The 55670-nt window shown below is 63.1% G+C and carries 52 protein-coding genes, 1 tRNA gene and 1 pseudogene (2 of these 54 running past the window's edge); 28 read left to right on the top strand and 26 right to left on the bottom strand.

Annotation, left to right across the window (positions count from 1 at the left end; translation table 11 throughout):
* The 4 genes and pseudogenes from HV822_RS09995 to HV822_RS10010 all read left to right on the top strand — a co-directional run.
* Positions 1-752 carry the 3' portion of a DUF637 domain-containing protein gene (locus HV822_RS09995; RefSeq protein ID WP_275419430.1) on the top strand. 1150 nt of this gene lie to the left of the window's left edge, so the window shows 752 of its 1902 coding nt (coding positions 1151-1902); the start codon falls outside the window, past its left edge; the stop codon is at positions 750-752.
* Positions 680-925 carry a polymorphic toxin type 50 domain-containing protein gene (locus HV822_RS18215; protein ID WP_396265154.1) on the top strand — a complete coding sequence of 82 codons (246 nt, stop codon included), beginning with the start codon at positions 680-682 and terminating at the stop codon, positions 923-925. The genes HV822_RS09995 and HV822_RS18215 overlap by 73 nt, the downstream gene beginning before the upstream one ends.
* A gap of 1 nt (position 926) precedes the next feature.
* Positions 927-1244: a colicin gene (locus tag HV822_RS10005; RefSeq protein ID WP_238869848.1), complete on the top strand. Its 318-nt coding sequence runs from the start codon at positions 927-929 to the stop codon at positions 1242-1244.
* A gap of 407 nt (positions 1245-1651) precedes the next feature.
* Positions 1652-2179, top strand: a pseudogene (locus HV822_RS10010) (hemagglutinin repeat-containing protein); the annotation flags it as partial.
* Positions 2180-2527: 348 nt separating this feature from the next.
* Here the strand turns inward: HV822_RS10010 and HV822_RS10015 are convergent.
* Positions 2528-2604 (bottom strand) — tRNA-Arg (locus HV822_RS10015).
* A gap of 245 nt (positions 2605-2849) precedes the next feature.
* Between HV822_RS10015 and HV822_RS10020 the strand changes: the two genes are divergently transcribed.
* A complete protein-coding gene (locus tag HV822_RS10020) occupies positions 2850-3272 on the top strand; it encodes a c-type cytochrome (protein WP_238869850.1) in 423 nt (140 codons plus the stop codon).
* Between the two features lie 53 nt (positions 3273-3325).
* Here the strand turns inward: HV822_RS10020 and rep are convergent, their stop codons facing one another.
* Positions 3326-5335, bottom strand: coding sequence for a DNA helicase Rep (gene rep, locus HV822_RS10025; RefSeq protein ID WP_238869851.1), 2010 nt, complete (start codon positions 5333-5335; stop codon positions 3326-3328).
* A 334-nt stretch (positions 5336-5669) separates the two neighbouring features.
* On the opposite strand from rep, the gene HV822_RS10030 reads away from it, so the two are divergent.
* Positions 5670-7343: a putative bifunctional diguanylate cyclase/phosphodiesterase gene (locus HV822_RS10030; protein WP_238869852.1), complete on the top strand. Its 1674-nt coding sequence runs from the start codon at positions 5670-5672 to the stop codon at positions 7341-7343.
* A 172-nt stretch (positions 7344-7515) separates the two neighbouring features.
* On the opposite strand, the gene HV822_RS10035 is transcribed toward HV822_RS10030, so the two are convergent.
* Together HV822_RS10035 and HV822_RS10040 are read right to left on the bottom strand one after the other, a co-directional pair.
* The gene (locus tag HV822_RS10035; protein ID WP_238869853.1) at positions 7516-9030 is read right to left on the bottom strand and encodes a YifB family Mg chelatase-like AAA ATPase; all 1515 of its coding nucleotides are present in this window, start codon (positions 9028-9030) and stop codon (positions 7516-7518) included.
* A gap of 47 nt (positions 9031-9077) precedes the next feature.
* Positions 9078-9323 (bottom strand): accessory factor UbiK family protein, encoded by a 246-nt coding sequence (locus HV822_RS10040; RefSeq protein WP_238869854.1) that lies wholly within the window; start codon positions 9321-9323, stop codon positions 9078-9080.
* Between the two features lie 302 nt (positions 9324-9625).
* Here HV822_RS10040 and HV822_RS10045 point away from each other — a divergent pair, with 302 nt between their 5' ends.
* The 3 genes from HV822_RS10045 to HV822_RS10055 are packed head-to-tail and all read left to right on the top strand — an operon-like array spanning position 9626 to position 11520.
* Complete coding sequence (locus tag HV822_RS10045) at positions 9626-9823, top strand: hypothetical protein (RefSeq protein ID WP_238869855.1); 198 nt, start codon at positions 9626-9628, stop codon at positions 9821-9823.
* A 55-nt stretch (positions 9824-9878) separates the two neighbouring features.
* The gene (glnK, locus tag HV822_RS10050; RefSeq protein WP_083725581.1) at positions 9879-10217 is read left to right on the top strand and encodes a P-II family nitrogen regulator; all 339 of its coding nucleotides are present in this window, start codon (positions 9879-9881) and stop codon (positions 10215-10217) included.
* 52 nt (positions 10218-10269) lie between these two features.
* Positions 10270-11520, top strand: coding sequence for an ammonium transporter (locus HV822_RS10055; protein ID WP_238869856.1), 1251 nt, complete (start codon positions 10270-10272; stop codon positions 11518-11520).
* A gap of 71 nt (positions 11521-11591) precedes the next feature.
* On the opposite strand, the gene HV822_RS10060 is transcribed toward HV822_RS10055, so the two are convergent.
* Positions 11592-12935, bottom strand: coding sequence for an ATP-binding protein (locus HV822_RS10060; RefSeq protein ID WP_238869857.1), 1344 nt, complete (start codon positions 12933-12935; stop codon positions 11592-11594).
* Entirely contained in the window at positions 12913-13578 is a 666-nt protein-coding gene (locus tag HV822_RS10065; protein WP_238869858.1) for a response regulator transcription factor, read from the bottom strand. Before HV822_RS10065 ends, HV822_RS10060 begins: the two co-directional genes overlap by 23 nt.
* Positions 13579-13738: 160 nt before the next feature.
* Here HV822_RS10065 and HV822_RS10070 point away from each other — a divergent pair, with 160 nt between their 5' ends.
* The 5 genes from HV822_RS10070 (at position 13739) to HV822_RS10090 (ending at position 17587) form a co-directional block, all read left to right on the top strand.
* The gene (locus HV822_RS10070; RefSeq protein WP_238869859.1) at positions 13739-15394 is read left to right on the top strand and encodes a copper resistance system multicopper oxidase; all 1656 of its coding nucleotides are present in this window, start codon (positions 13739-13741) and stop codon (positions 15392-15394) included.
* Entirely contained in the window at positions 15391-16107 is a 717-nt protein-coding gene (locus tag HV822_RS10075) for a copper resistance protein B (protein ID WP_238869860.1), read from the top strand. Before HV822_RS10070 ends, HV822_RS10075 begins: the two co-directional genes overlap by 4 nt.
* Before the next feature lie 120 nt (positions 16108-16227).
* Entirely contained in the window at positions 16228-16689 is a 462-nt protein-coding gene (locus tag HV822_RS10080) for an ATPase (RefSeq protein ID WP_238869861.1), read from the top strand.
* Positions 16690-16716: 27 nt separating this feature from the next.
* Positions 16717-17142, top strand: coding sequence for a secondary thiamine-phosphate synthase enzyme YjbQ (locus tag HV822_RS10085; protein ID WP_238869862.1), 426 nt, complete (start codon positions 16717-16719; stop codon positions 17140-17142).
* 121 nt (positions 17143-17263) lie between these two features.
* Positions 17264-17587, top strand: coding sequence for a hypothetical protein (locus HV822_RS10090; protein WP_238869863.1), 324 nt, complete (start codon positions 17264-17266; stop codon positions 17585-17587).
* An 18-nt stretch (positions 17588-17605) separates the two neighbouring features.
* Here HV822_RS10090 and HV822_RS10095 read toward each other — a convergent pair whose 3' ends face one another.
* The 6 genes from HV822_RS10095 to lptM are packed head-to-tail and all read right to left on the bottom strand — an operon-like array spanning position 17606 to position 22148.
* Entirely contained in the window at positions 17606-18316 is a 711-nt protein-coding gene (locus tag HV822_RS10095; RefSeq protein WP_238869864.1) for an HAD family hydrolase, read from the bottom strand.
* Positions 18313-19236, bottom strand: a complete 924-nt coding sequence (gene xerC / locus HV822_RS10100; RefSeq protein ID WP_238869865.1) for a tyrosine recombinase XerC — start codon at positions 19234-19236, stop codon at positions 18313-18315. The genes HV822_RS10095 and xerC overlap by 4 nt, the downstream gene beginning before the upstream one ends.
* Entirely contained in the window at positions 19220-19921 is a 702-nt protein-coding gene (locus HV822_RS10105; RefSeq protein ID WP_238869866.1) for a DUF484 family protein, read from the bottom strand. Before HV822_RS10105 ends, xerC begins: the two co-directional genes overlap by 17 nt.
* On the bottom strand, positions 19918-20748 hold the full coding sequence (gene dapF / locus HV822_RS10110; protein WP_238869867.1) for a diaminopimelate epimerase: 831 nt from the start codon (positions 20746-20748) through the stop codon (positions 19918-19920). The genes HV822_RS10105 and dapF overlap by 4 nt, the downstream gene beginning before the upstream one ends.
* Before the next feature lies 1 nt (position 20749).
* The gene (gene lysA / locus HV822_RS10115; protein ID WP_238869868.1) at positions 20750-22003 is read right to left on the bottom strand and encodes a diaminopimelate decarboxylase; all 1254 of its coding nucleotides are present in this window, start codon (positions 22001-22003) and stop codon (positions 20750-20752) included.
* Between the two features lie 7 nt (positions 22004-22010).
* Positions 22011-22148 (bottom strand): LPS translocon maturation chaperone LptM, encoded by a 138-nt coding sequence (lptM, locus tag HV822_RS10120; RefSeq protein WP_238869869.1) that lies wholly within the window; start codon positions 22146-22148, stop codon positions 22011-22013.
* Positions 22149-22279: 131 nt separating this feature from the next.
* On the opposite strand from lptM, the gene cyaY reads away from it, so the two are divergent.
* Positions 22280-22615 (top strand): iron donor protein CyaY, encoded by a 336-nt coding sequence (gene cyaY / locus HV822_RS10125; RefSeq protein WP_238869870.1) that lies wholly within the window; start codon positions 22280-22282, stop codon positions 22613-22615.
* Positions 22612-22794, top strand: a complete 183-nt coding sequence (locus tag HV822_RS10130; RefSeq protein WP_238869871.1) for a DUF1289 domain-containing protein — start codon at positions 22612-22614, stop codon at positions 22792-22794. The genes cyaY and HV822_RS10130 overlap by 4 nt, the downstream gene beginning before the upstream one ends.
* Positions 22795-22843: 49 nt before the next feature.
* Here HV822_RS10130 and HV822_RS10135 read toward each other — a convergent pair whose 3' ends face one another.
* A complete protein-coding gene (locus tag HV822_RS10135) occupies positions 22844-25681 on the bottom strand; it encodes a class I adenylate cyclase (RefSeq protein WP_238869872.1) in 2838 nt (945 codons plus the stop codon).
* A gap of 8 nt (positions 25682-25689) precedes the next feature.
* The gene (locus HV822_RS10140; protein ID WP_238873584.1) at positions 25690-25935 is read right to left on the bottom strand and encodes a TIGR02647 family protein; all 246 of its coding nucleotides are present in this window, start codon (positions 25933-25935) and stop codon (positions 25690-25692) included.
* A 154-nt stretch (positions 25936-26089) separates the two neighbouring features.
* Between HV822_RS10140 and HV822_RS10145 the strand changes: the two genes are divergently transcribed.
* The gene (locus HV822_RS10145; protein WP_238869873.1) at positions 26090-26752 is read left to right on the top strand and encodes a glutathione S-transferase family protein; all 663 of its coding nucleotides are present in this window, start codon (positions 26090-26092) and stop codon (positions 26750-26752) included.
* A 448-nt stretch (positions 26753-27200) separates the two neighbouring features.
* Complete coding sequence (locus tag HV822_RS10150) at positions 27201-28208, top strand: adenosine deaminase (protein ID WP_238869874.1); 1008 nt, start codon at positions 27201-27203, stop codon at positions 28206-28208.
* A 40-nt stretch (positions 28209-28248) separates the two neighbouring features.
* Here the strand turns inward: HV822_RS10150 and HV822_RS10155 are convergent, their stop codons facing one another.
* The 4 genes from HV822_RS10155 to HV822_RS10170 all read right to left on the bottom strand — a co-directional run bounded on the left by HV822_RS10155 (position 28249) and on the right by HV822_RS10170 (position 32958).
* Positions 28249-30156 carry a beta-ketoacyl synthase gene (locus tag HV822_RS10155; RefSeq protein ID WP_238869875.1) on the bottom strand — a complete coding sequence of 636 codons (1908 nt, stop codon included), beginning with the start codon at positions 30154-30156 and terminating at the stop codon, positions 28249-28251.
* 189 nt (positions 30157-30345) lie between these two features.
* Complete coding sequence (locus tag HV822_RS10160; RefSeq protein ID WP_238869876.1) at positions 30346-31104, bottom strand: substrate-binding periplasmic protein; 759 nt, start codon at positions 31102-31104, stop codon at positions 30346-30348.
* Between the two features lie 96 nt (positions 31105-31200).
* On the bottom strand, positions 31201-31563 hold the full coding sequence (locus tag HV822_RS10165) for a cupin domain-containing protein (RefSeq protein ID WP_238869877.1): 363 nt from the start codon (positions 31561-31563) through the stop codon (positions 31201-31203).
* A gap of 57 nt (positions 31564-31620) precedes the next feature.
* Complete coding sequence (locus tag HV822_RS10170; RefSeq protein WP_238869878.1) at positions 31621-32958, bottom strand: aspartate aminotransferase family protein; 1338 nt, start codon at positions 32956-32958, stop codon at positions 31621-31623.
* Between the two features lie 239 nt (positions 32959-33197).
* On the opposite strand from HV822_RS10170, the gene HV822_RS10175 reads away from it, so the two are divergent.
* Positions 33198-34697: an aldehyde dehydrogenase gene (locus HV822_RS10175; protein ID WP_238869879.1), complete on the top strand. Its 1500-nt coding sequence runs from the start codon at positions 33198-33200 to the stop codon at positions 34695-34697.
* Positions 34698-34897: 200 nt separating this feature from the next.
* The gene (locus tag HV822_RS10180; RefSeq protein WP_238869880.1) at positions 34898-36046 is read left to right on the top strand and encodes an MFS transporter; all 1149 of its coding nucleotides are present in this window, start codon (positions 34898-34900) and stop codon (positions 36044-36046) included.
* A gap of 9 nt (positions 36047-36055) precedes the next feature.
* Here the strand turns inward: HV822_RS10180 and HV822_RS10185 are convergent, their stop codons facing one another.
* Positions 36056-38131 (bottom strand): TonB-dependent receptor family protein, encoded by a 2076-nt coding sequence (locus tag HV822_RS10185; protein ID WP_238869881.1) that lies wholly within the window; start codon positions 38129-38131, stop codon positions 36056-36058.
* A 253-nt stretch (positions 38132-38384) separates the two neighbouring features.
* Here HV822_RS10185 and HV822_RS10190 point away from each other — a divergent pair, with 253 nt between their 5' ends.
* The 3 genes from HV822_RS10190 to gabT all read left to right on the top strand — a co-directional run bounded on the left by HV822_RS10190 (position 38385) and on the right by gabT (position 41803).
* Entirely contained in the window at positions 38385-38852 is a 468-nt protein-coding gene (locus HV822_RS10190; RefSeq protein WP_238869882.1) for a MarR family winged helix-turn-helix transcriptional regulator, read from the top strand.
* Positions 38853-39011: 159 nt separating this feature from the next.
* On the top strand, positions 39012-40472 hold the full coding sequence (gene gabD / locus HV822_RS10195) for an NADP-dependent succinate-semialdehyde dehydrogenase (RefSeq protein ID WP_238869883.1): 1461 nt from the start codon (positions 39012-39014) through the stop codon (positions 40470-40472).
* Between the two features lie 59 nt (positions 40473-40531).
* Positions 40532-41803 carry a 4-aminobutyrate--2-oxoglutarate transaminase gene (gene gabT / locus HV822_RS10200; protein ID WP_238869884.1) on the top strand — a complete coding sequence of 424 codons (1272 nt, stop codon included), beginning with the start codon at positions 40532-40534 and terminating at the stop codon, positions 41801-41803.
* Between the two features lie 61 nt (positions 41804-41864).
* Here the strand turns inward: gabT and HV822_RS10205 are convergent, their stop codons facing one another.
* Together HV822_RS10205 and HV822_RS10210 are read right to left on the bottom strand one after the other, a co-directional pair.
* The gene (locus HV822_RS10205) at positions 41865-43271 is read right to left on the bottom strand and encodes a phospholipase D-like domain-containing protein (protein ID WP_238869885.1); all 1407 of its coding nucleotides are present in this window, start codon (positions 43269-43271) and stop codon (positions 41865-41867) included.
* Positions 43272-43357: 86 nt separating this feature from the next.
* The gene (locus tag HV822_RS10210; protein WP_238869886.1) at positions 43358-43702 is read right to left on the bottom strand and encodes a DUF805 domain-containing protein; all 345 of its coding nucleotides are present in this window, start codon (positions 43700-43702) and stop codon (positions 43358-43360) included.
* A 208-nt stretch (positions 43703-43910) separates the two neighbouring features.
* Here HV822_RS10210 and HV822_RS10215 point away from each other — a divergent pair, with 208 nt between their 5' ends.
* The 3 genes from HV822_RS10215 to HV822_RS10225 are packed head-to-tail and all read left to right on the top strand — an operon-like array spanning position 43911 to position 47054.
* Positions 43911-46478, top strand: coding sequence for a YdbH domain-containing protein (locus tag HV822_RS10215; protein ID WP_238869887.1), 2568 nt, complete (start codon positions 43911-43913; stop codon positions 46476-46478).
* Between the two features lie 12 nt (positions 46479-46490).
* The gene (locus tag HV822_RS10220; protein ID WP_065335720.1) at positions 46491-46682 is read left to right on the top strand and encodes a YnbE family lipoprotein; all 192 of its coding nucleotides are present in this window, start codon (positions 46491-46493) and stop codon (positions 46680-46682) included.
* Between the two features lie 24 nt (positions 46683-46706).
* The gene (locus tag HV822_RS10225) at positions 46707-47054 is read left to right on the top strand and encodes a YdbL family protein (protein ID WP_396264839.1); all 348 of its coding nucleotides are present in this window, start codon (positions 46707-46709) and stop codon (positions 47052-47054) included.
* Here the strand turns inward: HV822_RS10225 and HV822_RS10230 are convergent.
* The 4 genes from HV822_RS10230 to HV822_RS10245 all read right to left on the bottom strand — a co-directional run bounded on the left by HV822_RS10230 (position 47029) and on the right by HV822_RS10245 (position 51044).
* Positions 47029-47673 carry a DUF3047 domain-containing protein gene (locus HV822_RS10230; RefSeq protein WP_238869889.1) on the bottom strand — a complete coding sequence of 215 codons (645 nt, stop codon included), beginning with the start codon at positions 47671-47673 and terminating at the stop codon, positions 47029-47031. The two genes, HV822_RS10225 and HV822_RS10230, sit on opposite strands and share 26 nt — an antisense overlap.
* A 53-nt stretch (positions 47674-47726) precedes the next feature.
* Positions 47727-48713, bottom strand: a complete 987-nt coding sequence (locus HV822_RS10235) for a lipase secretion chaperone (RefSeq protein ID WP_238869890.1) — start codon at positions 48711-48713, stop codon at positions 47727-47729.
* Between the two features lie 63 nt (positions 48714-48776).
* Positions 48777-49727 (bottom strand): triacylglycerol lipase, encoded by a 951-nt coding sequence (locus tag HV822_RS10240; protein WP_238869891.1) that lies wholly within the window; start codon positions 49725-49727, stop codon positions 48777-48779.
* Between the two features lie 228 nt (positions 49728-49955).
* Positions 49956-51044: a transporter substrate-binding domain-containing protein gene (locus tag HV822_RS10245; protein ID WP_238869892.1), complete on the bottom strand. Its 1089-nt coding sequence runs from the start codon at positions 51042-51044 to the stop codon at positions 49956-49958.
* A 153-nt stretch (positions 51045-51197) separates the two neighbouring features.
* On the opposite strand from HV822_RS10245, the gene HV822_RS10250 reads away from it, so the two are divergent.
* Together HV822_RS10250 and HV822_RS10255 are read left to right on the top strand one after the other, a co-directional pair.
* The gene (locus HV822_RS10250; RefSeq protein ID WP_238869893.1) at positions 51198-51665 is read left to right on the top strand and encodes an NfeD family protein; all 468 of its coding nucleotides are present in this window, start codon (positions 51198-51200) and stop codon (positions 51663-51665) included.
* Positions 51666-51697: 32 nt separating this feature from the next.
* Complete coding sequence (locus HV822_RS10255; RefSeq protein WP_238869894.1) at positions 51698-52618, top strand: SPFH domain-containing protein; 921 nt, start codon at positions 51698-51700, stop codon at positions 52616-52618.
* Between the two features lie 303 nt (positions 52619-52921).
* Here HV822_RS10255 and HV822_RS10260 read toward each other — a convergent pair whose 3' ends face one another.
* On the bottom strand, positions 52922-55670 hold the 3' portion of the coding sequence (locus HV822_RS10260) for an efflux RND transporter permease subunit (RefSeq protein ID WP_238869895.1). The gene runs 365 nt beyond the window's last position; the window shows 2749 of its 3114 coding nt (coding positions 366-3114); its start codon lies beyond the right edge, outside the window; it ends in the stop codon at positions 52922-52924.

The following is a 55670-nucleotide window of genomic DNA, read 5'->3' on the forward strand; positions in this document are numbered from 1 at the left end:
CCGGCGTCAATGAACTGGTGGTTGCCGACCTGAATGCGCAGTTTGCCGGTCTGCCTGACGATCAGCGCGAGGCGCTGCTGGTCATGAATGCGCAACTGCTGGGTGTTCTGACTGCAGCACTACAGAACCCTGATGGAGATGTGGAACAGTTAGAGATCGGCTCCTCGATAGCGCGTAACGCCGTTCAATACAACCACGAATTGCATGAAGCACGTGCAGCCAGCTTTGCGGAGGGAGCAATCGATCTTTGTAAGCAGCGGCCTGATATCTGCCCCGCTGGTTCCCAGAGTGTGACGCAAGAGGAATTGGTTGAAGCGTTGCAGGTTATCGCTGCCCATGGTGAAGGCATGGAGGTGGTCGACCCCCAAGCAATGGCTTTGGCGAGTCATGTGCTAACCCTGTTTGGCAGTACCTCTGAAACGCTCTTCACACCAACTGAGTCAGAGCAAGCTCGGATCGATAGCATCGAGACGGCAGAGTGGATACTGGCCGTAGGTAGCGCTGTAGGTACGACTGCTGCGGTAGCACGTAATGTGTTGACTGCTGGACCAGGAAAGTTAACCTCTTGGTTTTCTGGCCTAATGGGTAGAAGCGGCGATGACGTGGTGGGTGGGCAAATAGACTGCCGGTTCCGAGTGACCTACCTTTTAATATCCATGCTGGTCAGCAAGGGAAGCACATTAGAGGGCATAATAATTTTGAGGAGGGGCGTAGCTATTTCAATGATGGCATCGATCCAGCTGAGCTTTTAAGCGGAGTCCACAGCGGCAAATATCCTGTTGTTGGTGCTGGCGCTCCTGGTAACCCAATCGTGGATTTTGGAAGGCCGATAGGCGTCGATGGTAGAACAGGGTTGTCTGTCACCAGGGGGAAAATCCATTATGGAAAAAACGGTGCCCATATTGTTCCAGATATGAGGAATTGAGATGTTATTCGCTATGCAGCTTCCGGACTGGCTAGTGGCATGCTTCCGCATTGCGTTACTCGGGGAAGTTTATCCTGATATCAGAGCTATTGCCGTTGGATATAATGACCGCGGTTTCGTACTGATCCGCTACTATATTGATCGTGAGCCAACAGATTTTGATTTTGAGAGTCTAGAGGTGGTGGCTACAAACTTAGACGCGTTGGGTGGGAAAGGGCAGCCTGTCAATAAAATTGATATCCAATGTGTGCGTGCGCTGGGCGCTAAGCGAGATTTAGAGCCGCTTAGCGGATTTATATATTCCCGGCGAGAGTACTGAGTTGGTACATAAGACGGACTGCAGGTTGGTCAGGCCTTGCTTTTCTCCTGCCCAGCACTAGGTGATTGCGCGTTGCTGAACGGGCGGCCATGGGGTTTTGCCATTTGCCTTTTTCGGACTTGCACTACTCTTGGGTAAATCGGATTTTCAGCGGGGCAAAAGGCAAGACCTGACCCCGAGTCTCGCGAGATTGCAGGGTCAGGTCTTGCTTTTTGCCTTCCTAGCGGCAACAAAAGTGGGCTCGGATAGAGCTTCTGGCACAGGCCTGACCTGACTCTTCTTACACCCTGATAGCCGGCGGCGACCTCACCGCCGTCGCCAGCCGCATCGAGGCCGCGCAGCAAGCCTATCTGGTTGCCGGCAGCCAGTTGGCCCTGGTGGCGGCAGAGAACCTTGATCACCACTTCTACGAGAAAAAGTCCGAAGGCTCCTTCGGGCGCAAATCGTTTCGTAGCGACACCGTCACCCGCGTAACCCAGCAGGGCACCGAGATCGAAACCGGCGGCGACCTCACGCTGGTCAGCGGCAGCGACCAGTTGCACCAGGCCAGCCAGCTCACCAGCGGCGCCGACCTCACGCTCAGTAGCGGCGGCAGTGTGGTGTTTGAAGGCGTGCTGGATCTGCACCAGGAGTCCCACGAGAAGAGCAAGAGCAGCTGGGCTTGGCAATCGGCCAAAGGCCAAGGCAATACCGACCAGACCCTGATCCAGAGCCAACTGCAGGCCCAGGGCGAGTTGATCATCCGCGCCGCCGAAGGCGTACAGATCGATGTCCGCGAGATCAACCAGCAGACCGTCAGCCAGACCATCGACGCCATGGTCGCCGCCGAGCCCGGCCTGGCCTAGCTTAAGGAAATGGAAGCCCGCGGCGACGTGGACTGGCGCCACGTCAAGGAAATACACGACAGCTTCAGCTACAGCCACTCCGGGCTGGGCGCCGCGTAGTTGGTGATTGTCATTGTGGTGGCAGCCACGGTCGGGCGGGGTGCCGGCACCACCGCGGTTGTCAGCTCCGTCAACAATTGCGGAGGCTTGCGTACATTACTTCAAGGGACGTGGAGCCCGCTCCAGTGGACTGTGCGGAGCAGAAGGCGCGCTGTCGCTTTGGGGCGGTGGGCGAGACAGGGTTGGCTGCAAGTCGCCGTCGTGAGTCTTGGGGCGTTACTCCGTCGCTTTGCTCCGCCCCAACCGCGTTGCGACTGGCCGAACGACAGGTTCGAATCGGCCATCCGGCACACCATACAAAGCAAAAGGCCCAGCGGGTGCTGGGCCTTTTGCTTTGTATGGCGCACCCGACAGGATTCGAACCTGTGACCCCCGCCTTCGGAGGGCGGTACTCTATCCAGCTGAGCTACGGGTGCGTAATGTGGCTGCGCTCAATGCGACCAATGGCCGCGGCCCGTCAGCTGGTGGCTGGCATGGGCTGCGCTGCAGCGCGGCAATGATACGCACTGCGGGCCTCTGCGTCCATGCCTGCTAGCCGATTCATTGGCCTGCGCACGCCGCATGACACTTTGTCGGGTGTGGGTTTATCGGTATACTCGCGCTCATTGTCCGGGCAATGCACTTGGGCGCAATACTTATAGCCATGATGAGGATGCACAAGGTGATGACTTTGAAGAAGATTCTGCTGGCCTCGGCGGCCATGCTGGCGGTGGTTGCCGGTAACGCTTTCGCGGCAACAGCGAACGAAGAGGCCATCGCTGAACGTCTGCAGCCCTACGGTACCGTCTGCCTGGTGGGTGACCCCTGCGCTGACGAGGTAGCCGGTGGCGGCGGTGCAGCGTCCGGCCCGCGTTCTGGTGCCGATATTGTTGGCAAGTTCTGCTCTGCCTGTCACGGCACCGGTGTTTTGGGTGCGCCCAAGGCTGGTGATACCGCTGCCTGGAGTGCGCGCCACGGTGGTGACCTGGACGAGCTGCTGAAAAACGCTATCGCTGGTCTGAACGCCATGCCGCCGAAAGGTACCTGCGGTGACTGCTCCGATGAAGAGCTGATGGCGGCGATCAAGGAAATGTCCGGTCTCTGATCTGACGTTCCGCGCTGTACTAAACGCCCCGCCCTGTGCGGGGCGTTTTGTTTTCAGCTGCCTTTGAGCATATCCCGCAGGTTGGACAGCGCAGCCTTGCCGCGGGCCTGTTTCTGTTCCACCGGGGCTTCTTCGCTGCCTTCCCACTCCAGGTCCTCCGGCGGGATTTCATCCAGGAAGCGGCTGGGCGCGCAGTCGATAATTTCACCAAACTGCCGGCGTTTGGCGGCAAAGGTGAAGGCCAGGGTCTTGCGGGCGCGAGTGATGCCTACGTAGGCGAGGCGGCGCTCTTCCTCGACGCTGTCGGCTTCGATGCTGGAACGGTGGGGCAGAATCTCTTCTTCCATGCCCATGATGAACACGTGCGGATACTCCAGGCCCTTGGAGGCGTGCAGGGTCATCAGCTGAACCCGGTCGGAGTCCTCTTCCTCTTCCTGACGTTCGAGCATGTCGCGCAGAACCAGTTTGGCGATGGCGTCTTCGATGTTGCTTTCGCCGCTCTCGTCCTTTTCCAAGATGCTCTTGATCGAGTCGAGCAGGAACCAGACGTTGCCCATGCGCTTGGCGGCGATCTCGTCGCTGGAGCAGTTCTGGCGAATCCAGTTTTCGTAGTCCAGATCGAGCACCATGCGCCGCAGGCTCTCCATCGGGTCGCCTTCGTAGCACTGCTTGCGTACGCCATCGAGCCAGGAGATGAAACGCTGCAGCTTCTCGGTGTGGCGCGCATCCATGCGCTCGCCCAGACCGATCTCGGTGCAGGCCTGATACATGGTGATCTGACGCTCGTTGGCGTAGGTGCCGAGCTTTTCCAGCGTGGCGGGGCCAATCTCGCGGCGCGGTACGTTGATTACCCGCAGCAGCGCGTTGTCGTCGTCCGGGTTGACCAGCAGGCGCAGGTAAGACATCAGGTCTTTGACCTCTTGCCGGCTGAAAAAGCTGGTGCCGCCCGACAGGTGATAAGGGATCTGGTGATGCTGCAGTTTCAGTTCGATCAGCCGCGCCTGGTGGTTGCCGCGATAGAGGATGGCAAAGTCGCGCCAGGCACGTTTGTGCTGGTGGTGCTGATTCTGAATTTCGACCGCCACGCGCTCGGCTTCGGCTTCTTCATTGCGGCAACGGATCACGCGCAGCGGCTCGCCGTAGCCCAGCTCACTCCACAGCTGTTTTTCGAACACGTGGGGGTTGTTGGCGATCAGGGTGTTGGCGGCGCGCAGGATGCGGCTGGTGGAGCGGTAGTTCTGCTCCAGCATGACCACCTTCAGATGCGGAAAGTCTTCCTTGAGCAGCGCCAGGTTCTCCGGGCGCGCGCCGCGCCAGGCGTAGATCGACTGGTCGTCGTCGCCCACCACGGTAAAGCGTGCCTGGGTGCCGACCAGCATTTTGACCAGCAGGTACTGACTGGCGTTGGTGTCCTGGTATTCATCCACCAGCATGTAGCGAATGCGAAACTGCCATTTCTCCAGCACATCCGGGTTGTCGCGAAACAGCACCACCGGGATCAGGATCAGGTCGTCAAAGTCCACTGCGTTGTAGGCCTTGAGCGTGCGCTGGTAGTGCATGTAGACGCTGGCGGCGGTCTGCTCCTGCGGGGTTTTGGCCTGGGCCAGGGCTTCGTCCGGCAGGATCAGGTCGTTCTTCCAGTTGGAGATTTGCGCCTGGATGCCCTCAATGCCGTCTTCGGCGCCGTAATCCTTGTGCATCAGGTCGGTGATCAGCGCGGTAGCGTCCTGCTGGTCGAAGATCGAGAAACCGGGCTTGTAGCCCAGGCGCTGATGTTCCTTGCGGATGATGTTCAGGCCCAGGTTGTGGAAGGTCGAAACGGTCAGGCCACGAGCGTCGGGGCCGCGCAGCAGCTGGCCGACCCGCTCTTTCATCTCGCGCGCGGCCTTGTTGGTGAAGGTCACGGCAATGATGTGCTGGGCGCGAATGCCGCACTCTTTCACCAGGTAGGCGATCTTGCGGGTGATTACGCTGGTCTTGCCGCTGCCTGCCCCGGCCAGCACCAGCAGCGGTCCGCTGATGTACTCGACGGCTTCCTGTTGGCGAGGGTTGAGGCGTGACACGGCAGCAATTCTCCGGGGTAAGATGGGCGGCAAATGGTAGCAGTTTCGCCCCCTGTCCGGGTGATGGCCATCTGCGATGCTTGGTTATTGCGGCGATATTCGCTATAACTTGCTTCACAAAAGTGCTGTAGATGCTTAAATTTTAAAGATTCTTTATTGGCAGGTGCTTCACGGTCTGCCGGTCGTATCCTCGGCTTGATGTCGACCGGGCCAAAGAACCCCCGGCAAATCAAGCAGATAGCTGCATAGTGGCTGTGCGGATAGGACTGTGAAGCTAGTTCCGCCCCAGGGGAGATCGCCTTTGAGCGATGACAGACCAACACAGCGAGTTGTTTTGCTGGACACCGATCACGGCGCCTATGTGCAACTGTGCCGTCGGTTGGCCGTTGTTGGTCGTTTGCCCTTCAGCCTGGAGCGCGTCCAGGACTGGCACCAACTGCAAACCCTGATAAACGACGGTGAAGTACAGGCCGTGTTGGCGCGTTCAGACAGCCTGTCGCTGCTGCATGACTGTGATGTGCCGGTTATCCATCTTGCCGGCGAGCCTGATTTTTCTTCCCTTGGCCATGGCCTCAACGACACCCTCTGGGATCAATCCTCGGCCAGCGAGATCATTCGCTGCTGCCAGTACGCGATGGAGCGTCACCGCCTGCGCGGCGCACTGGACCGCGCAGCCAGCTATGACCCGCTGACTGGCACCTGCAATCGCCAGATGCTGCAGGATCGGCTCAAGCAGGGCATGCGCCGGGCACTGCGCAGCAACCAGCCGCTAGCGGTGCTCTGTGTCGATATCGACAACTTCCGTCACGTCAATGACAGCCTTGGGCACAGCGCCGGTGACGCCATCATCTGCGAGGTGGTGGACCGCCTGCGTGGCGTGCTGCGCAATACCGATACGATTGGCCGCATGGGCAGCGATGAGTTTGCCCTGGTGATCGAGGATTACTCCTCCTCCAGCAACCTGCTGCAGATTGCGCAAAAGATTATCAGCGAGCTGGCCGAGCCCTTTACGGTCAACAACGAAGACTTGCTGCTGGGTTGCAGCGTGGGTATCGCTACCTACCCCGAAGGCGGGCAGACGGTGGACAGCCTGCTGCTGCACGCCAATCTGGCGATGCTGCAGGCCAAGGGGCAGCGCGGTTGCAGTTTTCACTTCTACGACGAGCGTATCAACCTGCAGGCGCACAGCCTGATCGAGTTTGAGGCGTCATTGCGCCAGGCCCTGCGCCGCAACGAGTTTGAGTTGCACTATCAGCCGCGGGTGGATCTGGGCAGCGGGAAGATTGTCGGCCTGGAAGGGCTGATTCGTTGGCGACACCCCGAGCGCGGCCTGCTGGGGCCGGGCGAGTTTATTCCGCTGGCCGAGGAAACGGGCCTGATCGTGCCGATGGGTTACTGGGTGATTGCCCGCGCCTGCCATGATTTGACCCGCATGCAAAAGCGCGGCATGGCGCCGGTGCATGTGGCGGTCAATATGTCGTTTCGGCAGTTCCAGGACAGCCGGCTGCTGTCGACGGTAAAGCGCTTGGTGGAGCGCACCGGTATTGATCCGCACTGGCTGGAGTTTGAGCTGACCGAAACCGCGGTGATGCAGCAGCCCGAGCAGGTGCTGATGACCATGGAAGGCATGACCGGCCTGGGCCTGCGTTTTTCACTGGATGACTTCGGTACCGGCTTCTCCTCCTTTGTGCATCTGCATAGCCTGCCGATCAACCTGCTGAAGATCGACCGTGGCTTCGTCAAGGCAATCGCCCAGCGCCCGGCGGATCGCCAACTGGTCGGCGCGATGATCGAGATGGGTCACAGCCTGGGGCTGGAGGTGGTGGCCGAGGGCGTCGAGCAGCGCGAGCAGCTGGATATCCTGCGCAGTCTGGGCTGTGATCAGGTGCAGGGCTTCTTCATCAGCCCGGCGCTGCCGTTCGATGAGCTGTGCTACTTCATGGATGCCTACCAGGTCGGTCGTGACGAGCCTCGGCCGCCCAGCGGCGTGGTCTCGCTGCTGTCCTGATTTGCCGGGCGGCGACTGGCGCCGCCCGATCTCTGATTCCCGCCGTGCTGTGTGTCAGCTCAGACGTTGACGGCCTGCCGCAGACCGTAGCCTGAACGTTGCTGACTGTGCGGCCTATCCGCCGCTTCCGCCCAGGTCACTGGCACGGCTGGCTGAGCAGACAGCTTGAGTATCAGGCCGACCTCTGCGGCTGACGGTCCAACTGCCGGTACTGCAGTGCCTCGGCCAGGTGCGCGCGTTCGATGCGCGATACGCCTGCCAGGTCAGCCAGGGTGCGGGCCACCTTGAGCACGCGGTGGCTGGCGCGCCGCGATAGTCCCAGGCGCTCGACCGCCTGCTCCAGCCAGGCACCGTCTGCATCGCTCAGTGCGCATTGCTGCTGCAGGGCGGACAGATCCAGATGGGCGTTCAGGCACTGCTGGCGCTGTTGCTGCCGTAGCCTCGCGGCGGCTACCTGAGCGGCGGCGGTGGCGGTGTCTGGTTTACCCCGCTCGGTCTGTCCGGTCAGTTTGAAGGGCTCGTTGCGCATCGCCAGGTGCAGGTCAATGCGATCGAGCAAGGGGCCGGACAGCTTGCTGCGATAGCGTTGAATCTGCTCCGGGGTGCAACGGCAACGCGCCGACGGATCACCCTGATAGCCGCAGGGGCAGGGGTTCATCGCCGCCACCAGCTGAAAGCGCGCCGGAAAGCGCAGCTGCTCGCGGGCGCGGGCGATGTGGATACTGCCGGACTCCAGTGGCTCGCGCAGCATCTCCAGCACCTTGCGATCAAACTCCGGCAACTCGTCCAGAAACAGCACGCCGTTGTGCGCCTGGCTGATCTCGCCCGGACGGGGCTGGCTGCCGCCGCCAACCAGCGCGGCAGCGGATGCACCGTGGTGGGGCGCGCGAAACGGCCGTCCCGGCCAGGCCAGCAACGGACTGCGCTCGCAGACCGATTGAATCGCCGCGACTTCCAGTGCTTCGTGCTCCTGCAGTGGCGGCAGAATGCCCGGCAGGCGGCTGGCCAGCAGGGTTTTGCCGGTGCCGGGCGGCCCGAAAAGCAGCACATTGTGGCCGCCAGCAGCGGCAACGATCAGTGCGCGTTTGGCTTGCTCCTGACCCTGCACGTCGGCCAGCTCGGCCACTGGCGGAGGTGACGCTGGTGTTACTGCGGGCAGCGGCGCTAGTGCCTCCTCGCCGCGCAGGTGGGCGCATAGCGCCAGCAGGTGTTCGGCGGCGATCAGCTCCACGCCGTCGACCAGCGCGGCTTCTGCTGCATTGGCCCGGGGCAAAATCAGTCGGCGTCCAGCGTTGCGGCAGGCTAGCGCCACCGGCAGTACACCCTGCACGGGGCGCAGCTCACCCGATAGCGCCAGTTCGCCAATGCACTCACACCCCTCCAGCGCAGCGACGGGAATCTGTCCGCTGGCCGCCAGCAGCCCGAGGGCAATGGCCAGGTCAAAGCGGCCGCCTTCTTTGGGCAGGTCGGCGGGGGCCAGGCTAATGGTAATGCGACGACTGCCGGGAAACTCCAGCTGGGCGTTCTGCAGGGCGCTGCGGACACGGTCCTTGCTTTCGCGCACGGCGGTTTCAGGCAGCCCGACCAGGGTCAGGCTGGGCATGCCGTTGGCCAGATGGACTTCAACGCTGACGGCGGGGGCGTCGATACCCAGGCGGGCACGACTATGGACGATAGCCAGGGACATGATCACTCCATGATCAGTGTGGCCTGATACTGCCGAGGGTCAGGCGGTTATTGCGATTGGGCTTCCAGTTCGCTGACGCGCTGCTCCAGCGCTTCGAGTCGCTCGCGGGTGCGCATCAGCACCGCTTGCTGGGTCTCAAACTCATCCCGGCTGACCACATCCAGTTTGGACAGGGCGCTTTGCAGCAAGGTCTTGAGGTGCTTTTCGACCTCAGGGCCGGGCAGGCCACCCTCGTTCAACAGCAGGCGTGAGGCCTGGGCGCTGAGGGTATCAATCACCAGTTTGTGCAGCATGGGCGGGTCTCTGCGGGCAAGGTCAATGGCCGGCCAGTGTAACACGCAAGAAGCGCCGCGCCGCACTTGTGCGTCCTTTGTGCACGCGCACTACGGCCGTGCACTATGCTGGTGCATGAGGCGGCTGCTGCTTTCTGGCTGGTTTTACCGGTTTTTCCTAAGTTATTGAAGTTTAAATAAAAACCTAAATTGGCAGACTTTCTGCAATGCATGCTGCAGCTGAATCCGGCGGCGCATCCCATATCGGGGCACGCGGTCGGCGCACAGCCAGAATCGTGAGCGATCACATCGGGAGCACAATAATGAAGCGATTGACCCTGACAGGTTTGACCCACGCCGCGCTGCTGGTCAGCGACGACACCCGGGCGCTGTCAGCGGGGGCAGGGACGCGGTGGGTCTCTGCCGGTGTCGAGAAGGGTGCGCCGGCATGTGCAGGGCGTGTCGGCGATTCTGACGATTGCGACAGCACTTTTGGTTTGTCCGTTTCTAAAAGCCTCTAACTCGGCATAGACTTGTGCTGTCCCCCAGGGCAGTCCATTACACGGGAGTAGCAAAATGAAACTAGTAACGGCGGTAATCAAGCCTTTCAAGCTGGACGACGTGCGTGAGGCACTGTCCGAGATCGGCGTGCAGGGCATCACCGTAACCGAGGTCAAGGGTTTTGGCCGTCAGAAGGGTCACACCGAGTTGTACCGTGGCGCTGAATACGTTGTCGACTTCCTGCCCAAGGTCAAGATCGATGTCGCCATCGCTGATGACATGCTGGATCGCGTCATCGAGTCCATTACCAAGGCAGCCAACACCGGCAAGATCGGTGACGGCAAGATCTTTGTGGTGGCGCTGGAGCAAGCCATCCGTATCCGTACCGGCGAAACCGGCACTGACGCCATCTGACCACAGGTCGTTTTTCAGACTGCAGTAAACAAGCCTATATGGGGGGCTTAAAATGGAAGACATCGTACAAATCAAGTACGCGCTTGATACCTTTTACTTTCTGGTCTGTGGTGCGCTGGTCATGTGGATGGCGGCAGGTTTCGCCATGCTCGAAGCCGGTCTGGTCCGCGCCAAGAACACCACAGAAATCCTCACCAAGAACGTCGCACTGTTTGCGATTGCCTGCACCATGTACCTGCTGGTCGGCTACCACATCATGTACTCCAGCCCGGAAGGCGGTATCTTCCCGAGCTTTGGCGTGCTGATCGGTGCCGAAAACACCGTTGAAGACGTGCTCGCCGGTGGCGACGACGCACCGTACTACTCGGTCGCTTCGGACTTCTTTTTCCAGGTGGTGTTCGTGGCTACCGCGATGTCCATTGTCTCTGGCGCGGTTGCCGAGCGCATGAAGCTGTTCGCGTTCCTGGTCTTCGCCGTGATCATGACTGGCTTCATCTACCCAATCCAGGGCTTCTGGAAATGGGGCGGTGGCTTCCTGAACGAAGCTGGTTTCCTGGATTTTGCCGGCTCCGGTGTGGTTCACATGACCGGTGCTACTGCTGCTCTGGCTGGTGTGCTGCTGCTGGGCGCGCGTAAGGGCAAGTACGGCGCCAACGGCCAGATCAACGCTATCCCAGGTGCCAACCTGCCGCTGGCTACTCTGGGTATGTTCATCCTGTGGCTGGGCTGGTTCGGCTTCAACGGTGGCTCGCAGCTGGTTGTGTCCAACATCTCCGATGCCAACGCGGTTGCTCAGATTTTCGTCAACACCAACGCTGCTGCTGCGGGTGGTCTGATCGCTGGTCTGGTTGTGGCCCGCATCCTGTTCGGCAAGGCTGACCTGACCATGGCTCTGAACGGCGCCCTGGCTGGCCTGGTTGCCATCACTGCTGAACCGCTGACGCCGAGCGGCCTGCAAGCCACCCTGATCGGTGCTGTTGGCGGCGTGATCGTAGTCTTCTCTGTCCTGGCTCTGGACAAGCTGAAGATCGACGATCCGGTTGGTGCCATCTCCGTGCACGGTGTCGTAGGTATCTGGGGTCTGCTGGCGGTATGTCTGACCAACAGCGATGCCTCCTTCGCTGCTCAGCTGATGGGTATCGTGGTGATCTTCCTGTGGGTGTTCATCGCCAGCCTGATCGTCTGGAGCATCATCAAACTGGTGATGGGCCTGCGCGTCAGCGAAGAGGAAGAGTACGAAGGTGTGGATATTTCCGAGTGCGGTATGGAAGCTTATCCGGAGTTCACCAGCAGCAAGAAGTAATCGCTGACTGAGAACGCGTAACACCAGACGGGGCGCCCAGTGGGCGCCCCGTTTTTTTGCCCGCGGTGCTCCTACGGGGTGACCGGCAGCCGGACGCTCACTGACAGGCCGCCCAGTGAGCTGATCCCAAACTGCACTCTGCCCTGATAGCGCGCCGCCAGGTCGCGCACAATGGCGAGCCCCAGGCCGTGGCCGGGCATTTGCTGATCCAGCCGCCAGCCTCGGGTGCCGAGTTGCTCGCGCTCCTCGGCCGGTACGCCCGGGCCGTCATCTTCGACGCTCAGGGTGCGCACCTTGTCCTGCTCGCTCAGCTGAACACGTACGCGGCTGCGTGCCCACTTGCCGGCGTTATCGGCGAGGTTACCCAGCAGTTCGCTGAAGTCTTGCTCATCCATCGGCCAGCGTGTGTTGTCGGCCAGTGTGCAATCCAGGTCAAAGGCTACGTTGCTGTGCAGGCGGCCGAGCATCCACAGCAGTTCTCGTGTTTGCTCCAGCGGCAGGCAGCTGGCTCCTGCTAGCGGGCCACCGGATTGGCTGGCGTGCAGGCTGCTGTCGAGCTGGCGGCTGATGTCGTCCAGCCGTTGGCTGATCTGGCTGCGCGCCTCGGGTGTGATCGGCTGCGCGCTACTGATCAACTGGTTAATCGCTGCAATCGGCGTCTTGATTCGGTGGGACAGGTTGGCGTTGGCTTCGCGCACCTTCTGCAGGCGGTGCTGCAGGGTGTCGAGCAACTGGTTTAACTGAGCGATAAGGCCGCTGAACTCCTGCGGCACGGTATCGCTCAGTCGCTGCAGTTTGCCCTGCTTGAGCGCCTGTAGGTCGTGCTGCAGCTGGCGCACCGGGCGCATGGACAGCTGCACCGCGAGCAAAATCAGCGCAAACAGCACCACCAGCAGGCCGATAGCAACCGCCGCGGTCCACAGGTGCAGCTCATGGGTGCCGGCCTGCAGACGGCTGTAGTCTTCGGCTGCGACTATGGTGGTGGGTTGGCCGTTGATCTCGCGTTCTGTCCGCCAGGCCATATAGCGATGCGCCTGCGTGTCGCCGGCCGGGGTGCCGTGCAGCTCGATCAGCCCTTGCTCTGGCAGGTCGAGCCAGGGCTGCAGCATGGCGGACCAGCGGGGATGGGAGAGCCGTGTCTGGTCGCCAAGTCGGATGGCAAACAGGTGGTGCGACAGGGCGCCAAAGTAGCTGCTGTCCAGGGCCTGCAGACCGCCGCCATTGCTCAGCTGGTTTTCAATTAGGGTGATTTCCTGCTGCAGCCGCGCCTCGACAAAATCGCGGGACATGCGATCCAGCAGCGCCCCGTGCAGATACCAGGCAAGCAGCATAAACAGTGTGGCAAACGGCAGCAGCCAGAGCAGCAAGGTGGTGCGGATCGAGCGGGTTCGCTCAGTCTTCGGCGGTAAAGACATAGCCTTGCCCTCGCTGGGTTTTGATGGCGTTGCGGCCAATCAACAGGCGCAGCCTGCGAATGTAGGTTTCGATGGTGTTGAGGGTCGGCTCGGCGTCCAGATTGTAAAGCTGTTCCAGCAGCGCCTCTTTGGGGTGCAGGCGGTGGGGGCGGCTCATCAGACAGCGCAGCAGGCGAAACTCGGTGCCGGTCAGTGGCTGCCACTCGCCGTTCGGGGTGCGCACGCGCTGGCGCTCTTCGTCGAGCAGGTAATTGCCCGCCTGAATCTGCGTATGGCTGCGGCCCTCGCTGCGGCGCAGCAAGGCCTGCAGGCGCGCCAGCAGCTCTTGCGGGTGAAAGGGCTTGGTCAGATAGTCATCGGCCCCGGCCTTGAGGCCGTTGACCTTGTCCTGCCAGCGGTCGCGGGCGGTCAGCAACAGAATCGGCAGGTCGCGCCCGGCCTCGCGCCAGCGTGTCAGCAGTTGCAGGCCGTCGCCATCAGGCAGGCCGATATCCAGCACGATCAGGCGGTAGTCTTCCTGCAGGCAGAGCTGTTCGGCGGTGGCCGCAGAGCCGGTGGCGTCTACGGCAAACCCCGCCTCACTCAGGCTCTGTTGCAGGCTCGTGCGCAGCAGGTCGTCGTCTTCCACCAACAGCAGGCGCATGGGCGGTTTCTCTTTTCTCTGTGGGGTTCAGTCAGGATTCAGTTTCGCTCGGCAAGCTGCGCTCATTCCCGACGAGTGGGGCAGAGAGTGCATCGGCAACCGGGGTGGTTGTCAATTCTGCGTCCGGCGGCGGGGCGGCTTCTGCTACTGGAGATTACCCATGCAGCGTTATTTCAAGGGTCTGGCTGGCGTGCTGCTGGCCAGCCTATGCGCCGGCACCTGGGCCGGCGAATACAGCCTGACCGTTGACCCTGTGACCATCGACACGGGCGACTTTCGCAAACAAGGCATTGGCTATAACGGCGCCTCGCCCGGCCCGATTCTGCGCTTTCGAGAAGGTGAAGACGTCACCATCCACGTCACCAACAATCTGGACGAGCCGACCTCGGTGCACTGGCACGGGCTGATCTTGCCGTTCCAAATGGACGGTGTGCCCGGGCTGAGCTACCCCGGTATTGCGCCGGGCGAGACCTTCACCTATCGCTTTGCAATCAAGCAATCCGGCACTTACTGGTTTCACAGCCATTCAGGTTTTCAGGAGCCGGACGGCGCCTATGGCGCGATCATCATCGAACCGCAGGGGCGCGAGCCCTTCCGTTACGACCGCGACTACGTGGTGCAGCTGACCGACAAGCATCCGCACTCGGGCGACCGCATCATGCGCAACCTGAAAAGCTCTGCCGATTACTACAACCGCCAGCAGCAGACGGTGGGCGACTTCTGGCGCGACAGCCGCGAGCGCGGCCTGGCAGCGACCCTGAAGGACCGCCTGATGTGGGGCGATATGCGCATGATGTCCAGCGACATCGAGGATGTGCAGGGCTTTACCGGGCTGATCAATGGCAAGGGGCCGGAGCAGAACTGGAGCGGACTGTTCCAGCCGGGTGAGCGGGTACGCCTGCGTCTGATCAACTCCTCGGCCATGACCTACTTCGACGTGCGCCTGCCCGGTTTGAAGATGACGGTGGTGCAGGCCGACGGCAATAACGTGCAGCCGGTGACCGTGGATGAGCTGCGCATCGGCGTTGCCGAGACCTATGACGTGATCGTTCAGCCGAAGGAAGACCGGGCCTACACCCTGTTTGCCGAATCCATGGGGCGCTCGGGTTTTGCTCGCGGCACCCTGGCGCCGCGTGAGGGCATGCAGGGTGAGATCCCTGAATTGCGTCCGGCACCCTTGTTGACCATGGCTGATATGGGCATGGCGCATGCGGGTATGGAGCATGGCGAGATGGCTGGCATGGATCACGGCAGCATGAATCATGGTGACATGGCCGGCATGGATCACGGCAGCATGAACCATGGCCAGGCCGCAGCCATGCCCGCTGACCCCTTCTACGCCCAAGGCAGCGGTTTGATTCCGCAGGCCTATAACGATGGGCGCTTCCTGTCCTACGCCGATCTGCGCGCGCAGAAGCCGTTGTATGAAGAGCGCGCCCCAACCCGTGAGATTGAACTGCGGCTGACCGGCAATATGGAGCGCTACATTTGGTCGATCAACGGCATCAAGGAGTCAGACGCCGAGCCGATCCGGCTGCAATACGGCGAGCGGGTGCGCTTCAAGTTCGTCAACGAAACCATGATGACTCACCCCATGCACCTGCACGGCATGTGGTCGATCCTCGACGTGGGGGCAGGTCAGTGGAACCCGGTCAAACACGTGATCAGCGTTGCGCCCGGCACCACCGTGTACATGGAAACCGAGGTCGATGCGCCGGGCAAGTGGGCCTTTCACTGCCACCTGTCCTATCACGCGGCGGCGGGGATGTTCCGCACCGTCATTGTCGAAGGCGGCCCACAAGGAGGTGACTCATGAAGCGCCTGATGATCCCGTTGCTGCTGGCGTCGGCGTCGGCGGGAGCCGAGCAGATGCGCCACTCCATGCACCACGGCTATTTCTATGGTGTGCGGGTCGATGCGCTGGAGTACCGCCATGGAGACAGCGGCGAGGAGCTGGGGTACTGGAGTGCGGACGCCTGGTGGGGCACTGACGAGTTGAAGGCGCGCTGGCTCAGCGAGGCCGAATACAGCTTCGATCACGACAGCTGGGAGACGCTGGACAACCGACTGGCGCTGCAGACCCCGATCAGCGACTTTATCGATCTGCGCGGTGGTCTGCGCTTTGACACGCCGGACGGTGAGAACCGGCAATACGCTTTTGTTGGTCTTACTGGTCTGCTGCCCTATTGGCTGGAGATGGACAGCAATGTCTACCTGAGCGAGCACGGCGACGTCTCCGTCGATCTGGCGCTGGAGTACGAACTGCTGCTGACCAATCGGCTGCATCTGACGCCCGAGCTGGAGTTGGATGCGGCGTTGTCCGACGACGAGGCGGTGGGCGTCGGCCGCGGGCTCAGCAGCCTGGAGGCGGGGTTGCGGCTGAGCTACGACCTGGTTGATCGCGCCATCGCGCCCTATGTTGGTGTGCACTACGAGCGAGCATTTGGGCGTACTGCTGACTATGTCGCAGAAAAGGGTGAGGAGCGGGAAGGCTGGTTTGCCGTGGCGGGCCTGCGGCTGATGTTCTAGCGGCCGCCGCCTGGAACCTCGTCGCGCATCGGGCGGTCGCAAGGACATGGCGGCAGTGTTGCGAGGTACCAGCAGGCGCCGGGACTGCCGCGAGACACAAACCAGATAGCAGGAGCTTTGATGAAAGCAGAAACCTATCGCGATTTGATCGAGTGGACCCAGCAACTGCATGGCCAGTTGGCCAGCAACCTGGAGGCTGGGGCAGCTGACAGCCAGACCGGGGAGCGCATGCGTGCATTGCTGCAGTACCTGGCGGAGCACGAGCGGCGGATGCAGCAGATGGTGCTGCGGTTCGAGCAGCAGGCCGATATCAAGGTGCTGGACAGCTGGGTGTACGACCATTTCACCGACAACCCGCGCATGCGCACGCTGGACGCAGGCCAGCGCTTGGCCGCTCTGGACCACGATGCTCTGTGCGCGCTGGTATTTGACCTGCACAACGACGCACTGGACCTGTATCGTTATCTGCAGGGCCGGGCAGAGACGGCGGACGGGCGTGAGCTGATGCAGGATCTACTGGCCATGGAAGAGCACGAAACCCTGCGCCTAGCCGAGCAGGTCCAGCGTGCTCGGGACCTGTGATATCCGCCAGCAAGAGGTGAACGCAGTATGTGGTTGCAGAAAGAGATTCGCCTCACACCCCGTGCGCGCGGTTTTCACCTGATCGACGACGAGGTTCTGCGTGCACTGCCGGAGCTGACGGACGTGCGCGTTGGCCTGTTGCACCTGTGGCTGCAGCACACCTCGGCCTCGTTGACCGTCAACGAGAATGCCGACCCGCTAGTGCGCGGTGACTTTGAGGCGTTCTTTCGTCGCGCGGTGCCGGACGACGCCCCCTACTTCAAGCACACCTACGAAGGCCTGGATGATATGACCGCGCATATCAAGTCGAGCCTGCTGGGTGTGCAGTTGACCTTGCCGGTGACCGCGGGCCGACTCGCGGTCGGCACCTGGCAAGGCCTCTACCTCGGGGAACACCGTGAGCATGCCGGCAGCCGCCGGGTGCTGGCCACGCTGCAGGGGCAATGCGACTGAGCATTATCGCGTCAGGCACCGTAACAGAGGCGCTGGTGGGATGAAAAAAGTTACCCGCAAGACTAGCCAAATCCCCTCGATGAACTATATATAGCCTGTTTTCCACTGTGAGGATTCAGGCATGAGTGATGATCTGGACGACGATCTGGATGGGATGGACGATTCCGAGGTCGACGATCAGGACGATGTGACCGGCGGCAGCGACGATGGCGATGACGGCGACGATGGTGCCGAGGTCAGCAGCAAGTCGCGCAAGAAGAAGGCCGCAGCCAGCGAAGACGTTGAGGGCGCCTCTATGGAAGCCAAGCAGCGCGAGCGGGAAATGCTGGCTCGTCAGATCGAAGAGTTCATGGCGCGTGGTGGCAAGGTGCAGCAGATCGACGACAACGTGGTTTCCGATCCGCCGAAAAAGCCTGAAAACAAGTACGGCAGCCGTCCTATCTGACGCTGCCGTGCCGGCCGCTCAGCGTTTGGCGTAGCGCTGGTAGCGGTTCAGCCAGGGCGGAATCTCGCTCAGGCAGCGCACCTCGCCATGGGCCCGTTGCTGGCCCGTCCAGGCATTGCCCTGTGGGTTGAACCACAGGGTGTGCATGCCCACATCCAGGGCGCCCTGGATGTCGTCTCCCGGATGATCCCCGATATGCAGCGCCTGCTGCGGCTCGACCCCGGCGCTGTTCAGCGCCGCCAGGAAGGGTGCCGGGTCCGGCTTGCTGATACCCACCTCATCGGCCGATACGATAATGCTGAAATAGCGATCCAGCCCGAGCCGGCGTACATCGGCGTTGCCGTTGGAAATGCACGCCAGCTGGTATTGCTGCGACAGCAGTTGCAGCACCAGCTCCATGTGCGGGAAGTACTCCAGCCGATGGCGAGCATCGATAAATACCTCGAAACCGGCGAGCGCCAGGCGTTTGGCGTCGTCTGCCGAGTAGCCGGCCTTGCGTAAACCCAGTTCCAGCACGGCGATACGCAGCGGCGTAACCCGGTGGCGCAGCTCGGGGTCGGCTGCCAGCACCTCTGCCAGCAGCGCCTTGCGCGCGTCCTGGTCGCGGGCGGCGGCGTAGTTGGGCGCCTGCTTGCCCAGCCAGTCGGCCAGCACCCGTTCGGCGTTGGCCACCACCGATTCGGTTTCCCACAGGGTGTTGTCGAGGTCAAAGGTCACCAGCTGAATCATTTGTCTGCCTTGCGTTTGGCTCTGGGGTGGGCCTGATCATACACCTGGGCCAGGTGCTGGAAATCAAGATGGGTATAGATCTGGGTGGTACTGATATCGGCGTGGCCGAGTAGCTCTTGCACTGCCCGCAGGTCGCCGGAAGACTCCAGCATGTGGCTGGCGAAGGAGTGGCGCAGCATGTGCGGATGCAGGTGCTGGCCAATGCGTTCCACGCCGTGGCGGCGCAGGCGCAGCTGGATGGCGCGCGGGGTGAGCGCGCTGCCGCGCTGGCTGACGAACAGCGGTTGGGCGCTATCGCTGTTGGTCGGGCGCACGCTGAGCCAGTCCTGCAGGGCGCGCCGCGCCTGGCGGCCGACCGGCAGCACGCGGGTCTTGTTGCCCTTACCGGTGACGCGCACTTCGCCCTGATTGAGGTCGAGATCGCTGACATCCAGCCCGGCCAACTCCGACAACCGCAGACCGGAGGAGTAGAACAGTTCCAGCATGGCCTGATCGCGGCGGCCGAGCCAGTCGTCTTCGCCCGGGCTGTCGAGCAGCTGGGTGGCCAGGTCGGCGTCCAGCGTGCGCGGCAGGGGACGTGCGGCCTTGGGGGCGCGCAGATCGAGCGCGGGGTTTTGCTGTGCACGCCCCTCGCGTTGCAAAAAGCGGTAGAAGCTGCGGATGGCGCTGAGCAGGCGCTGCAGGCTGCGCGGCGACAGGCCCTGCTGGTGCTGGCTGGCGATAAAGTGGCGCAGGTGCTGGGTGTCCAGCCGGCCCCAGCCCGGCAGATCGCGTGCGGCGCGGTGCTGATCCAGACTCAGCAGGTCGTGGCGGTAGGCTTCCAGGGTGCGCGGCGACAGCCTGCGCTCGATGCGCAGGTGGTCGAGAAAGGCGCTGATATCGGGGTCGGCGACGCCGGCCGGCTCAGGCGTGGTTTTCATCGGCCAGCGGGCGTTGGCGCAACAGCACGCGGGCCAGCGCGTCGGCGACGTAGCCAAGGAACAGGGTGCCGGTGGCGCTGCGGTATTGCTGGCCGTCTTCGCTGCCCAGAGCCAGCACGCCGTGCAGCCCCTGGTAGCGGATGGGCGCCAGCGCAGTGGACGCGACCTGTTCCCCGTGCTCGCCAAACAGGAAGTTCAGCTCGGCGGGGCGCAGGGCGCCGGCCACCGGCTTGTCGCTGTCGAGCAGGTGGCCGATGGTTTCCTTGGCGGCGACGTGGGTAACGCAATGGGCGTTGCTGTAGCGGTCTGCTTCGGTAAACAGAATCAGGCTGACAAAGGGCACCTGAAAATCCGTGCGCAGGCTGTCTTCCAGGGTGGCGACCACCTGATCCGCGCTTTGCGCTTCAAGCATGCCGAGAATCAGCCGGCGGCTCTTGTCGAACAGCCGGTCGTTCTCGCGCGCGGTGTCCATCAGCTGGCTCAGCCGGTGGCGCACATCGATGTTGCGTTCGCGCAACAGCTTAACCTGGCGCTCGACCAGTGACACCGCGTGGCCGGCTTCGTGCGGCACAATCAGGTCGGCCAGCAGCTCGTCGTGTTCGACGAAAAAGGCCGGATGGCGCTGCAAAAACTCCACTACGCGGGCGGCTTCGAGTTCGTCAGGATGGGGCGGTTGTTCTTTCATACGCGAATCTGTCCCTCGTAGACGCGGGTGGCCGGGCCGGTCATCAGCACGGGTTGGCCGGGGCCAGCCCATTCGATTTGCAGGCGGCCACCGGGCAGATCGATGTTCACCGGCGAGTCCAGCAAGCCCAGACGAATGCCGGCCACAGCCGCGGCGCAGGCGCCGGTGCCGCAGGCCTGGGTTTCACCCACGCCACGCTCAAAAACGCGCAGGCGGGCGTGTTGACGGTCGACCACCTGCATAAAGCCGGCGTTGACCTTGCGCGGAAAGCGCGGGTGGGCTTCGATCAGCGCACCCAGGCGCTCCAGCGTACCGTCCTGCACGTCGGGCACCAGGGTAACGCAGTGCGGGTTGCCCATGGACACGGCAGCTACCTGTAGCTGTTCACCGGCCACCTCAAGGGTGTAGTCGATGGCTTCGGCGTCGGCCTGGAAGGGGATCTCGGCGGGCACAAAACGCGGCGCGCCCATATCAACCGTGACCTGACGGTCGCGGTTGATGCGCAGCACGATAGGCCCGCCGGCGGTTTCGACCTGAATCTCCTGCTTGGCGGTCAGGCGCTTGTCCTGCACAAAGCGGGCGAAGCAGCGCGCGCCGTTGCCGCACTGTTCTACCTCGCTGCCGTCGGCATTGAAGATACGATAGCGGAAGTCGGCGTCGGGGGTGCTCGGCGGCTCGACCAGCAACAGCTGGTCAAAGCCGATGCCAGTGTGGCGGTCGGCCCACTGGCGGATCTGCTTCGCACTCAGCTGGGCGTGCTGGGTCACCAGGTCGATGACCATAAAGTCGTTGCCCAGCCCGTGCATCTTGGTAAATCGCAGCAGCATCTCAGGCCCCGGGCAGCACGGACTCGCCGGCCAGCAGCTCACTCACGGTCTCGCGGCGACGCACCAGGTGGGTGGCCTCGCCATCGACCAGTACTTCAGCCGCCCGCGGACGGGTGTTGTAGTTCGAGCTCATGACAAAACCGTAGGCACCGGCGGAGCGCACGGCCAGCAGGTCGCCTTCGGCCAGCGCCAGCTCGCGGTCCTTGCCGAGAAAGTCACCGGTTTCGCAGACCGGGCCAACCAGATCCCAGGTTTGCACCGCCACATCGCTGCGCGGTTTGACCGCGTCGATGCCCATCCAGGCGCTGTACAGGGCCGGGCGGATCAGGTCGTTCATGGCACCGTCGATGATGGCGAAGTTCTTGTGCTCGGTCGGCTTGAGCAGGTTGACGCGGGTCAGCAGCACGCCGGCGTTGGCGACAATCGAGCGGCCCGGTTCAAACACCAGGGTCAGGTTGCGACCGGTCAGCGCTTCACGCACCTTGGCCAGATAGGTGCCGGGGCTGGGTGGCGTCTCGTCGCGATAGGTCACGCCCAGTCCGCCGCCCAGATCCAGGTGACGAATGGTGATGCCTTCGGCGGCCAGACCGTCGATCAGCTGCAGCAGTCGGTCGAGCGCATCGATAAAGGGGGTGTCGTCGGTCAGCTGTGAGCCGATGTGGCAGTCCACGCCGCAGATGTCGATGTGGCTCAGCTCGGCGGCGCGGCGATAGACGGCGGGCGCCTGGGCGATGTCGATGCCGAACTTGTTCTCTTTCAGGCCGGTGGAGATGTACGGGTGGGTCTTGGCATCTACATCCGGGTTCACGCGCAGGGAAACGGGCGCCTTGATGTCCAGCTCGGCGGCCACCTGTTGCAGGCGCTCCAGCTCGGCAGCGGATTCAACGTTGAAGCAGTGGATCCCGACTTCCAGCGCGCGGCGCATTTCGGCCGCCGTCTTGCCCAGACCAGAAAAGACGATGCGCGAAGGCTCGCCACCGGCGGCCAGTACGCGCTCCAGCTCACCACCGGAGACGATGTCAAAGCCGGCGCCACGGCGGGCCAGCAGGTTCAGCACGCCGAGGTTGGAGTTGGCTTTTACGGCAAAGCACACCAGGTGCGGCACGCCGTCCAGAGCGTTATCCCAGGCATCGTAGGCCTGCTCGATGGCGGCGCGGGAATAGACGAAACAGGGCGTATCGTATTGTTCGGCAATCGACGACAGGGCAACGCCTTCGGCGTGCAGCTCGCCGTTGCGGTATTCAAACGCGGTCATTGGGGCATCACTTCTGGGTCGATTGCTCGGCAGTCTCGGTCTGGGCAGGCGCGCTGGCCGTGTCCTCGGGAAGATACAGGGGGCCTTTCTGTCCGCAGCCGGTCAAAACCAGCAACGTGAACAGGGCCGCAGCGAATGGCTTCATGTTGAAATCCTTACAGGTAGAATACCCGGCAGTATACCCAGCCGCCCGGCCCGACGCATCAGCCAGCGGCCCGGCGGGCGGAAAACGGTGCGCAGACGCCCGAGTCAGATGAGAGACAGATAATGCAGGACATGAGTGAAGCAAGTTTCCACCAGGCAGTAGACCGCGTACAGGATCTGATCGAGCACGCCCTGGATGATGGTGACCTGGATCTGGAGATGGAGCACATCGACGGCTCACTGGTGCTGATCCTGCCCGAGGGGCAGCGGCTGGCCGTTGGTCGTCAGCCTGCTTCGCGCGAGCTGTGGTTGGCCACGCCCGACCGTACCCTGCACTTCAACTTCGATGCAGGGCAGGGCTGGCTGCACGATAGTGGTGAGGGCACCCTGGGTGAGGTGCTGGCCAGCGTGCTGGAAGAGCTCAGCGGCGAAGAGCTGGAGCTGGATATCGACGCGGACTCACGATGACAACCCGCGGCCGCCAGCCTTCACCCTGCGTACGCAAATGCTGCCTGGATGGTGAGCTATGCATGGGCTGCGGCCGTTTGCTGGACGAAATTCTGGAGTGGGGCCGGGCGCCGGATGCGCGTCAGCGCGAGATCATTGCGGCCGCTGCCAGGCGGCGGGCTGAGCGCCAGAGTCGTTGAGCGCGGTTTAAGGACGCGCTGATGAATTCCACCTGCTCCCTGCAAGCGATCAAGCGTGCAGGTGCATGGCGTCGTTCAGCGCACTTTCCAGTTGTTGGCGATAGCGCAGGTACTGGACGGTCTGCATGCGGCCGCCGGGGTCAACGGCGGACAGGTCCAGATCGGTGATGTAGCAGGGGTAAGGCTCGCGGTCGCGGCGACGGCTGAGGATGTGGCGGGCCACCTCGGTGTAGAGCTGGGCGCCGTACTCCAGCTCGGAGAACTCGCGGTGGTCGCAGAAGATGGTAACCCGCAGGCTGCGCCCGGCACCGGGTTCGGCAATCGCCTGTACCGCGTAGATGTCGGCGTCCAGACCGCCGCGCGGCAGCGCACGCTGCTCCAGGCGCAGTGGATGGCCCTCCTGGGCGGGCAGGATGCAATACAGCTCGGGCTCGCCCTCGTCGATGCTGCGATCCAGGTTTTCGCCAGCCTGCCGGCGCAGCTGAATGCTGCGCAGAAAGCGCAGCAGCGGCAGCAGCAGGGTGTGTTCATCGCGATAGCTGTGCTGGGTTGTCCACAGCGCGCCGCGCTCATCCAGCAGGCTGATCTCGGCCTGCCAGTTGGCGCGCAGACGATAGAACAGCTGGATGCGGCCGGGCTGGTCCTGTTGCAGGAGCAGCCCGAGGTCTTGTCCGTGCAAGGCGTAGCTGTCGAGCACCAGACGCTGGTGGCGTGGCCGGGAGCGGCCCAGGTAGCGCAGCAGCTGGGTGCGATCATCCAGCGCTAGCATGCTGATTTGTTCATCCTGCCACTCCAGAATGCGGAAGGCGTTCTGCAGTTGCAGCAGCAGGCGCGCTGGTGGGTTGCCCAGCAGATGCTCGGCAGCGCTGCTGAACAGGCTCTCGACCCGCTCGGCGATGGCACTGGCACGGTTGCGGCAAAAGCAGCGCACCGCCAGCTCGGGCAGGCGCTGATGCTCGCGGCCGCCGTTCAGGTAATCGCGCAGGGCCTGCATGCAGGCTTCCTCCCCCTGATACTGGGTGACCAGCAGCTCGTTCCAGCTGTTCAGGGTAACCAGATCGATGCGTTGGATCAGGTTGTCCCGCAGGCCGGAATAACCCAGCGCGTCGGTGTGGCTGCTGATCAGGTGCAGGTTTTTCTGGCTGCTGCCGGGCAGCGGGTCCAGGCCAATATTGACCAGCAGCAACACACGGCAGGGCTCGCTTGGGCGCGACAGGGCGACTTCGGTCAGGGCCGGCAAGGGTAGGGGAAACTGCTGCTGCAGGCTGTGCACCAGACTGTTGAGTTCGTACTCGCTGAGCGCGCTGTCGCCGGGGTGCAGGACAAAGCGCGTGGCGCTGTCGATCAGGCCGTTGCGGTGCCCCCAGGCAAGCAGCTCCAGCAGGTTGAGGCTGCGCTTGAGCGGCGGATGATCGCCCAGCTCAGCGGCACCAAGGCTATCGCGGTACAGGCTCCAGGTCGGCGGGTTGTCGTCGTGGCCTGCACTCCAGGCCAGCGTCAGCAGGGCCTCGCTGAGGTCCGGGCTGATGCCTGGGTTAATGAATTCGATCTTGCCCGCCTTGCGTTCGAACGCCGCGTACAGGCGGCGCCCCAACAGTGACAGGTCACGTGCGCTGACTGCGTTGATCACCCCCTGGCTGCGACCAAACTGCGACAGCAGGCGATAGCTGTGGGTCAGCTCGTTGACCAGTTGACGGCGCTCGGTGGCCACTTCGCGGATGCGCCACTGGCGGCGGTCATCCATCTGCTGTAGCTGGCGCGTGCCCCAGTGCCATTCGCGCACCAGGCGCTCCATCATCTGCCGCTTCCAGTCCAGCAGGCCGCTGCGTCGGCTCAGGCGCACGTTGGCCTTGATATACAGGCAGCGGCGCACCAGCTCGAGACGCTCGCTCTCGCGCCGGCTGAGCAGGTAGCGTTCCAGCCGGCGGTACAGCATGACGTAAGGGTCCAGCTCGTCTTCGTTTGGCTTGCCGGCAAACACGGCCTGCTTGAAGTCCAGGCTCAGACAGCGCACGCGCGGGTGCTCGCTGGAATAGACCTCGGTCAGCAGCAGCTTGAGTACTGACTTGTAGGGTGACTCGATACCCTTGAACAACTGCCACAACCCGGCGCCGACAAACTCACCGGCGGGAATGGCGGCCACGTGGCCCAGGTCGAGATAGTCATCGGCGCGGATAAAACGCTTGCTGATCAGCTGGTGGGTGTAGTCGCGGTAGCCTGCCTCTTCGTAGACCGGTACCAGCCACCACAGTGGAAAGCGCCCGCCCAGGTGGATGGCCGTGCGGTAAAACTCGTCGAGCAGCAGGTAGTGTTGTGTGCTGCCGCAGTCTTCAATGCCCAGTTCGTTGTCGCGCTCGCCCTGGGCGAAGCTGGCAGGGTTGATCAGGTGAAAGTGCACCTCACTGCTTTGGCTGGCCGCCCATTCGGTGATCAGCTCGCATTTGCGACCCAGCTCCGCTATCTGCTCGGCGTTGAGTTGCGGCGCGTGGCAGACCCAGACATCCAGATCGCTCTGCTCGGATTGGCCGATAGTGCCGCCGCTACCCATCAGATATAGGCCGTGGATCTGACCGCTGAAGCCGGCGGGGTGACGGCGATACTGGAAGCTGCGCGTCAGGCTTTGGGCAATCTGCAAGCAACTGCTGTCCGGCTCAAAACCGTGCAGGCCACAGGGGGTGTCGCGCGAGACGAAACCGGGGAGCAGGGGGTAGTTGACGTCGAACAGCAGCGGCAGCAGTTGCAGTACGTTGTACTGTCGGTTGGGCAGCGCCTGCAACACGCGGCGCAGGCGCGTGGCGTTGACCGCCATAAAGCGTTTGCGCAGGGTGTTCAGCGCCTTGCGATCAATGCCCTCGTCAATCCGTGGCTGAATCTCACCCTGCTGCATGGCTGACGTCAGGGCGTAGAGGTACGCAAGATGGTTAGCAAGTGCTGGCTGTGTTCGGCTGCGTCCAGCCCCAGGCTGGTGAGGTAGCCGCCATCGTGCTGGCTGATCAGGCCTCTGGCAAACAGGCGCTCGGCGGCGGCAACGGTGTTGGGGTCGGCGTCGTGACTGTGAATCTTCAGACCTTCTTGGGTGTTGCCCAGATTGAACTGGCAGAGCAGGTTGATTTCGGCTATCTCGTCGGGTGTCAGCATTATTGGAGCCTCTTTTCGGGTGAGCATTCAGTCTAGCCGGCTGACATTGTCAGCGCATTCAGCGTCTTGATGACGCTGGTGAATTATTGCCTGCGCGGGTACAAGATGGACCGCGTCACGGTGTCGCCACTTCCGTCCAACAATGGAGAACAACAGGATGATCAGACTACACGGCTTTGCGGCCAGCAACTACTTCAACATGGCCAAGCTGGCGCTGCTGGAAAAGGGTGTCGAGTTCGAGATCAATAACGTGCACGGCAGCCAGGAGCCCGAGTTTCTCGCCATGAGCCCGCGCGGCAAGGTGCCGGTGCTGGAGACTGATAAGGGCTTTATCAACGAGACCAATGTGATCCTCGAATACATCGAGGAAACCCAGGGCGGCAAACCGCTGCTGCCAAGCGACCCCTTCGAGCGTGGCGTGGTGCGCGCGCTGACCAAGGAAATCGAGCTGTATATCGAGCTGCCGGCCCGTTCCTGCTTTATGGAAGTGTTCTTCGGCGGCAAGGTCGATCAGGCAATCAAGGACAAGGCCCGCACCGAACTGCTGGCAGGCGTTGCCACCCTGGCGCGCCACGGCCGCTTTGCGCCCTATGTGGCTGGCAGCGAGATGACTATTGCCGACATCTTGTTCCTTTATAGCTTTGATCTGGCCTGCACGGTGGCGCAGAAGCTGTTCGATATCGACCTGAAAGCCGAGCTGCCGCAGGGCGCCGCGCTGCTGGAGCTGCTGGCACAGAACCCCAATGTGCAGACGGTAGCGGCCGACCGAGAGGCTGAGATGGCGGCCTTTATGGCGGCGATTCGGGCTGCGCGTAAGTAGGTGGGTTTGTTGCGGAGCGGCGAACATTGTTTAGCCGTTTTCCGCATCGCGCCGCGGTTAAGTCAGCCTTTCGCCTTTCACGGCGAGCTAAGGGGGGCCGCTTGCCCGGCCCCCCTTAGCAATCCCCCCGGGCACCCGACTACGCGGCCCTTCGGGTTCGCTGCGTTGCTCGGTCTAACGGGGAGTCGCAGAACTCGTCGCTTCGCTCCTCAGACATGCTGCGACTCTTTTTCCCGTCAGCCCTGCGCTACTCGCCCGCGTAAACGGGGCGAACCCCATGTGCACGCTCCACCTGCCGAGCATTTGGCAAATTGCCATGCTGCCATTCCCTGTCGCCATACTCGAGCGCCGGCGAGGCGCCTTATTTCAGGACAGCAAACCCCCGCCTGGCATATCCTTTGCTGCATGAACTGCACGTTCGTGCAGCAGGATTCCAGGAGTGCCGCTTATGTCCTTTCCCGATACCGATTTTCTCCGTGCGCTGCCCAAGGCCGAACTGCACATGCATCTGGAAGGCAGCCTTGAGCCTGAGCTGATGTTTGCCCTGGCCGAGCGCAACGGCATTACCTTGCCCTACGCCGATGTGGAGGCGCTGCGCGCCGCTTACGAGTTTGGCAATCTGCAGGACTTTCTCGATCTCTACTATCAGGGCGCCGATGCCCTGCGTACCGAGCAGGACTTTTATGACCTGACCTGGGCCTACCTGCAGCGTTGCGCGGCCGATGGCGTCGTACACGTTGAGCCATTCTTTGATCCGCAGACCCATACCGTGCGTGGCATCCCCATTGCGGTGCAGCTGGCCGGTATTTCCCGCGCGCTGGCTGATGCGCAGGCCGAGCTTGGCATCAGCTCGCGGCTGATCTTGAGCTTTCTGCGCCACCTTAGCGAAGAGGACGCCATCGCCACGCTGCAAGAGGCGCTGCCGCTGCGCGAGCACTTTGTTGCGGTGGGGCTGGACAGCTCGGAGCAGGGCAATCCGCCGGACAAGTTCGAGCGCGTGTTTGCCATGGCGCGTGAGGCCGGGTTTGCGTGCGTTGCCCATGCCGGCGAGGAGGGCCCGGCCGACTACATTGTGCAGGCGTTGGACTTGCTCAAGGTGATGCGCATCGATCATGGCGTGCGCTGTGTTGAAAGCCCTGAGCTGGTGCAGCGCCTGATTGCTGAGCAGATGCCGCTGACAGTCTGCCCGCTGTCCAACACCCGGCTGAAAGTGTTTGGGGACATGCGCGAGCACAACATTCTGCAGCTGCTGGAGCAGGGCGTGAAGGTGACCATCAACTCGGATGATCCGGCTTACTTTGGTGGTTATCTGCTGGCGAATTTTGTCGCGGTGCGCGATGCGCTGAACATGACCCGCAAGCAGGCGGTTGCGCTGGCGCGCAATAGCATCACGGCCAGTCTGCTGACCGAAGGCGAGCAGCAACAGTGGTTGGCAAAGCTGGCCGAGGTGGCCTGAGGCGGGAGCGGGGCACGGCTGGCCGTACCCCGTGGGTCACTCAGTCGAGCATGTCCTTGAAGCGCTCGTCGGTGCGGAAGGTCAGGGCCTTGTTGAAGCCGGGCACCTGAATCTGCGCATCGCTGATGCTGATGGCGGACTCGTCGATCATGTTCTGACCGAAGTTGTAGATGATATCCAGCTGACCTTTCAGCGCACGCTGGTTGTAATCCTCGGCGGCGGCGCGGGTCTGTTCGCGGCGCTGCTGCCAGGCTTCGAAGGCTTCGGCCCCGTAGCGCTTTTTCAGCATGCGCTCGACCACGGTTGGTGCCAGCACCACGGCGCTGGCGTTGTTGCCGCCAAAGCCCTTGGAGTTGATAAAGCCGACTTCCAGCGGCAGCTGGCTGCGGTCGATATCGCGGGTGCTGATCAGCAGGCGCTGCTGATGTACGTCCTCGGCCACCTGGTCGATGGTCTTGATGCCCGGAATGATCTGATACTTGAAGCTGCCCAGGGTGGCGGCCAACTGGTCGGCGCTGGCGCTGGCCAGCGAGTGACCGACGTAGGCTTTTACCGCAGCGACCGGCCAGCTCTGGATGCCGAAGGCGTCGGCCACGCGGTCAAGAATTTCCGATTCGGTGACGCGGTTGGCTGGGGTGCTGGAGCCGTGTGCCTGTACAAAGCTGCGCTGTTGTACGGCCTGCGGCCCGACGATTTGCATGGCGGCGTGCACGGCCTTGGCCATGGTCAGGTAGTTGCCGGGGCCGGGGGCGGAGATCGACTTCTTGAAACCGTCGGCGTTGATGAACACGTCCGGCACCGCGCCGTGGATATCGGCGCCCAGCTCCATGGCCAGGGCGTCGTCCATCAGTACGAAGAATTGCCCGGACTCGGCCAGGGTAAAGCCGCAGTTGGCGCTGAACGGTCGGCTGGCGCGGCGGAAGTCGACCTCTTCGCTGCCGCCGATCTGGCGCAGGCCGTCTTCGGTGGCCAGTGCACCCATGGCACCGTAGCCTTCGATGCATTCCTGGGTGATTGGCGCTTCCCCGTTACCGACCAGCACCACGCGGGCGCGGCCGCTGGTGATCATGTCGCTGCCTTTTTGCAGGTTGTAGAGGAAGCTGGCGCAGGCGCCGGTGATCGCGCCGGTGGTGCCCACGCTGCCGAGGATGTAGGCGTTGATAAAGTCCGCCGGCATGCTGTTCAGACCCAGCGCGAGCTGCTTGGCGCTGACCCGGCCGCCCTTGAGGCGTGACTGCATCAGGCCGCCGAAGCTGTTTTCGTCGAGCTGGCTCATGGCGCTACTGGCGAACACGGCAACTTCATCGGGTTCGACGCTGTTGGCGATGGTCTGCCAGTCAATGCCGACCGAGCGCAGGGCGTCGGTGGCGGCCACAATGGTCAGTTGCAGGCCGCGTGGGTGGAAACGTGAGGCGTACAGCTCGCCCGGCTCCAGGCCGCTCGGCAGCTGGCCGGCGGATTTGACCGGCAGGGCGCGGAAGCTGTCGATCTTCAGGTCGCAGCCGTCGTATACGGTGACCATCACCTCGCTGTCGTTCAACGCCTCAACGGCCCAGTCGCTGGGCAGCGGCTCGGGTAACTGCTTGGCCAGGGTGATGAAGGAGAAGGGTTTGCCCGCCTCGCCGGTGACGGTCAGGTTTTTCTGCCAATGCGCGGCGTCAACGTCCAGATAGCGCTTTTCAATACGGCGTACCAGGGTGTCATCCAGCACCTGCTGGCCAAAGCGCTGTTCCACCTCGGCGGCGCTGAGTGGCTGGTCGTCGGCATCAAGGTATTGATCGCCTTCGACCCGTACCAGCTTCATGAGGACGGCCAGCCCGACGAGGGTCTGCTGGCGCTCGGCGGCAGGCAGAGACTCGATCACCATGCGGCGGAAGCCGTGATGGAATGAGCTGCGGCCGGCGGCGTTATAGCCGCCAAAGCCGACGATGACCGGTAAACGTGACATCAGGCTGGACTCCTGGCTGTGTCCTGGGCTCCTGCGTCAGGAGCGTGACCGGGCGGTAATAGCGATGGACAGCCGTTACCCGATCAAAGGGACGATTGGATTATTGGTTTCGATGTCAGTGCTGACGAGAAATGTAACTGGCTGGTCACGTTTAGACCAATGTGTTTTTTGTAATCGGCCTGGATGCGCTCAGTGCTGATAGTTCGCAGTGTCCAGAATTTGCTGCACCTGGCCGCGTTGTTTTAGCAGGGCCAGCGCGCTATCCAGACTGTCGAGCAAACCCCGTGCGTTGGGGTGGGCGCGGGAGACGAACAGGTAGACATCCATGCGCAGCAGCGGGTCACTTGTCACGCTGCCTGCGGGATGCTTCTCCAGCAGCCCGTTCATTGGGTCTGCGTAGTTGATCAGATAGGGCGCGCGGTCATGCAGTAGCATTTGCAGCCCTGCGGTGTGGGTGTGGGCGTGGGTGATCTCCACGCGGGCCTGGGGGCTTGCCAATTGCTGGCCAAGGGCGCCATAGCTGTAGGCGCCGATCAGGATCACCTTTTGGCCTGACAGGTCAGGCAAGCCGGTGATCGCCGGCTGCAACGGTTTGCGGTAGACGTTCAAGGCGACATTGAACACCGGCGTACTGCCTTGCAGCGCGCCACTGAGCATTTCCGGATGGCCATCGCCCGCCATGGAGATGGTCGTTTGCCCTAGCTGAAGCCGCTTGTACAGGCGCGCTGCCGGGTAGCCGCGGATCGAATAGGGCACATCCGCTTCGGTAAACAGGGCTGCGGCCAGCTCCAGCACAGGCCCGCTCGGCTCGCCGCGATGGTCCAGCTGAAAATAGGGGGGGAAGTCTGCCAGCGCAAACTCCAACGGCGCGGACTCCTGCGCACTTGCGCCCAGGGCGTACAGCGTCAGCGTCGTCAGGCTGGCAAGTAAGGAAAAAAGGCGGCGCACCGGCTACTCCAGGGAAATCTGCATGGTCTCCCTTCAGGGTAGCGTTTATTGACGCGGCACGCCCCCCCTTGAGCGCTCTGTAGCCTGGCTGCGCGATCAGCTGGCCGGCTCGTAGATCACGTAGACCTTGCGGGTGCGCTCGCGTACTTCCCAGCTGCCGCTGAAGCCGGCGGGAATGACGAAACGGTCGCCCGCGCGCAGCACTCGGCTGTTGCCGTCGGCGTCGTGCAGCACCGACTCGCCTTCGAGAATTTCGCAGTACTCGTGCTCGCTGTAGCTGACATTCCAGTGGCCCGGCTCGGCCTCCCAGATACCGCTGCTGAACTGGCCGTCGGCGCTGCTGTAGTGGTTGCGCACGTTCTGCACCGGGTCGCCGCTGATGATCTTGGCGGCATCTGGCCGGTAGTGCTCGGCTGGGGTGTCGGCGCTGGCGAAGTCGATGATGCTGGAAATGCTCATGGGGCGGGTCCTTGTCAGGTGAGGGTTGCCGTCGCTGCGGACGGCAACCGGGCAGATTCAGGCGGTGCGACGGATGACGGTAGCGAGGGTGTCGATCAGTCGATCCAGCTCGGCTTTTTCCACGGTCAGCGGTGGCGACATGGCGATAATGTCGCCGCTGCAGCGCACCATGGCGCCCTCCCAGAAACAGCCGTCGAACACCTCGTAGCCGCGTGCGCCCGGGGCGTCCGGGCGGCTGGCCAGGTGCACCGCGCCGACCAGTCCGGTGTTGCGGATGTCGATGACGTTCGGCAGGTCGCGCAGGCTGTGCAGTGCCTCGGCCCAGTAATCTTCCAGCTCTGCGGCGCGGGTCAGCAGCTGCTCGCCGGTGTAGATGTCGAGGGTGGCCAGCGCGGCGGCTGCGGCGACCGGGTGGCCGGAATAGGTGTAGCCGTGGAAGAACTCGATCAGCCCCTGCGGGCCTTGCATAAACGCATCGTGAATGTGCTGAGCAACAAACACCGCGCCCATCGGGATGGCGCCATTGGTCAGGCCCTTGGCGGTGGTGATGATGTCTGGAGTGACGCCCCAGCGCTGCGACGCGAAGGGCGCACCAACGCGGCCGTAACCGGTGATGACCTCGTCAAAGATCAGCAGGATGCCGTGCTTGCTGGTGATCTCGCGCAGGCGCTGCAAATACCCTTGCGGCGGCAGGATCACGCCGGCCGAGCCGGACATGGGCTCAACGATCACCGCCGCAATGTTCTCGGCGCCGTGCAGCGTTACCAGCGCTTCCAGCGCCTCTGCACGCTCGATGCCGAAGCTCGGCAGCCCCTTGGTAAAGGCGTTGCGCTCCAGGTCTAGGGTGTGCGGCAGGTGGTCGACGCCCGGCAGCTGCGGGATGAACGCCTTGCGGTTGTTGCCCATGCCGCCGACCGATACGCCGCCAAAGCCCACGCCGTGGTAGCCCAGCTCGCGGCCGATCAGCCGGGTGCGGGTGCCTTGGCCGATGGCCCGCTGATAACCCAGCGCTATCTTCAGTGCGGTGTCCACCGACTCGGAGCCCGAGTTGGTGAAGAACACGCGGTTCAGGCCCGCCGGAGCCAGTTCACTCAGGCGCTCGGCCAATTGAAACGGCAGTGGGTGGCCCATCTGAAAAGTGGGGGCAAAGTCCATTTGCTGAATCTGCCGGCTGACGGCCTCGGAAATCTCGCGGCGCCCGTGGCCGGCGTTGCAGCACCACAGTCCTGACGTGCCATCCAACACCTGACGGCCGTCGGCGTCAGTGTAGTAAACACCTTGTGCGCTGGTCAGCAGACGCGGTTTGGCCTTGTATTGACGGTTGGCGGTGAAGGGCATCCAGAACGGATCAAGGCTGAGGTCTTGGCTGGACTGCGGGTGCTGCAAGCTGGTCATGGGGCTTTCCTGGCAGGATGGTAGGAAGGACAGACTGCAACGTCATCGTCGGCAGGGTTGGGCGGTGGCGCTGATGTGGCAAAGTCTATGTCAAAAATAACAAACGTCAAATAGGTTATTGGTGAAATTTGGCGGTTACTTTGGGGTGTTTTGTAAAAAATATTGAATTATTTTCAGCGCCTGATTACTGTGGCCGGCAGTATCCCGCGCGCCAGCCGGCGCCCTATCAGGAGCAGAGCATGAGCAAGGCAGTCAGTCGACAGGATTGGGAGCAGCGCGCAGCCGCGCTGCAGGTTCAGGGACAGGCCTACATCGGCGGGCAGTATCAGCCGGCGGCCAGCGGTGAGACCTTCGAGTGCGTCTCACCGATCGATGGCCGTGTGCTGGCGCAGATCGCCAGTTGCGACCAGGCCGACGCCGAGCAGGCGGTAGCCAATGCCCGCGCCACCTTCGATAGCGGTGTCTGGTCGCGCAGTGCGCCGGCCAAACGCAAGCGTATCCTGCAGCGTTTTGCGGACCTGATCGACGCGCACTGCGAGGAACTGGCGCTGCTGGAAACCCTGGATATGGGCAAGCCGATCGGTGACGCGCTGGCGGTGGACATTCCCGGCGCGGCGCGCTCGATTCGCTGGTGCGCTGAGGCAATCGACAAGATTTACGACGAGGTGGCGCCGACGGCTCATGATGAGCTGGGTCTGGTTACCCGCGAGCCGGTGGGCGTGGTTGCCGCTATTGTGCCCTGGAACTTCCCGCTGCTGATGGCCAGCTGGAAACTGGGCCCGGCGCTGGCCAGTGGCAACTCGGTGATTCTCAAGCCCTCGGAAAAGTCGCCGCTGACCGCCATCCGCATCGCGGCGCTGGCGCTGGAAGCCGGCCTGCCAGCAGGCGTGCTGAACGTGCTGCCCGGCTACGGTCACACTGTAGGCAAGGCGCTGGCCTTGCATATGGATGTCGATACCCTGGTGTTCACCGGCTCGACCCGGGTTGCCAAGCAACTGATGATCTACGCTGGCGAGTCGAACATGAAGCGCGTGTGGCTGGAAGCCGGTGGCAAGAGCCCGAACGTGGTCTTTGCCGATGCGCCGGATCTGGACGCGGCAGCAGAAGCGGCAGCAAGCGCCATCGCCTTCAACCAGGGCGAGGTGTGTACCGCCGGTTCGCGTCTGCTGGTCGAGGAGTCGATTCGCGAAGAATTCGTGGGCAAGGTGGTCGAGGCGCTGAAGCGCAGCTGGGCGCCGGGCCACCCGCTGGACCCGAACACCAGCGTCGGTGCACTGGTTGATACCACCCAGATCGAAACGGTGCTGCGCTACATCGAAGCCGGCCACGCTGACGGCGCGACCCTGAAGCTGGGCGGCAAGCGCGTGATGGAAGACACTGGCGGGCTGTTTGTTGAGCCGACCGTGTTTGACGGCGTGACCAACAGCATGCGCATTGCTCGCGAAGAGATCTTTGGCCCGGTGTTGTCAGTGATTGGTTTCACCAGCTTTGACGACGCCATGCAGATCGCCAACGACACCATCTACGGCCTGGCCGCCGCCGTCTGGACCAGCGACCTGTCCAAGGCCCACCGCGCCGCCCGCGCCCTGCGCGCCGGCAGCGTCTGGGTCAACCAGTATGACGGCGGCGACATGACCGCGCCGTTCGGTGGCTTTAAGCAGTCAGGCAACGGCCGCGACAAGTCGCTGCATGCCTTTGACAAGTACACCGAGTTGAAGGCGACGTGGATCAAGCTCTAACGCGCTGCCGTTGGCAGCGCGGCTGGAAGCTGGAGGCTTGAAGCTGGAAGCCGTTTAGCGGAGCAATTGTTGAGCACTGCGTGAGGTCGGTGTCGCTGTGACTTTGTCGCTCCGAAACAGCGCAGACTACTTCAAGCTTCTGGCCTCCAGCCTCCAGCCTCCAGCCTCCAGCCTCCAGCCGGCTTTTCTCCGAGACCTCTATGAACTGGAAAACCTACGCCGTGGTCACCTCCGCTGTGGTAATCGTGGGGCTGGCGTTGGGGGTGACCCTGCCGCTGGTGTCCTTGCGCCTGCACGAATGGGGCTACAGCACCTTTGCCATTGGCGTCATGGCTGGCATGCCGGCGCTGGGTATTGTGCTGGGTTCGCGCTTGAGTGGGCGTTTGGCGGGGCGGCTTGGTTCGGAGAACACCTTGCGCCTGGTGATGGGCTGCAGTGCGGTATCGGTGGCGCTGCTGGCGATCTGGCCGAGCTACCCGGTGTGGCTGCTGTTGCGGCTGGTACTGGGTATTTCGCTGACGGTGACCTTTATTCTGGGCGAGAGCTGGATCAATCAGATTGTGCCCGACCGCCTGCGCGGGCGTCTGGTCGCGGTCTATGGCAGCGGCTTTGCGCTTAGCCAATTGTGTGGGCCGTTGTTGCTGGGGCTGATTGGAACCCAGGAGGATAGCGGCTTCTGGCTGGCGACCGGCCTGCTGATCGGCGGCAGCCTGATGCTGTTGACGGTCTCTGGGGCGCCGGTCGTGGATGCGGCGGCTGCCGGAGGTCGTGGGCTGCGTCGCTTTGTGCAGCAGTTGCCTGCCATCGCCTGGGCGATGGTGTTGTTTGCCGGGTTCGAGACCATGACGCTGACCCTGCTGCCGGTGTATCTGATTCGCGAGGGCTTTGCTCAGCAGCTGGCGCTGATCATGGTGAGTGCCGTGGTGGTGGGCGATGCGGTGTTGCAGGTGCCGGTGGGCGCACTGGCCGATCGTATCTCGCGCACCGCGCTGTTCCGCTTCTGTGGTCTGGTATTGCTGCTGAGCAGCCTGGCGTTACCGCTGGTGCTGCACACGCCGCTGATCTGGCCGGTGCTGGTGCTGTTTGGTGCCAGTGCCGGAGCGCTCTATACCCTGTCGATCATCCTGGTCGGGCAGCGCTACCGGGACGACGAGCTGGTACGTGCCAATGCGCATATCGCCATGCTTTGGGGGCTTGGCTGTCTGCTCGGGCCGATCCTGACCGGGGCTGTCAGTCAGTGGCTGACGGGCCACGCGCTGCCGATCATGATGGCCATTGCCGCGCTGATCTTTGTGCTGTTGGCGCGCCGCCCAGGAGGCTTCGACGCGGTCCGAATCGACCGCGTCTAGTGGTTGCCGTTACTGCCAGCGATACTGCAGGCCGAGGCCGATCAGCCAGCTGCGCTCCGGTGCCGGCTCGTAGTAGCGGGCACCGGCCCCGTTGACGATCAGTGAGCCGATATATTCCTTATCGGTGAGATTGTCGATGCGGGCGAAGGGCTCCAGCTGCAGGCTGCCCAGCTGCTGGCGGTAGCTGGCGCGCCAGTTGAAGGCCGCGTAGCCAGGCGCTTCGGCGCTGTTGTCGTCGTTGGCGTAGCGTTGGCTGAGGCTCTGCATTTCTAGCGCGGTGCTGAAGCTGGCGGTCGGCTGCCAGGCCAGCTCGGCATAGAGGCTGTGGCGCGGCACGCCGGGCAAGCGGTTGCCGGCCAGGTCATCGCCGTTGCTGTTGGTATAGCTGTCGAAACGGGCGTCGAGCCAGGTGTAGGCCAGATAGCCGGTCAGGCTCGGTGCCAACTGCTGCTGCACGCTTAGCTCGATGCCCTGGCGCGTTGACTGGCCCGCGTTGGCGTAGGTGGTGCGTCCGCTGTTGACCTGGCTGGCGCCCGTGACGATTTCATTGTCGGTCTCGGTGTAAAACAGGGCGAGGTCCAGTTGCGTGCGCTCGCGACGCAGCTTGAGACCGACTTCGGCGTTGTCCGCTTTGCTCGGTCGCAGCTCGAAGTTCAGGCCGCTGCCGCTTGGACGGTAGGCCAGCTCCTGCGCAGTCGGTGTTTCAAAGCCCTTGCCGATGGCGCCGTAGAGGCTGACGTCGGGCGTCCATTGATAGCTCAGGCCGAGTGCCGGGGTGGTTTCGTCGTAACGGACCGAGCCGCTGTCGTCCTGGCCGTCGACAAAATAGTTGTCGTCGGAGTCGAACTTGACCTTGCTGTAGCGGGCGCCAGCGGTGAGGTGCCAGCGCGGTGCCAGTTGCCAGGTGCTGATCAGGTAGGCCTCACGGCTTTCCACCCGGTTGAACTCGTCACGTTGCAGGCCACCCTTATGGCCGAACTGATTGACGAAACCCTTGCGGCCCTCGCCCTGATAGTTCCAGCTCAGCCCGGCGGCCAGAGTGACCGGCAGCTCGAACAGCGTGGTGTCGCGCTGCCAACCCAGCTCGCTGCCGCCAAAGCGACGATCCAGCTCAATCACACCGCCGCCGGAATACAGCGCGTTGCCGGGAAAGGCGAGGAACTGCTGCACATCGCGCTCGCCGCCGTAGGCCATGACGGTGATCTGATCGTCGCTGGCCAGACGGCGCTGATAGTTCATGCCCAGCTGCTGGTGGCTGACGCTTTTGCGGGTGTCAAATCGCTCCGCCTGAGCGACAGCCTGTTGACGGTCGGCCTCCAGTGCGGCGGCGGTCAGCCCCAGCGGGTCCTGAGTCTCCGGCTGGTCCAGTGCGTTGACCACCAGGGTCAGACTGGAGACATCGTCGATATCCCAGCCCAGACGCAGGTTGGCCATGTCACGGCGGGTTTCGCTGTGGTCGCGATAGCCGTCGGTTTCCAGTCGCGACAGGTTGGCGGCAACGTTGAGGTCGCCGTGCTGGGCACCGTACTTCAGGCGTTCGCGCCAGAGCCCGTCACTGCCGATGCTGCCGCGGCTGTCCAGGGTAGGGTAGGCGCTGCCTTCGCTGCTGAAGCCCTGGATGATACCGCCGGAGGCGTTGCCGTACAGCGCGCTGAGTGGGCCACGCAGTACTTCAATGCGCTCCAGGTTATCGAGGTCGAACTGCGCCGGTTGGCCCTGACCATCGGGCATGGTCAGCGGGATGCCGTCCTGCACCAGGCGCACACCGCGCACGCCGAACTGCGCACGGGCGCCAAAGCCGCGGGAGGATACCTGCACATCTTGGGCGTAGTTTTGGCGGTTCAGCGCGAGCAGGCCAGGAACCCGCTGCAGGGGCTCGGACAGGTTGGCCCCGAGGTTTGCTGATGACAGGTCGTCGGCAAACAGGGTGCTGCGGGCTAGCGGCAGGCTCAGATCGCGACTTTCATCGCTGGCGCCGAGGATGGTTTGGGTCGGGAGCTGTAAGGTGTCGGTGGTGCTGTGCGCGAGGGTCGCGGTACACAGCAGCGCGCTGCTGAGCGCGACTCGAAGAGAACTGGGATTCATTGGTACGGACTGTTTTTATTGGGTGTATTTCGCCCTGGTGGCGGCGTCTGGCAGCAGTCTAACAGCGCTGGCGGATTTGGGCTGCGCTGTTGATAGGGGATATCTGGGGGAGTACGCGGGGGTTTAATACTTTGAAGTGAAAGTAAATAGCGTGTAGTATTGCCCGCTATTCTTCTCTTGAAGGGAAGATTTCTTGTTCTTGCTGTAACTTTAGGGTGGCAAGACACCTTCGTCGTCGAGAGGTATTCACGTCATGCATATGATGCACGATCTCTATCTGGCTCTGCGCCGCCTGCAACGCGCCAGTGAAATTCACGCCAAGCGTTTGGGGCGCCATAGCGGACTGACGCCGATCCAGTTGCTGATTCTGCACAGCATCAAGGCCATGGGCGAAAGCACCCTGGGTGACTTGGCGCGGCAGGTAAGTGTATCCCAAGCCACGCTCAGTACCATCATCGACCGTCTTGAAAGCCGCGACCTGTTGCAACGGGTGCGTAGCACCAGTGACAAGCGCAAGGTGCATCTGGCCCTGACCGAGAAGGGTCTGGCCGCTATCCAGGCTGAGCCAGCGTTGTTGCCCGCAGCCTTCCTTGAGCGTTTTGGCCAGCTGGCTGACTGGGAGCAGCTGATGCTGCTGGCCAGTCTGCAGCGCGTGGCTGGTCTGCTTGAAGCCGGACAGCAGGTGCGCTCCGAGCTCTTCGAAGGCGAATCTGCCGCCTGATCCTCTGCGCCCGCTTCCCGGCGGGCGACATCATCTCAAGTTTTTTCTCCTTCGGGTATTGCCTGGCGGTAGGCGCACGCTTAGCATGTTTGAAATATCAAACATGGCTGTTTTAAATGCGTTACGACAGCCAGAGCCGTCCGCACAAGGAGCCCCCGAATGGAACTGCACTGCCCTGACCTGTTTCGCCAGCAAGCCTATGTCGCCGGTCACTGGTGCGAGGCCGACAAGGGCGCGCGCACTGACATCGCCAATCCGGCTACCCATGAACGCCTCGGCAGCGTGCCGAACATGGGCGCAGACGAAACCCGCCGCGCCATAGACGCGGCGCGTATTGCCCAGCAGCAGTGGCGTCAGCGCACGGCCAAGGAGCGCGCACAGGTACTGCGCAAGTGGTTTGAACTGATGATGCAGCACCAGGAAGACCTGGCCCGCATCATGACCGCAGAGCAGGGAAAGCCGCTGACCGAGGCGCGTGGCGAGATCGCCTACGCAGCGTCCTTCCTGGAGTGGTTTGGCGAAGAGGCCAAGCGTGTCTACGGTGATGTTATTCCCGGCCATCAGACGGACAAGCGCATTCTGGTACAGAAAGAGCCGGTGGGCGTGACTGCCGCTATTACGCCCTGGAATTTCCCCGCGGCCATGATTACCCGCAAGGCTGGCCCGGCGCTGGCCGCAGGCTGCGCGATGGTCCTCAAGCCCGCGCCGCAAACCCCGTTCTCCGCGCTGGCGCTGGCTCACCTGGCCGAGCAGGCGGGGCTGCCGGCGGGCCTGTTCAGCGTTATTACTGCTGATGTTGATCGCTCCCGTGACGTCGGTGACGAGCTGTGCAGCAACCCGGTGGTGCGCAAGCTGTCGTTCACCGGCTCAACCGGTGTTGGCATCAAGCTGATGGAGCAGTGCGCACCGACCCTGAAGAAGCTGTCGCTGGAGCTGGGCGGCAATGCACCCTTTATCGTCTTCGACGATGCCGATCTGGATGCCGCGGTTGAAGGCGCGATGATCTCCAAATACCGCAACGCCGGTCAGACCTGCGTCTGCGCCAACCGCATCTACGTGCAGGATTCGGTCTACGACGCCTTCGCCGCCAAGCTGACTGATGCCGTCGCCAAGCTGAAGGTCGGTGATGGTACCGAGGCGGGCGTGACCACCGGCCCGCTGATCGATGCGCGCGCTGTGGAGAAAGTGCAGCGTCACCTCAAGGATGCCACCGACAAGGGCGCTACCGTTATCGCTGGCGGCAAACCGCACGCGCTGGGTGGTTTCTTCTTCGAGCCGACCATTCTCACTGGCGTGGACAGCAGCATGGCGGTGGCCCGCGAAGAAACCTTCGGCCCGCTGGCGCCGCTGTTCCGCTTCAGCGACGAGGCCGATGTGGTGCGTCAGGCCAACGATACCGAGTTTGGCCTGGCGGCCTACTTCTATGCCCGCGACCTGAGCCGCGTCTTCCGTGTGGCCGAGGCGCTGGAGTACGGCATGGTGGGTATCAATACCGGCCTGATTTCCAATGAAGTGGCGCCCTTTGGCGGCATGAAGTCCTCGGGCCTGGGGCGTGAAGGCTCCAAGTACGGCATCGAAGAGTACATTGAGATCAAATACCTCTGTCTGGGCGGCATCTGAGCCCTGTTGACACAACCCGACGGGGAGCCATTGCTCCCTTACTTTTCCGCGAGGCGGTTATGAGCAAGACCAACGAGTCCCTGATGCAGCGGCGGCACAATGCTGTCGCCCGTGGTGTAAGCCAGATCCATCCGATTGCGGTGCAGCGCGCTGAAAACGCGACCGTCTGGGATGTGGAAGGACGACAGTACATCGATTTTGCCGGCGGCATTGCCGTGCTCAACACCGGGCACCGTCACCCCAAGGTGATGGACGCGGTGCGCCGCCAGCTGGACCAGGTCACCCACACCTGTTTTCAGGTACTGGCCTATGAGCCCTACATTGCCCTGTGCGAGCGGCTGAACGAGATGGTGCCCGGTGACTTTGCCAAGAAGACATTGCTGGTAACTACCGGTTCTGAAGCGCTGGAGAACGCGGTCAAGATTGCTCGCGCAGCGACCGGCCGTGCCGGCGTGATTGCCTTCACCGGTGGCTACCATGGCCGCACCATGATGACCCTGTCGATGACCGGCAAGGTGGCACCCTACGCCGCAGGCATGGGCCTGATGCCGGGCGGCGTGTACCGCGCCCAGTACCCCTGCCCGCTGCATGGCGTGAGCGATGACGATGCCATCGCCAGCATCGAACGTATCTTCAAGAATGACGCGCAGCCGCAGGACATCGCCGCCATCGTCATCGAGCCGGTGCAGGGTGAAGGTGGCTTTTATGTCGCCAGCCCGGCCTTTATGCAGCGCCTGCGCGCGTTGTGCGATCAGCACGGGATTTTGCTGGTGGCCGATGAAGTGCAGACCGGCGCTGGCCGTACCGGCACCTTCTTTGCGATGGAGCAGATGGGCGTGGCGGCGGACCTGACTACCTTTGCCAAGTCGATTGCCGGCGGCTTCCCGGTTGCGGGCGTGTGCGGTCGCGCCGAGGCGGTCGACAGCATCGCGCCGGGCGGTTTGGGTGGCACCTATGCAGGTAGCCCGCTGGCCTGCGCCGCCGCGTTGGCGGTAATGGACGTGTTCGAAGAAGAAAATCTGTTGGCCCGCAGCCGTACCGTGGGTGAGATTCTCACCGCGCGCCTGAGCGCGCTGGCGACTGACGACAAGCGCATTGGTGATGTGCGCGGTCTGGGCGCAATGGTTGCCTGCGAGCTGTTCAGCGCAGATGGCGCCCCGGATGCCGAGCTGACCGGGCGCATCGTTGCTGCAGCGCGGGACAAGGGCCTGATTCTGCTGTCCTGCGGGCAGTACGGTAACGTGATCCGCATTCTGGTGCCGCTGACCGCGACCGACGTCGAGTTGCACGCCGGCATGGACATCATCGCCGCCTGTTTCGCCGAGCTGTAGGGGCACGGCAGGCCGTGTCCGTGGAGCGTCCCCTGGCCCGGATATGCGCGCCAGACCGCGTTCAGAAGGTCGAGAGCCCACTGGCCTCCATAAAGCGGTACACCAGATAGCGCCAACGGCTGTGATCTGCAAAGTCTGCGTAGGGCAGGCTGTAGATGGCGCCGTTGGCGTTCTGCCATTCGCGTTCAAAGTCGCCTCGCTGCTGGCTGATCTGCGGACCATCGCTGCGGCTGACCAGACGCACGCTGGTTTCCAGATTCAGATCGTGCAGGTTGCGGCGGGTAAAGTTGGCGGAGCCGGCAATCAGCTCGGCGCTGCCGTCGCCGCGCTCCAGCCTGATCCACTTGCGATGGCATTGCTCGCCCTCGGTGGCGCACCAGCGCACGGCAATACCGGCTTGGTGCAGATCCCAGGCTGCCTGCCGGTTGGGGATGCCATTCTTCTCCCGGCCAAAGGCGTCGCGGTTGGGGTCGAGTAGCACGCGCAGCGTCGCGCCGCGTTGGTGGGCTGCAATCAGCGCCTCTATGACCGGCCGCGATGACAGGTAGAACATCTCCAGATCCAGCACATCACCGGTTTGCGCCGAGTCGATCAACTGCAGCAGCCCCTGTTCAATGGCGCCCTCGGTCAGCACCTGCAACTGCGGTGGCGTGCTGCCGGACACTGCTGGGGCGACAGGCCAGTCGGCTGCTGGCGCGTAGCCCGACAGTAGCGCCACGGCGCGCTCGGTCTGCAGCAGGTCGAGTGCTGCTGCGCCGCTGAATTGCACCGCGCTGTTGTCGTGGCGACTGCTGGCGTCATGCGGGTTCATGGAGGTGACCAGACCGGTCCACTCGCCGCTGCGGCCAACGACCAGGGTCTTGCGGTGATTGGCGCGGAAGTTCAGCAGGTGCAGGTAGCTGCGCAGCGTGACCTTGCCGTCGCCGACCGGGTTGGGTAGCCAGCCGCCCTCGGTGCTGTTGCCCAGGTAGCTGCAGCACAGGGTCCAGATGCCGGTCCAGGTGGGGTTGGAGGCGGGCAGCTGGCTCAGGTCGGTCATCACCACGCCGACACCAGCGCTGCGCAGCGCCTCGAACTGCGCAGACGCTATGCCGCCGTACAAGGTGTTGAACGGATCGGTAATCAGCACCACCGGCATCTGCGGGTGCCGCTGGCGGGCGGCGATCAGCGCGCTGGTCAGCTCGCTCGACAGCGGCCGATAGCTGTCCTCGCCGGCAAAATCGTTGAACAGAAACATGTCCACGACTACCAATTCGTTGGCGCCGTCGATCAGCGACAGCACCCGGTCCATGATCTGTTGCTGGCTATGCTCCTGCCCCTGGCTATCGCGCCAGGTCTGGTCAAGCAGCAGCTCTACCTGCTCGGCGGGGCGCAGTGGGGTGGCGGTAGACAGCTCGTCGGGCATTGGTTGGCAGCCAGACAGGGCGAGCAACAGGACCGCTAACAGGCGGTAGAGGGGTGTGGGCATGGTAGGGGGCGGCGTGGGTATTTGTTGCAGCCTGCCGAAGCGGTGGCGGTAATGCAAGACGCCGACCTGGGGCCGGCGCCTGACTGTTATGCCAGTTTGGGGTTGGGGCCAAAGCGATTGTCGGCAGCGTCCCCTTCAATGCACATGAAAATCAGCAGGATGATACCGCCCACCAGTGGCACCAGGCTGATCAGAATCCACCAGCCGCTACGGTTGGTGTCGTGCAAGCGGCGGATGCACACCGCAATCGACGGCAGCAGAACGGCCAGTGAGTAAATCGGTACCAGCAGCACGATGCCGAGCACGCCATCAATCACGCCGCAGATGATAGAGGCCAGGACGTTGAACAGAATAAACATCCAGTATTCCTTACGACGGGCGCGGCCCTGAAACTCGACATACTTCTTCAATACAGCGATATACCATTCCATGCGGTTTCCTTTCTTTGGCAGGGTGTAGCAAAAAAGCGGATTGGCAACGCGCAGGGATACGATGAACCGCTCCCTGGTTGTGACAGTCAATCCTTTAGGCGGCGATGGCCGCACTGCTGTATTAAGAAGGTATGCCAAGGCCGGGTCAACCGCCGGGCGCGGGCCGAATGTTAACCTGTGAGCCGTTTGACACCTTGAGGGAGGCGCGATGCGCCGGCGTGTTTCGATTCTGCTGCTGTTTGTTCTGGTGCTGACGCTGGCAGCGCTGCTGGCGCGTCACTGGGGGCTGCAGCAGTTGCACGCTACCGGAGTGCAGCAGCTCGACTGGCAGGGCGTACAGTGGCGTGGCGGTGCAGTGGTGCTGGACCGGCTGCAGCTGCAGATGGTCGACGGACTGCAGCTGGATGTCCGCCAGCTGCGGCTGCAGCCGGGCTGGCGCGATGGGCTGCGGGTCCGTGCGCTGCAGGCTGACAGCCTGGGTGTGAATCTGCCGGCAGGGCCGGAGAGTGGTGAGTCCAGCGGCTTTGACCCACTACTGCTGCTCGGCGATGAGCAGTTCTGGCGACGTTTGGCGGATTGGGCGCCGGATGAGGCTGCAGTCGGGCAGATTGAGGCCAGCCTGCCGTGCCGTGACCAGCGTTGCCAACTGGCCGGTCGTTGGCATCTGCGGCGCTCGGCTCAGGGCGACGACGTGACGCTGTCCAGCACCCTGCTGCTGAATCTGGACGGTCAGCAACTGAGCTTGCAACCGCAGTTGCAACTGGCGGCGCAGCGCGTGCGGCTGACGGCGCCGTTGCAGATAGACGGCGCAGCAGCGGCCCAACTGCATAGCGAATGGCAGGGTGGACAGCACTGGCAGGGCCGCTTGCAGATACCGGATTGGCCACAAACGCCTTGGCTGTTTGGTTATCTCGGGCGCTGGCTGGCCCTGGGGGCGCTGCCCGTTGAGCAGATACCTGCCGCCGCACAGCTGGAGCTGGACTGGCAGCTGGACGCAGCGCGGGTGCCCGAGGCGCTGGATGACTGGCTGGCCGGTGATGTGCAGCTGCAGGGACGGCTGGTGTTACCTGAGCCCTGGCTGGTAGCGCAGCTGGGTGAGCTGAGCGGTGAGTTGAGTCTGCAGGTGCAAGGCGCGGCGGGCGACTGGCGACTGCGACAGGCACACCTGCAGGCGCTGGTGCAGACGCCCCGGGTGACCGCCTTGCAGACATTGCCGGCGGCGCTGCAGCCGGCGCAGCTCACGCTGCAGCTTACCCCTTTGCCAGATCAGCGCTTGCTGGCGGATGCTGCGCTGCAGCTTGATGTGCAGGCTGGTGTCACGTTGCCCCAGGGTGGGGAGCTGACGCTGGCTGGCCCCGTGAGCGTGCCGCTGAGCCGCAACTGGCAGCTTGCCAGTGATGCCTTGTTGCTGCGACTGCAAGCACCGCAGCTGAGTCTGCCGCAGCTGCGCGCCCGTGACGTGACGGGCCGCTGGACGCTGCGCGTGCAGGCCACCGCCGACGCCGTGCACAGCGCACTGACCGCGCCTGGCAGCCTGGCCTGGCAGCAGTTGCAACTGCGTGATGCGCAACTGACGCTGCGCGGCGCTCGGCTTGAACAGCCGGCCTTTGAGCTAACGCTGCCGCTGAATGGCGATGACACATTGAGCGCCGCGGGCCGGCTGACGGGCAAGCTGGACGCACTGGAGCACGCGCAGCTCACACCACAGCGCTGGGATCTGCGCGCTGACTGGCGCTGGCAGCAGGCAGCGCTGAACTGGAATGGCAACCTGAGCAACGCCGCCGGCCTGGAGCTGGCCCATCAAGCCAGCTGGCGCAGCGACGGTAGCTGGCGCCTGGATGGCGAGCTGACACCGCTGTTTATGCGTGCCGGTAATCCGCTGGCCGATAGTCTGACCGCCTGGCCCGAGCTGCTCAGTTTTGCCAGTGGGCAGGTTGGCGGCACCTTGAGCGTTAGCAGCGGGCAGTCGCTGCGCGTGCGGGGCGACTTGACGCTCACAGGTCTCAAGGGCATCTACGACCGTATCGCCTTCAGTGGTCTGGAGGGGCCGCTGCAGCTCCGCTTGGCGGCTGAGCAGCTAACTCTGGAGGCGCCGTCGCTGGCGCTGGCCCAGGCCAACCCGGGCATTGAGCTGGGGCCCGTGCGCGGGCAGTTGTCCTATCACGCAGCGCTGGCGCAGCCGGCCGGTGGTCGCCTTGAGGTGACCGAGCTGCGCACCGGCCTGTTGGGTGGTGAAGTGCGTGTGCTACCCACCACACTGGATCTGGCGCAGCGTGAACAGCGCGCCGAACTGCAGCTGCAGGGTCTGGAACTGGGCCGGCTGTTCGAAGTCTACCCAACAGAGGGGTTGAGTGGCGGCGGCACGCTGGATGGACGCCTGCCGGTGCTGCTGCGCGATGGGCAACTGCTGATCGACGATGGCGCGGTTGCCGCGCGCGAGCCGGGCGGCGTGCTGCGCTACCGCTCGGACAAGCTGCAGCGTCTCGCCGCAGCCAACCCGAGTATGCGTGAGCTGGCGGGGGTGCTGGAAGACTTTCACTATACTGTCCTTAGCTCCCAGGTAGACTACGGCGAGAATGGCAACATGGTCCTCGGGCTGCGTCTGCAAGGCAGCAATCCCGACTTTCAGCAGGGGCGGCAGGTCAACCTGAATGTCACCCTGGAAGAGAACATTCCGGCCTTGCTGGCCAGCCTGCAATTGAGCGGCAAGGTCAGCGAGATCATTCAACAGCGGGTTCAGCAGCACCTGATCAAACAGCGTGCCCAGCAACCCTGACAAGGAGCGCCCATGTACAGGCGAGGGCTGACAATCGTGTTTCTGGCCGGCCTGCTGTCGGCCTGCGCCGGACCGACGGTGCAACTGGCAGCGCCCAGCGAGCCGATCAACATCAACCTGAACGTGAAGATCGAGCACGAGATCTACGTCAAGGTGGATCGCGAGCTGGACGACATCTTCGACGAATCCAGTGGCCTGTTCTGAGCCCGTTGCGAAAGGATATTCATGATGCGCAAAACGACTTTTCTGATCTGTGGCCTGCTGGCCCTGCTGCTGGGCAGCGGTGCGGCGCTGGCCATGAACCTCAACCAGGCGATGTCTGCGCTGCCGGCAGCCAAGTCGGCCGGCCAGCTGGGCGAGCAGCCCAACGGTTATCTCGGGGTAGTCAGCAACGCTGGCGACGCCGCCGAAATCGCCCGCCAGATCAATGCCGCGCGCAAGGCCGAGTACCAAAAGGTAGCGCGTGACAACGGTGTAGCGCTCAGCGACGTCGAGTTGATTGCCGGCCAGAAAGCGATTGATCGTACCCCGTCTGGTCAGTACATCCAGGTCAACGGTCAGTGGACGAAGAAGTAGCCGGTAGCCATTCGATGGTGCCATACCAGCCGGTAACGGACTGACCGCTGTTGTCGCAGTCGGTCATGATCGCCACCCCGTCTATCTGATCCAGCGTCTGCCCGTGCAGGCGCTGGAAATCCTCCCTTACGTTGCGCTCCAGCGTTGTCATGCCGGCCGGTGCGCCGCTGCTCACGGCCAGCATCTGCGCGTTGGCGGTGTAGGCGTTGGGCCAGTGCGAGCCAACCGGTTGGCTGGAGGACCAGACGTAGTTCAGCGCTAGCGTCCGCCAGGCCAATAGCCCGCCGTCTTTCACTACGTATAGCCGCACCGGATAGTCGTCACCGTCGCGCTGACGCTCGTCGAGGCCTTGCAGCGGCGCGCTGATGGTCCACGACCAGCGCAGCACGGGCGTCTCGCGCAAATCAATCTGCTGTTCCAGGTAGCGAGCGCTGGCCTGACCGTTGCTGCAGTCGGCGCGCAGCAGGCTGCTGTCGCTGCGCTGCTCCAGCTGATAGTGGGTGGGCTCTGTGAAACGGCGTTCAGGCCACTGGCTGATGTCCGCCGGAGTGTAGGTCTGAGCTGCGCAGGTGCCGGCAACGAGCAGGGCGGGCAGCAGGGCAAGTGTGTGGCGTCGCATACGGGGGCTCCAGTGCAGGTGAGCCCCCAGTATGGCAGCGTGCAGACGGCTGGTCAGCGCTCCAGCGCGCTGACACGCAGCTGTTCGGTGCGGTCGAAACGCGCCTCAAGCAGCGCCTGTACGGCGCTGTCGCGGTCACTGTCGGCCAGCCCGGGCTGGCTGAGAATGGCGTCGCGTTCGCGCACAAAATCATCCAGTCGCTGCTGCCATTGCGCGCGCTGCACATCCAGCGCCTCCAGGCGGGCCGTAGCCTCCGGGCCGACCATCTGCATCCGCAGGTCACGCACCGCGCCCTCATTGGCGCCGGCCGCGCGCAGAGCCTGGGTCTGCTGGCGCAGATCCTGGTGAATTTGTGGTACCAGCAGCGCCTGCATGGCCTCGGGCAGGCTTTCGCGCAGCGCCTCGATGTCTTGGGCCTTTTCGTCGTCGCTGAGATTCGGGTTGTGCAGGATGCTCAGGCGCTCCAGGGTGAAGCGGTTGTAGCTCTCCTCGGCGGCAAAGAAGGCCTGGTGCTCGGCCGGGCTGAAGAGGTCGGCACGCAGGCGCTGCACGGCGTCCTGCCGGGCCCACAGGCTGTCGATGTCAGCCGCCGCAGGGAAGTCCTGCTCAAGCTCGACCAGCGCACGTTGATAGTCGAGATAGCGCTGGAACAGGTCCAGCGCCTGGCTGCGCGCAGGGTCATCCAGGCTGTCACGGATCAGCGCTTGAACCTGAGCGACGATCTGCTCGTGATCTTGTTCGCCGGCGGTGCTCAGGTAATAGTCGAACAGGTGCCGCAGCTGGTCGCTGATCAGCAGGTTGCCGTCGGCGTCGACTTGCAGGCGGCCATCGACCTCGGTGCCGCGCAGCGAGTTGGCCTGCGGTGCGACGGCGGTGGTGGAAGGGGGCTCGCGCAGCAAGTTGACCGGTGGCGTCTGCGCCGTCGGGTCGGCCGCGATGACGGCTTGGGTTGGCGCCGGCGCTGGTGGGGTGGAGCGGGATAACTGCCAGCCCAGCAGCAGCGCTGCCGCCAGCAGGGGAAGGTAAACAAGGGCTTTCATCGCATACTCTCGCCAGATGAAAAGAGCGCAAGGCGGGGCCGCCGAGCTGGCGGCCCTGCCAGGTTACAGACCGGCGTTCTTCAGGCGGTTGGCCTGCTGGCGATAGACGGTCACCGGATCGGTTTCGAACAGGCTGGTCAGGCCCAGGGTCTGGTTGACCTCATCCAGGTGGTTCATGCGGTAGTTGTCACGAATCACCATACCCAGGTGCGAGCTGCAGCGGCCGACCAGACCGTCGTTGGCTTCACCGCCGAAGGTCAGCGACGAGGCGCCCAGCAGCATGTCGGATACGTCCAGGAAATTGGTCAGCGGGCTGGTGCCGCCCCAGGAGTAGTAGCGCACGCCGTTGACCTTATAGGCACCCTCACCACAGGCGCTGGTCGGAATGCCCTGCGGGAACTTGGCGTTGAAGCGCGCGGCACCTTCGCTGTTCAGTGATTCCAGCGTGCCCAGCGAGTTCTGCGGGGAGCTTGAGCTGCTGCCGGACAGGAAGTTGATCAGTGCACCCATGCCGTTGACGATACCGGCCAGCAGGGCTTCGCCGGCAGAGCCCTCGGGGACCTGACGCAGGAAGTCGGCGGCGGCCGAGCCTTTGTGCGGTGAACCGACGCTGGTAACCGATGCGACCAGATCCGGGCGCAGCGCGGCGACATAACGGATGGTCGGGCCGCCGTGGCTGTGGCCGATCAGGTTGACCTTGTCCTTGCCGCTGATCGCGACAATCTCTTCCACCTGTTCGAGCAGCTGCTCGCCCCGGGCCTCGGAGGTGTCAAGCTGGCTGACTTCGGTGAGGTAGACGGTGGCGCCATCCTTGCGCAGGGCGCTGGGGATGCCGTACCAGTAATCCACGCCCAGCAGGCTGTCGAAGCCGAGCATGCCGTGGGTCAGCACGATGGGGTACTTGGTCTTGGTGTATTGCGATGATGAGCTGAACCAGAACGCATTGGCCTGGGTGCTCACGCCCAATGCGGCGATCAGGCCGCAGGCGACGCTGAGTCGGGTTTTACGCGACATGACGAAACTCCTGTTTGTTGTGCTTATTTTTGTATCGTCTTGAGACGCTTTGAATAGCGTCTGTGCGTGTTGAGCATAGTCAGCGCGGGGGCGTGAAAGTAGAGGCTGGTCGACAGAAACCCGTGCCTGTGCCGGGCGCAGAAATGTGACTGATAAGTCACTGGCTCTGCGGCGGCACTATTCAGATTTTTTATCCGATGAACGGAGATTCAGAGTATGGCGATGGCGTCAGGGGGCTTCACCCAGATAGGCGCGCTGGATCAGCCGCCATTCGGGGGACTCGGTCAGGCGCAGGATAGTCTCGTTGATCTCGTCGCGGCGGGAGCTGCCGGTCGGCAGCGCCAGCGCATAGAGCTGCTGATCGAAGACGCCGGGCAGCAGGTCCAGACGGTCTTTGCCCAGCTGCTGGTTGCGGTACTGCAGTAGCGGGCGGTCATATACCACCGCATCACTATCGCCGGCGCTGACGGCCAGCATCGCGCTTTGCAGGTCAGGGTAGTGCTGCGAGATGATGCGTTGCTCCTGCAGGTACTGCGCGCTGGCGGTCCCGGGGATGGTGGCGACGGTGTTGCCGGGCAGATCCTGTGGTCCGCCGATCTGGTATTGCAGGTTGCTGACAGTCAGTGAGCTGGTGATGGCGGCGGTGAAGCTGGCTACCATGATCAGGCCGGCGAACATCCACACCAATGCCAGCAGTCGGCCCGCCAGGGTGACCGGCGCCTTGTCGCCGTAGCCGACGGTGGTCATGGTCACTGCGGCCCACCAGAAGCCGGCGCCAATCCCTTCAGCGTTGCTGCCGCCAAACTGCTCGGCGTTGCGTCGGCGCTCCAGCAGCCAGAGAGCAAAGCCAACCCCCAGCAACAGCAGCGCCAGCCCGCCAATGACGCTGAGAAAGCCCCAGCTGAACAGCGCCTTGAGGCTCTGCAGCAGCCCCTGCTTGGGTGTGTGGGGCACACCGATGGCCAAGCCGGTCTGATAAAACGGGTGGCTGAAGTCGAACAGCGTTTCGCGCTCGGCGGTCATGGTCAAGGCGCCCACCGCCACGTCCACCTCGCCTTGCTCTACCGCGCTCAGCAGGGCCGAAAAGGGCATGACCTGCCACTCGAACTCCCAGCCCTGGCGCTCGGCGATGGCGCGCCACAGATCGATGCTGATGCCCTCCCAGTCACCTTTGCCGTCGCTGATGACAAAAGGCGGTACTTCGGTGATGCCGACGCGCAGTGGCGTTGACGGCGAGGGGGTGGTTTGAGCCTGAGTGAATGGGCTGGCACACAGTAGCAGGCACAGCAACAGGCGGGCGAAGGGTGTGATAGGCATGGCAAACTCCGTTTAATTCCTGTTTTCAGGGTAACAAATTGAGCGTTGGGCGCCAGCGCGGCGGGCGCGCCGAGATTTGCCGCGGGCGTTGGCCTAAGGCTTCTGGTAGTCTGCCTGCAGACCCAATTTACGGAGGCCCAACAGGGACAGTTGATGGTGACTGGATATCTGGAAAGTTATGCGTTCTGGCTGTTGCTGGGCCTGGCGTTGCTGTTGTCGGAGTTTTTCTTCCCTGGCCTGATTGCGGTGTTTTTTGGCTTGGGCGCTCTGCTGGTCGGCGGCCTGACCCTGATTGGCCTGGTTGACGGCCTGGCCTGGCAACTGCTGCTGTTCTCGCTGTTCAGCCTGGGCACGCTCTGGTTGCTGCGCCGACGGTTTCAGCGCTGGTTGCGCGGTGGTGAGTCGGGGCTGGCCCAGGCCGACGCTGATGATGCCGGGTTGCTTGGCATGCGTGTTAGCGTGCTGGTCGACTTTGTGGATGGCGTTGGCGACGTGCAGCTCAATGGTGCCAAGTGGGACGCCGAGTCTGACGAGCCGCTGAAACAAGGCGAGACCGCCTGGGTGGTGAGTCATTCCGGCATTGTGCTGCGAGTGAGCGCAGTCCGCCCTGGCGCTAACTGAACCCTTTCTCCTCTCTACACGGAATACTTCACATGGAAATCGCTACCATTTTGTCCCTTGGTTTTCTGGCGCTGGTCATTGTCGCCTTGGCAAAGACCGCGCGTATCGTGCCGCAGCGGTCGGCCTTCATCATCGAACGTCTGGGCAAGTATGCGAAAACCCTGGACGCCGGCTTTCATATCCTCATCCCCTTTGTTGATCGCGTGGCCTACAAGCACACTCTGAAGGAAGAGGCGATCGACGTGCCCAGCCAGGCGTGTGTGACCCGCGATAACATCCAGGTGGTAGTGGATGGCGTGATCTACCTGCAGGTTGTCGACCCCAAACTCGCCAGCTACGGCATCAACGACTACCGCTACGCCTCCATGCAGCTGGCGCAGACGACGCTGCGTTCGGTGGTCGGCAAGATCGATCTGGACAAGACCTTCGAGGAGCGTGAAACCATCAACATACAGGTGGTGGAGGCGCTGGATGAAGCGGCCAAGCCGTGGGGTGTGAAGGTGCTGCGTTACGAGATCGCCGACATTGAGCTGCCCGCGACCATCCTCGATGCACTGGAAAAGCAGATGCGCGCCGAGCGGGAACGGCGCGCTGTGGTTGCCCAGTCCGAAGGTGAGCGTGAAGCCAAGATCAACGTGTCAGAAGGGGTGAAGCAGGAAACCATCAACCTGTCCGAAGCAGACAAGCAGCGTCAGATCAATGAAGCCGAAGGTAAGGCGCGCGAGATCGAGCTGATCGCCACCGCAACCGCTGAAGGCCTGCGCCGCGTTGCTGAAGCCATCAACACCCAGGGCGGCCAGGAAGCGGTGTCCCTGCGCGTTGCCGAGCAGTACGTGAAAGAGTTCGGCAAGCTGGCACAGACCAACAACACCATGATCCTGCCGGCAGAACTGAGCAACATCGGCTCGGCAGTCGCCGCGATCACCAAGACGCTGGAAACAGCGAAGAAGTAAGCTACAAGCTACAAGTTTGAAGTTGGAAGAGAAAGCCGTGCGGCGTGAGTCGTGCGGTTTTTTTGTATCAAGCTGGCGCAAGAGCTTGACTCCGCACGGCAGGCATCTTGCACACTGCTCCAGCCTCCAGCCTCCAGCCTCCAGCCTCCAGCCTCCAGCCTCCAGCCTCCAGCCTCCAGCCTCCAGCCTCCAGCCTCCAGCCTCCAGCCTCCAGCCTCCAGCCTCCAGCCTCCAGCCCCAAAACAAAACCCGGCACCAAGGCCGGGTTTGCTTGTAGCTTGTAGCTTGCAGCTGGCGGCCGCCCTAGGCGGCCGCTCTCCGCTCTTTCCACCCCTCCAGTATCGACAGCAGCGCTGGCACCACCAGCAGTACCAGCAGGGTCGAGAAGCCCAGGCCGAAGGCGATGGAGGTGGCCATTGGAATCAGGAACTGCGCCTGCAGGGATGTCTCGAACAGCAGCGGCAGCAGGCCGCCGATGGTGGTCAGGGAGGTCAGCAGGACGGCGCGTACACGCTGCACCACAGCCTCGTTAAGAGCGTCGTTGACGGCCAGGCCGCGGCGCCGCTGGTCCTGATAAAAGCTGACCAGAATGATCGAGTTGTTGACCACGATGCCGGACAGGCCGAACAGGCCGAACAGCGACAAGATGGTCAGGTTCAGGCCCATCAGCCAGTGCCCCAGCAAAGCACCCACCAGTGCCAGCGGGATGACCGACATGACGATCAGCGGCGTGCTCCAGGAGGAGAACACCCAGACCAGCACCGCGTACATCAGCAGCAGGCCGATCAACAGGCCGTCGCGCATGTCGGCGAGTGTTTCCTGCTCGTCCACCGAGCGACCCTCGAAGCTGTAGCGCACGTTGTAGCGGCTGGCCAGCGCAGGCAGCTCGCGGCCGATGGCGTCGAGCACCTGGCGCGGCGTGGCCTGACTGGCGTCGATATCGGCGGTCACGTCAGTTGCCAGCTGGGCGTCGGCATGGCGCAGGGCCTCAAAGCCCTGATTGGAGCTGAACTGTACCACCTGGCGCAGCGGCACGAAGCGGCCGTCGTCCAGCCGAATGGTCAGCTCGCCCAGGCTGGCCAGGCTTTCGCGCTCGGCCCTTGGCAGCTGCACGCGCACTTCGATTTCATCGCGCTTGTGCTGATAGATCTGCGCCAGACGGCCGTCGTAGGCGGCGCGCAGTTGGTTACCCACGCTTTCGATGCTCAGCCCCAGTGCCTGCCCGTAGGGCGTCAGGCTGTAGACCAACTGCTCACGGCCCCAGGCCATGTCGTCATCGGTGCTGACTACGCCCTCGATGCTGGCCAGCGCGACCGACAGTGCGTCGGCCGCCTCTTTGAGCTGCTGCGGGTCGGCGCCGGTCAGGCGGATGTCGACGTCCTTGCCGGGCGGGCCGCTTTGCTGTTCGGTGATGTTGATGCGGTCGACACCGGGCGGCGTCTGGATTCGGCTCTGCCACTCGCGGATGAATGCCAGGTTGCGCACGTCCCGGTGATCGGGTGACACCAGCTCGACCAGAATCGAGCCCAGGTTGTCCCCCCGCCGCGCCACGCCGTCATCACCGATGACCTCGCCTTCGCGGGTCAGGGCGGTGAGAATCAGCTCGCCGCCGAGGGCTTGCTCGGTCTCATCCAGGGTCTGCTCCAGGTGGCGCATGAAGCTGACCATGCTGTCGCGCGGCGTGCCTGCCACGAAGCTGGCGTTGGCGTACAGCACCTGCGGCTCCGGAGTGGGGAAGAAGCTGAACCCGATACGGCCGCTGCCGAGCAGGCCGGCGGTGACAATAACGCTGACCAGTGCGCAGGCCAGGGTGGTGCCGCGCTGCTGCAGCGCGTTTTGTGACAGGCGGCGGAATGGCCCTTCGCGGAACTGGTCGAAGCGTCGGTCGAAGGCATGACGCACGCTATCCACCCGCTCGCTCAGGTTGGCCAGCTTGCCCGGTACGCGCACGCTGGTCGGACGGAAGGCGCCCCGCAGGTGGTGCGGCAGCACCACAAAGCACTCAAGCAACGAGGCGATGAGGACGCAGATCATCACTACCGGGATGTCGCCCAGGATGTTGCCGAAAATGCCGCCGACCATCAGCAGCGGCATAAAGGCGGCGATGGTGGTCAGCGAGGAGGCGACCACCGGCCAGAGCATGCGCTTGGCGGCGCCCTCGGAGGCGCGTTCGGACGCTTCGCCACTGCGGTGGTGGGCATCGGCGTCTTCGCCTACCACGATGGCATCGTCAACGATCACCCCCAGCGCCATGATCAGGGCAAACAGCGAGATCATGTTGATCGAGCCGCCGATGAACCAGAACACCGCCATCGCTGCCATGAAGGCGGTGGGGATGCCAACGGAGACCCAGAGCGCGACCCGCGCCGGCAGGAACAGGTACAGCAGGATAAGCACCAGCACCAGGCCGCTAAGACCGTTGTTGACCAGCAGGCGGATGCGGTCGTCGATTAACTGCCAGGCCTGATCGTAAACGTGAATATTCAGCTGTGGCGGCAGGGTGGGGCGCACCTCTTGCAGCCAGTCATTGAGTATCTGCGCCGACTCCAGCGAGTCGCCGTCTTCGCTGCGTTGCAGCGCCAGCTCGACCGCCGGCTGTCCGTCGTAGCGCAGCAGTACCTGATTGCGGCGCGGTTCCTGGCGGATATCGGCGATATCGCCGAGGCGCAGATGGCTTTCGCCGCCGGGGTGCAGCGGAATGTTGGCAAAGCCCTGCGGGTCCCGGCGCTGGCCGATGGCACGCAGTTCACGGGCCGAGTCCTGTTCGCCGGCCTGGCCGGCCGGCAGGTCGCGTGACTCGGCATTGACCCGGTCGGCGAGCTGATTCAGCGACAGGCCCAAGCGCTGCAGCTCGGCGTTGGGCACCTCGATGCTGACCTGCTGCTCGGGCAGCCCGCCGACCACGATACGTTCGATCCCGTGGTCCAGCAGGTCGTCCTCAAGCCGGTTGGCCATGGTGCGCAGTTCGTGTGGCTCAAAGGGGCCATACAGCAGCAGCGTGGCGATAGGGTCGTAGTGGGCGACGCGCACCACCTCGGGCTTCTCGGCCGCC

Source organism: Halopseudomonas maritima (assembly GCF_021545785.1).
GTDB lineage: Bacteria > Pseudomonadota > Gammaproteobacteria > Pseudomonadales > Pseudomonadaceae > Halopseudomonas > Halopseudomonas maritima.

What these genes read in the sequence shown, in the direction of transcription:
- glnK (WP_083725581.1), top strand. Translation starts at nt 9,879, where the DNA reads ATGAAACTAGTAACGGCGGTAATCAAGCCTTTCAAGCTGGACGACGTG.
- HV822_RS10040 (WP_238869854.1), bottom strand. Translation starts at nt 9,323, where the DNA reads ATGCTGCACAAACTGGTGATTGATACCCTCAGCGCCCAGGCCTCACGC.
- HV822_RS10065 (WP_238869858.1), bottom strand. Translation starts at nt 13,578, where the DNA reads ATGCGCCTGCTGTTGGTGGAAGACGACGACCTGCTGCGCACGAGCCTG.
- HV822_RS10180 (WP_238869880.1), top strand. Translation starts at nt 34,898, where the DNA reads ATGAACTGGAAAACCTACGCCGTGGTCACCTCCGCTGTGGTAATCGTG.
- HV822_RS10035 (WP_238869853.1), bottom strand. Translation starts at nt 9,030, where the DNA reads ATGTCCCTGGCTATCGTCCATAGTCGTGCCCGCCTGGGTATCGACGCC.
- HV822_RS10105 (WP_238869866.1), bottom strand. Translation starts at nt 19,921, where the DNA reads ATGAAAGAACAACCGCCCCATCCTGACGAACTCGAAGCCGCCCGCGTA.
- HV822_RS10130 (WP_238869871.1), top strand. Translation starts at nt 22,612, where the DNA reads ATGACAACCCGCGGCCGCCAGCCTTCACCCTGCGTACGCAAATGCTGC.
- HV822_RS10060 (WP_238869857.1), bottom strand. Translation starts at nt 12,935, where the DNA reads ATGTCTTTACCGCCGAAGACTGAGCGAACCCGCTCGATCCGCACCACC.
- HV822_RS10245 (WP_238869892.1), bottom strand. Translation starts at nt 51,044, where the DNA reads ATGCCTATCACACCCTTCGCCCGCCTGTTGCTGTGCCTGCTACTGTGT.
- HV822_RS10090 (WP_238869863.1), top strand. Translation starts at nt 17,264, where the DNA reads ATGAGTGATGATCTGGACGACGATCTGGATGGGATGGACGATTCCGAG.
- HV822_RS10170 (WP_238869878.1), bottom strand. Translation starts at nt 32,958, where the DNA reads ATGACCAGCTTGCAGCACCCGCAGTCCAGCCAAGACCTCAGCCTTGAT.
- HV822_RS10075 (WP_238869860.1), top strand. Translation starts at nt 15,391, where the DNA reads ATGAAGCGCCTGATGATCCCGTTGCTGCTGGCGTCGGCGTCGGCGGGA.
- HV822_RS10225 (WP_396264839.1), top strand. Translation starts at nt 46,707, where the DNA reads ATGCGCAAAACGACTTTTCTGATCTGTGGCCTGCTGGCCCTGCTGCTG.
- HV822_RS10220 (WP_065335720.1), top strand. Translation starts at nt 46,491, where the DNA reads ATGTACAGGCGAGGGCTGACAATCGTGTTTCTGGCCGGCCTGCTGTCG.
- xerC (WP_238869865.1), bottom strand. Translation starts at nt 19,236, where the DNA reads ATGAAAACCACGCCTGAGCCGGCCGGCGTCGCCGACCCCGATATCAGC.
- gabD (WP_238869883.1), top strand. Translation starts at nt 39,012, where the DNA reads ATGGAACTGCACTGCCCTGACCTGTTTCGCCAGCAAGCCTATGTCGCC.
- HV822_RS10085 (WP_238869862.1), top strand. Translation starts at nt 16,717, where the DNA reads ATGTGGTTGCAGAAAGAGATTCGCCTCACACCCCGTGCGCGCGGTTTT.
- HV822_RS10240 (WP_238869891.1), bottom strand. Translation starts at nt 49,727, where the DNA reads ATGTCGCGTAAAACCCGACTCAGCGTCGCCTGCGGCCTGATCGCCGCA.
- HV822_RS10190 (WP_238869882.1), top strand. Translation starts at nt 38,385, where the DNA reads ATGCATATGATGCACGATCTCTATCTGGCTCTGCGCCGCCTGCAACGC.
- dapF (WP_238869867.1), bottom strand. Translation starts at nt 20,748, where the DNA reads ATGCTGCTGCGATTTACCAAGATGCACGGGCTGGGCAACGACTTTATG.
- HV822_RS10250 (WP_238869893.1), top strand. Translation starts at nt 51,198, where the DNA reads ATGGTGACTGGATATCTGGAAAGTTATGCGTTCTGGCTGTTGCTGGGC.
- HV822_RS10150 (WP_238869874.1), top strand. Translation starts at nt 27,201, where the DNA reads ATGTCCTTTCCCGATACCGATTTTCTCCGTGCGCTGCCCAAGGCCGAA.
- HV822_RS10055 (WP_238869856.1), top strand. Translation starts at nt 10,270, where the DNA reads ATGGAAGACATCGTACAAATCAAGTACGCGCTTGATACCTTTTACTTT.
- gabT (WP_238869884.1), top strand. Translation starts at nt 40,532, where the DNA reads ATGAGCAAGACCAACGAGTCCCTGATGCAGCGGCGGCACAATGCTGTC.
- HV822_RS10235 (WP_238869890.1), bottom strand. Translation starts at nt 48,713, where the DNA reads ATGAAAGCCCTTGTTTACCTTCCCCTGCTGGCGGCAGCGCTGCTGCTG.
- lptM (WP_238869869.1), bottom strand. Translation starts at nt 22,148, where the DNA reads ATGAAGCCATTCGCTGCGGCCCTGTTCACGTTGCTGGTTTTGACCGGC.
- HV822_RS10070 (WP_238869859.1), top strand. Translation starts at nt 13,739, where the DNA reads ATGCAGCGTTATTTCAAGGGTCTGGCTGGCGTGCTGCTGGCCAGCCTA.
- HV822_RS10255 (WP_238869894.1), top strand. Translation starts at nt 51,698, where the DNA reads ATGGAAATCGCTACCATTTTGTCCCTTGGTTTTCTGGCGCTGGTCATT.
- HV822_RS10045 (WP_238869855.1), top strand. Translation starts at nt 9,626, where the DNA reads ATGAAGCGATTGACCCTGACAGGTTTGACCCACGCCGCGCTGCTGGTC.
- HV822_RS10210 (WP_238869886.1), bottom strand. Translation starts at nt 43,702, where the DNA reads ATGGAATGGTATATCGCTGTATTGAAGAAGTATGTCGAGTTTCAGGGC.
- HV822_RS10005 (WP_238869848.1), top strand. Translation starts at nt 927, where the DNA reads ATGTTATTCGCTATGCAGCTTCCGGACTGGCTAGTGGCATGCTTCCGC.
- HV822_RS10135 (WP_238869872.1), bottom strand. Translation starts at nt 25,681, where the DNA reads ATGCAGCAGGGTGAGATTCAGCCACGGATTGACGAGGGCATTGATCGC.
- HV822_RS10165 (WP_238869877.1), bottom strand. Translation starts at nt 31,563, where the DNA reads ATGAGCATTTCCAGCATCATCGACTTCGCCAGCGCCGACACCCCAGCC.
- cyaY (WP_238869870.1), top strand. Translation starts at nt 22,280, where the DNA reads ATGAGTGAAGCAAGTTTCCACCAGGCAGTAGACCGCGTACAGGATCTG.
- HV822_RS10205 (WP_238869885.1), bottom strand. Translation starts at nt 43,271, where the DNA reads ATGCCCACACCCCTCTACCGCCTGTTAGCGGTCCTGTTGCTCGCCCTG.
- lysA (WP_238869868.1), bottom strand. Translation starts at nt 22,003, where the DNA reads ATGACCGCGTTTGAATACCGCAACGGCGAGCTGCACGCCGAAGGCGTT.
- HV822_RS10080 (WP_238869861.1), top strand. Translation starts at nt 16,228, where the DNA reads ATGAAAGCAGAAACCTATCGCGATTTGATCGAGTGGACCCAGCAACTG.
- HV822_RS10155 (WP_238869875.1), bottom strand. Translation starts at nt 30,156, where the DNA reads ATGTCACGTTTACCGGTCATCGTCGGCTTTGGCGGCTATAACGCCGCC.
- HV822_RS10145 (WP_238869873.1), top strand. Translation starts at nt 26,090, where the DNA reads ATGATCAGACTACACGGCTTTGCGGCCAGCAACTACTTCAACATGGCC.
- HV822_RS10095 (WP_238869864.1), bottom strand. Translation starts at nt 18,316, where the DNA reads ATGATTCAGCTGGTGACCTTTGACCTCGACAACACCCTGTGGGAAACC.
- HV822_RS10215 (WP_238869887.1), top strand. Translation starts at nt 43,911, where the DNA reads ATGCGCCGGCGTGTTTCGATTCTGCTGCTGTTTGTTCTGGTGCTGACG.
- HV822_RS10185 (WP_238869881.1), bottom strand. Translation starts at nt 38,131, where the DNA reads ATGAATCCCAGTTCTCTTCGAGTCGCGCTCAGCAGCGCGCTGCTGTGT.
- HV822_RS10175 (WP_238869879.1), top strand. Translation starts at nt 33,198, where the DNA reads ATGAGCAAGGCAGTCAGTCGACAGGATTGGGAGCAGCGCGCAGCCGCG.
- HV822_RS10230 (WP_238869889.1), bottom strand. Translation starts at nt 47,673, where the DNA reads ATGCGACGCCACACACTTGCCCTGCTGCCCGCCCTGCTCGTTGCCGGC.